At 71.1% G+C, this 56,852-nt stretch carries 52 protein-coding genes (1 of these 52 running past the window's edge); 34 read left to right on the forward strand and 18 right to left on the reverse strand.

The genetic code is table 11. The annotated features are described in order from the left end of the window. Window positions 1–2,185 precede the first annotated feature (2,185 nt). On the forward strand, window positions 2,186–2,371 hold the full coding sequence (locus tag KXC43_RS25130; protein ID WP_215784742.1) for a DNA-binding protein: 186 nt from the start codon (window positions 2,186–2,188) through the stop codon (window positions 2,369–2,371). Between the two features lie 74 nt (window positions 2,372–2,445). Here KXC43_RS25130 and KXC43_RS25135 read toward each other — a convergent pair whose 3' ends face one another. Genes KXC43_RS25135 through KXC43_RS25145 form a run of 3 tightly spaced genes read right to left on the reverse strand, consistent with a single transcriptional unit; the run spans window position 2,446 to window position 5,505 of the window. After that, window positions 2,446–3,618, reverse strand: a complete 1,173-nt coding sequence (locus KXC43_RS25135) for a DNA-processing protein DprA (protein ID WP_221378607.1) — start codon at window positions 3,616–3,618, stop codon at window positions 2,446–2,448. Then, window positions 3,608–5,134, reverse strand: coding sequence for a YifB family Mg chelatase-like AAA ATPase (locus KXC43_RS25140; RefSeq protein WP_221378608.1), 1,527 nt, complete (start codon window positions 5,132–5,134; stop codon window positions 3,608–3,610). Before KXC43_RS25140 ends, KXC43_RS25135 begins: the two co-directional genes overlap by 11 nt. 11 nt (window positions 5,135–5,145) lie before the next feature. Next, a complete protein-coding gene (locus KXC43_RS25145) occupies window positions 5,146–5,505 on the reverse strand; it encodes a YraN family protein (protein ID WP_221378609.1) in 360 nt (119 codons plus the stop codon). Window positions 5,506–5,661: 156 nt separating this feature from the next. Between KXC43_RS25145 and KXC43_RS25150 the strand changes: the two genes are divergently transcribed. From KXC43_RS25150 to KXC43_RS25185, 8 genes are all read left to right on the forward strand, one after another. Further along, window positions 5,662–6,297 (forward strand): hypothetical protein, encoded by a 636-nt coding sequence (locus tag KXC43_RS25150; protein ID WP_221378610.1) that lies wholly within the window; start codon window positions 5,662–5,664, stop codon window positions 6,295–6,297. A 231-nt stretch (window positions 6,298–6,528) separates the two neighbouring features. Next, window positions 6,529–7,443 (forward strand): 30S ribosomal protein S2, encoded by a 915-nt coding sequence (rpsB, locus tag KXC43_RS25155; protein WP_221378611.1) that lies wholly within the window; start codon window positions 6,529–6,531, stop codon window positions 7,441–7,443. A gap of 32 nt (window positions 7,444–7,475) precedes the next feature. Beyond that, window positions 7,476–8,306, forward strand: a complete 831-nt coding sequence (gene tsf, locus KXC43_RS25160; protein ID WP_221378612.1) for a translation elongation factor Ts — start codon at window positions 7,476–7,478, stop codon at window positions 8,304–8,306. 100 nt (window positions 8,307–8,406) lie between these two features. Then, the gene (pyrH, locus tag KXC43_RS25165; protein ID WP_255644801.1) at window positions 8,407–9,168 is read left to right on the forward strand and encodes a UMP kinase; all 762 of its coding nucleotides are present in this window, start codon (window positions 8,407–8,409) and stop codon (window positions 9,166–9,168) included. A gap of 45 nt (window positions 9,169–9,213) precedes the next feature. Next, window positions 9,214–9,771 carry a ribosome recycling factor gene (gene frr / locus KXC43_RS25170; RefSeq protein ID WP_221378613.1) on the forward strand — a complete coding sequence of 186 codons (558 nt, stop codon included), beginning with the start codon at window positions 9,214–9,216 and terminating at the stop codon, window positions 9,769–9,771. After that, complete coding sequence (locus tag KXC43_RS25175) at window positions 9,771–10,739, forward strand: phosphatidate cytidylyltransferase (RefSeq protein ID WP_221378614.1); 969 nt, start codon at window positions 9,771–9,773, stop codon at window positions 10,737–10,739. Before frr ends, KXC43_RS25175 begins: the two co-directional genes overlap by 1 nt. A 40-nt stretch (window positions 10,740–10,779) precedes the next feature. Next, a complete protein-coding gene (gene rlmN, locus KXC43_RS25180) occupies window positions 10,780–11,958 on the forward strand; it encodes a dual-specificity RNA methyltransferase RlmN (protein WP_221378615.1) in 1,179 nt (392 codons plus the stop codon). 37 nt (window positions 11,959–11,995) lie between these two features. Then, window positions 11,996–13,123, forward strand: a complete 1,128-nt coding sequence (locus tag KXC43_RS25185) for a DivIVA domain-containing protein (protein WP_221378616.1) — start codon at window positions 11,996–11,998, stop codon at window positions 13,121–13,123. A gap of 55 nt (window positions 13,124–13,178) precedes the next feature. On the opposite strand, the gene KXC43_RS25190 is transcribed toward KXC43_RS25185, so the two are convergent. Further along, window positions 13,179–13,412: a DUF2631 domain-containing protein gene (locus KXC43_RS25190; RefSeq protein ID WP_221378617.1), complete on the reverse strand. Its 234-nt coding sequence runs from the start codon at window positions 13,410–13,412 to the stop codon at window positions 13,179–13,181. A gap of 125 nt (window positions 13,413–13,537) precedes the next feature. Between KXC43_RS25190 and KXC43_RS25195 the strand changes: the two genes are divergently transcribed. Next, entirely contained in the window at window positions 13,538–15,094 is a 1,557-nt protein-coding gene (locus KXC43_RS25195) for a Rieske 2Fe-2S domain-containing protein (protein WP_221378618.1), read from the forward strand. 182 nt (window positions 15,095–15,276) lie between these two features. Here the strand turns inward: KXC43_RS25195 and KXC43_RS25200 are convergent, their stop codons facing one another. Together KXC43_RS25200 and KXC43_RS25205 are read right to left on the reverse strand one after the other, a co-directional pair. Continuing rightward, window positions 15,277–16,872, reverse strand: coding sequence for a phytoene desaturase family protein (locus KXC43_RS25200; protein WP_221378619.1), 1,596 nt, complete (start codon window positions 16,870–16,872; stop codon window positions 15,277–15,279). Between the two features lie 65 nt (window positions 16,873–16,937). Further along, window positions 16,938–17,765 (reverse strand): YhjD/YihY/BrkB family envelope integrity protein, encoded by an 828-nt coding sequence (locus KXC43_RS25205; RefSeq protein WP_221378620.1) that lies wholly within the window; start codon window positions 17,763–17,765, stop codon window positions 16,938–16,940. A gap of 60 nt (window positions 17,766–17,825) precedes the next feature. Between KXC43_RS25205 and dxr the strand changes: the two genes are divergently transcribed. Genes dxr through ispG form a run of 3 tightly spaced genes read left to right on the forward strand, consistent with a single transcriptional unit; the run spans window position 17,826 to window position 21,479 of the window. Continuing rightward, window positions 17,826–19,034 carry a 1-deoxy-D-xylulose-5-phosphate reductoisomerase gene (gene dxr, locus KXC43_RS25210; RefSeq protein WP_221378621.1) on the forward strand — a complete coding sequence of 403 codons (1,209 nt, stop codon included), beginning with the start codon at window positions 17,826–17,828 and terminating at the stop codon, window positions 19,032–19,034. Continuing rightward, window positions 19,034–20,299 carry a M50 family metallopeptidase gene (locus KXC43_RS25215; protein WP_221378622.1) on the forward strand — a complete coding sequence of 422 codons (1,266 nt, stop codon included), beginning with the start codon at window positions 19,034–19,036 and terminating at the stop codon, window positions 20,297–20,299. Before dxr ends, KXC43_RS25215 begins: the two co-directional genes overlap by 1 nt. A 7-nt stretch (window positions 20,300–20,306) precedes the next feature. Then, window positions 20,307–21,479 (forward strand): flavodoxin-dependent (E)-4-hydroxy-3-methylbut-2-enyl-diphosphate synthase, encoded by a 1,173-nt coding sequence (gene ispG / locus KXC43_RS25220; RefSeq protein ID WP_221378623.1) that lies wholly within the window; start codon window positions 20,307–20,309, stop codon window positions 21,477–21,479. Window positions 21,480–21,603: 124 nt separating this feature from the next. Here the strand turns inward: ispG and KXC43_RS25225 are convergent, their stop codons facing one another. Continuing rightward, a complete protein-coding gene (locus tag KXC43_RS25225; protein WP_221378624.1) occupies window positions 21,604–22,443 on the reverse strand; it encodes a GNAT family N-acetyltransferase in 840 nt (279 codons plus the stop codon). Between the two features lie 125 nt (window positions 22,444–22,568). Between KXC43_RS25225 and KXC43_RS25230 the strand changes: the two genes are divergently transcribed. Then, window positions 22,569–23,165, forward strand: a complete 597-nt coding sequence (locus KXC43_RS25230; RefSeq protein ID WP_221378625.1) for a PadR family transcriptional regulator — start codon at window positions 22,569–22,571, stop codon at window positions 23,163–23,165. Between the two features lie 364 nt (window positions 23,166–23,529). Here the strand turns inward: KXC43_RS25230 and KXC43_RS25235 are convergent, their stop codons facing one another. The 7 genes from KXC43_RS25235 to KXC43_RS25265 all read right to left on the reverse strand — a co-directional run bounded on the left by KXC43_RS25235 (window position 23,530) and on the right by KXC43_RS25265 (window position 29,727). Further along, window positions 23,530–24,168 carry a CG0192-related protein gene (locus KXC43_RS25235; protein ID WP_221378626.1) on the reverse strand — a complete coding sequence of 213 codons (639 nt, stop codon included), beginning with the start codon at window positions 24,166–24,168 and terminating at the stop codon, window positions 23,530–23,532. A gap of 94 nt (window positions 24,169–24,262) precedes the next feature. After that, a complete protein-coding gene (locus KXC43_RS25240) occupies window positions 24,263–25,225 on the reverse strand; it encodes an LLM class F420-dependent oxidoreductase (RefSeq protein WP_221378713.1) in 963 nt (320 codons plus the stop codon). A gap of 144 nt (window positions 25,226–25,369) precedes the next feature. Further along, a complete protein-coding gene (locus KXC43_RS25245; RefSeq protein WP_221378627.1) occupies window positions 25,370–26,437 on the reverse strand; it encodes an ABC transporter permease in 1,068 nt (355 codons plus the stop codon). After that, window positions 26,434–27,318: an ABC transporter ATP-binding protein gene (locus KXC43_RS25250; protein WP_221378628.1), complete on the reverse strand. Its 885-nt coding sequence runs from the start codon at window positions 27,316–27,318 to the stop codon at window positions 26,434–26,436. Before KXC43_RS25250 ends, KXC43_RS25245 begins: the two co-directional genes overlap by 4 nt. 76 nt (window positions 27,319–27,394) lie before the next feature. Continuing rightward, entirely contained in the window at window positions 27,395–28,057 is a 663-nt protein-coding gene (locus tag KXC43_RS25255; RefSeq protein ID WP_221378714.1) for a response regulator, read from the reverse strand. Continuing rightward, window positions 28,048–29,322, reverse strand: coding sequence for a sensor histidine kinase (locus KXC43_RS25260; protein ID WP_221378629.1), 1,275 nt, complete (start codon window positions 29,320–29,322; stop codon window positions 28,048–28,050). Before KXC43_RS25260 ends, KXC43_RS25255 begins: the two co-directional genes overlap by 10 nt. A 33-nt stretch (window positions 29,323–29,355) precedes the next feature. Continuing rightward, the gene (locus KXC43_RS25265) at window positions 29,356–29,727 is read right to left on the reverse strand and encodes a MerR family transcriptional regulator (RefSeq protein ID WP_221378630.1); all 372 of its coding nucleotides are present in this window, start codon (window positions 29,725–29,727) and stop codon (window positions 29,356–29,358) included. Window positions 29,728–30,379: 652 nt separating this feature from the next. Here KXC43_RS25265 and KXC43_RS25270 point away from each other — a divergent pair. The 7 genes from KXC43_RS25270 (at window position 30,380) to KXC43_RS25300 (ending at window position 40,776) form a co-directional block, all read left to right on the forward strand. Then, complete coding sequence (locus tag KXC43_RS25270) at window positions 30,380–31,903, forward strand: amino acid permease (RefSeq protein ID WP_221378631.1); 1,524 nt, start codon at window positions 30,380–30,382, stop codon at window positions 31,901–31,903. Between the two features lie 58 nt (window positions 31,904–31,961). Then, a complete protein-coding gene (locus KXC43_RS25275) occupies window positions 31,962–33,308 on the forward strand; it encodes a glutamine synthetase family protein (protein WP_221378632.1) in 1,347 nt (448 codons plus the stop codon). Between the two features lie 2 nt (window positions 33,309–33,310). After that, window positions 33,311–34,681, forward strand: a complete 1,371-nt coding sequence (locus tag KXC43_RS25280) for an aldehyde dehydrogenase family protein (RefSeq protein ID WP_221378633.1) — start codon at window positions 33,311–33,313, stop codon at window positions 34,679–34,681. After that, window positions 34,682–35,446 carry a 3-oxoacyl-ACP reductase gene (locus KXC43_RS25285; RefSeq protein WP_221378634.1) on the forward strand — a complete coding sequence of 255 codons (765 nt, stop codon included), beginning with the start codon at window positions 34,682–34,684 and terminating at the stop codon, window positions 35,444–35,446. A 213-nt stretch (window positions 35,447–35,659) separates the two neighbouring features. Then, entirely contained in the window at window positions 35,660–36,352 is a 693-nt protein-coding gene (locus KXC43_RS25290) for a gamma-glutamyl-gamma-aminobutyrate hydrolase family protein (protein WP_221378635.1), read from the forward strand. Between the two features lie 15 nt (window positions 36,353–36,367). Continuing rightward, window positions 36,368–37,117 carry a gamma-glutamyl-gamma-aminobutyrate hydrolase family protein gene (locus KXC43_RS25295; protein WP_221378636.1) on the forward strand — a complete coding sequence of 250 codons (750 nt, stop codon included), beginning with the start codon at window positions 36,368–36,370 and terminating at the stop codon, window positions 37,115–37,117. A gap of 140 nt (window positions 37,118–37,257) precedes the next feature. Further along, on the forward strand, window positions 37,258–40,776 hold the full coding sequence (locus KXC43_RS25300; RefSeq protein WP_221378715.1) for a SpoIIE family protein phosphatase: 3,519 nt from the start codon (window positions 37,258–37,260) through the stop codon (window positions 40,774–40,776). Here the strand turns inward: KXC43_RS25300 and KXC43_RS25305 are convergent. Continuing rightward, window positions 40,766–41,077 (reverse strand): STAS domain-containing protein, encoded by a 312-nt coding sequence (locus tag KXC43_RS25305; protein ID WP_221378637.1) that lies wholly within the window; start codon window positions 41,075–41,077, stop codon window positions 40,766–40,768. The genes KXC43_RS25300 and KXC43_RS25305 overlap by 11 nt on opposite strands. Before the next feature lie 132 nt (window positions 41,078–41,209). On the opposite strand from KXC43_RS25305, the gene map reads away from it, so the two are divergent. After that, window positions 41,210–42,067 (forward strand): type I methionyl aminopeptidase, encoded by an 858-nt coding sequence (gene map / locus KXC43_RS25310; protein WP_221378638.1) that lies wholly within the window; start codon window positions 41,210–41,212, stop codon window positions 42,065–42,067. Continuing rightward, window positions 42,064–42,762 carry a VIT1/CCC1 transporter family protein gene (locus KXC43_RS25315; RefSeq protein WP_221378639.1) on the forward strand — a complete coding sequence of 233 codons (699 nt, stop codon included), beginning with the start codon at window positions 42,064–42,066 and terminating at the stop codon, window positions 42,760–42,762. The genes map and KXC43_RS25315 overlap by 4 nt, the downstream gene beginning before the upstream one ends. 41 nt (window positions 42,763–42,803) lie before the next feature. Here the strand turns inward: KXC43_RS25315 and KXC43_RS25320 are convergent, their stop codons facing one another. The 3 genes from KXC43_RS25320 to KXC43_RS25330 are packed head-to-tail and all read right to left on the reverse strand — an operon-like array spanning window position 42,804 to window position 44,474. Next, window positions 42,804–43,529 carry a nucleotidyltransferase domain-containing protein gene (locus tag KXC43_RS25320; protein WP_221378640.1) on the reverse strand — a complete coding sequence of 242 codons (726 nt, stop codon included), beginning with the start codon at window positions 43,527–43,529 and terminating at the stop codon, window positions 42,804–42,806. 52 nt (window positions 43,530–43,581) lie between these two features. Next, entirely contained in the window at window positions 43,582–44,007 is a 426-nt protein-coding gene (locus tag KXC43_RS25325; RefSeq protein ID WP_221378641.1) for a ferritin-like domain-containing protein, read from the reverse strand. Then, entirely contained in the window at window positions 44,004–44,474 is a 471-nt protein-coding gene (locus KXC43_RS25330; protein ID WP_255644803.1) for a hypothetical protein, read from the reverse strand. The genes KXC43_RS25325 and KXC43_RS25330 overlap by 4 nt, the downstream gene beginning before the upstream one ends. Window positions 44,475–44,651: 177 nt before the next feature. On the opposite strand from KXC43_RS25330, the gene rimP reads away from it, so the two are divergent. From rimP to KXC43_RS25385, 11 genes are all read left to right on the forward strand, one after another. Continuing rightward, window positions 44,652–45,269: a ribosome maturation factor RimP gene (rimP, locus tag KXC43_RS25335; RefSeq protein ID WP_221378643.1), complete on the forward strand. Its 618-nt coding sequence runs from the start codon at window positions 44,652–44,654 to the stop codon at window positions 45,267–45,269. Next, a complete protein-coding gene (nusA, locus tag KXC43_RS25340) occupies window positions 45,266–46,294 on the forward strand; it encodes a transcription termination factor NusA (protein ID WP_221378644.1) in 1,029 nt (342 codons plus the stop codon). The genes rimP and nusA overlap by 4 nt, the downstream gene beginning before the upstream one ends. Before the next feature lie 40 nt (window positions 46,295–46,334). Next, window positions 46,335–46,685: a YlxR family protein gene (locus tag KXC43_RS25345; RefSeq protein ID WP_221378645.1), complete on the forward strand. Its 351-nt coding sequence runs from the start codon at window positions 46,335–46,337 to the stop codon at window positions 46,683–46,685. A 92-nt stretch (window positions 46,686–46,777) separates the two neighbouring features. After that, window positions 46,778–49,840 (forward strand): translation initiation factor IF-2, encoded by a 3,063-nt coding sequence (gene infB, locus KXC43_RS25350; RefSeq protein WP_221378646.1) that lies wholly within the window; start codon window positions 46,778–46,780, stop codon window positions 49,838–49,840. Window positions 49,841–49,960: 120 nt separating this feature from the next. Beyond that, window positions 49,961–50,983 (forward strand): TRM11 family SAM-dependent methyltransferase, encoded by a 1,023-nt coding sequence (locus KXC43_RS25355; RefSeq protein ID WP_221378647.1) that lies wholly within the window; start codon window positions 49,961–49,963, stop codon window positions 50,981–50,983. Between the two features lie 76 nt (window positions 50,984–51,059). Next, on the forward strand, window positions 51,060–51,353 hold the full coding sequence (locus KXC43_RS25360) for a DUF503 domain-containing protein (RefSeq protein ID WP_221378648.1): 294 nt from the start codon (window positions 51,060–51,062) through the stop codon (window positions 51,351–51,353). Between the two features lie 95 nt (window positions 51,354–51,448). Further along, window positions 51,449–51,916 carry a 30S ribosome-binding factor RbfA gene (rbfA, locus tag KXC43_RS25365; protein WP_221378649.1) on the forward strand — a complete coding sequence of 156 codons (468 nt, stop codon included), beginning with the start codon at window positions 51,449–51,451 and terminating at the stop codon, window positions 51,914–51,916. 131 nt (window positions 51,917–52,047) lie between these two features. Further along, window positions 52,048–53,061, forward strand: a complete 1,014-nt coding sequence (locus KXC43_RS25370) for a DHH family phosphoesterase (protein ID WP_255644820.1) — start codon at window positions 52,048–52,050, stop codon at window positions 53,059–53,061. Between the two features lie 479 nt (window positions 53,062–53,540). Beyond that, window positions 53,541–54,899 (forward strand): MATE family efflux transporter, encoded by a 1,359-nt coding sequence (locus KXC43_RS25375; protein WP_221378650.1) that lies wholly within the window; start codon window positions 53,541–53,543, stop codon window positions 54,897–54,899. A 124-nt stretch (window positions 54,900–55,023) separates the two neighbouring features. Beyond that, the gene (gene truB / locus KXC43_RS25380; protein ID WP_221378651.1) at window positions 55,024–55,905 is read left to right on the forward strand and encodes a tRNA pseudouridine(55) synthase TruB; all 882 of its coding nucleotides are present in this window, start codon (window positions 55,024–55,026) and stop codon (window positions 55,903–55,905) included. Window positions 55,906–56,129: 224 nt separating this feature from the next. Beyond that, window positions 56,130–56,852 carry the 5' portion of a bifunctional riboflavin kinase/FAD synthetase gene (locus tag KXC43_RS25385; RefSeq protein WP_221378652.1) on the forward strand. The gene runs 210 nt beyond the window's last position, so 723 of the gene's 933 nt are visible here — the first part of the coding sequence; its start codon is at window positions 56,130–56,132; its stop codon lies beyond the right edge, outside the window.

Below are 56,852 nucleotides of genomic sequence, written 5' to 3' on the forward strand. Positions count from 1 at the left end.
CGGCGGCCCATGCCCGCTGCGAGTGCGATGGGTTGCAGCGCGCGTGGTTGCCGGTTGGGCTCGCTGCCGGCCCGCCTGCCCGGCGGCCCATGCCCGCTGCGAGTGCGATGGGTTGCAGCGCGCGTGGTTGCCGGTTGGGCTCGCTGCCGGCCCGCCTCCCCGCCGGCTCACGCCCGCTGCCAGCGTGATGGCTGCCGGTTGGGCTCGCTGCCGTCTTGCCTCCCCGCCGGCCCACGCCCGCTACCAGCGTGACGGTCTGCAGCCCACACGGTTGCCAGCCACGCTCGCTACCGGCCTGCCCGACGACTCACGTTCGCTGCCGACGTGGTGCACCTGCAGCGCCCCCGATTGCCAGTCATTCGCTATCGGCCGCCTGCCCGGCGTCCACATCCGCCACCAGCGTGGTGGTTCGCAGCGTCTGCGTTCGCCGGCCAGGCTCGTTCGCCGGCGATCCATTTCCGCTGCCAGCTTGGTGTCTCGCATGGCATCCGGTTGCCAGCCGAGCTTGCTGTCGGCCGCATGTTCCGCGGCTAGGTCCGTTGCCGCTGTGGTGCGCGGCAGTGCAGGTGGTTGTCGGCCGGGCTCGCTGTCGGGCGATCCACGTCCGCTGCCGGTGGGCTGTTCGGCACGGCATCCGGGTGCCAGTCGAGCTCGCTGTCGGCCGCATGTTCCGCGACTTACGTCCGCTGCCGGTGTGGTGCGGCAGTGCGGGCGGTTGTCAGTCGAGCTTGCTGTCGGCCGCATGTTCCGCGGCCCGGGTCCGCTGTCGGTGTGGTAGCCCGGCTGTGCAGGTGGTTGTCGGTTGGGCCTGCTGTCGGCCGCATGCCCGGCGATCCAGGTCCGTTGCCAGTGCTGTGTTTCGCTGTGCATGCGGTTGCCGGCGAAATTGCTATCGGTCACATGTCCGCCGATCCACGTCGGCTGCTTCCAGTAGTGCGTGCGGTTGCTGGCGACGCTTGCTGCCAGCCCAATGCCAGCCGGCCCGCGTCGCTGTCTTTCGCAGCTTCGCGACCCATGTCCGTTGCGAGTGGAGTGTCCCGCAGTGCCCGCGGTGACAACGTCCTGCATGCCCGGTGATCTGCGCTGACTGCCGGCGCGGCGGGCTGCAGTCCACTCAAATGCGGTCGCCGGCACGCACTGGGCCCTCCAGCGGAGAAGCTGAGCACTCATCCGCCACCGGATCTGTCAGCTGCGTGCGCTGCCTCATGCGCGCGCAGCCGACATGGACGATCTGGCAACGGTTGGTCGAGACCGGAACTTCACGCCGGTGCCGCAGATGGCGTCGGTGTTGCTGCGAAGCGGGGCGCAGACCCGGCCGTTGATGCCGGTTGGTGCGGGTCACCAGTGGTGCAGGTTGAGGTGGTGGTACGCCATTGCTGGGCGGCCGGGGCCGAGGCTTGCGGTGCTGCGAGACGCCGTCCGGTCGGTGTTCGCTGTCGAGGTTGAATCGGCCGGGTGGCCGAGTCTTGCCGGGGATGCCTCCGTTGCCGGCGGCCGGTTTGCCGGACCGGGCGCCGCAGAGGGGACGGCACAGGATGAATGCATGATCGGCTCTGTCTTCCTGCTGGCTCTGCTCAGGGCGACGGACCGGCGCGCACCGAGATGTCGTCGTGCTCGGGGTGTGGCGGCGGAGTGGCTCGGTGTGGCGGTGGAGTAGCTCGGCCGCCGCCGGGTCCGGTCGGGTGGTGGCGGCCGCCCCCGTTGGTGCTGTCGGGACGGTGAGTGGATGCGGGGCGGGGGCTGCTGCCCGGCGGCCTCTGGGGTCTCCGTGCTGGAGAGTGGGAGCCGCCGGGCAGACAGCGTGACAGGAAGGTGGGATCGCTCCCTGTGTTGCCCGGTCTCATGGGGGGTCTGTCGTGGTTGTACCTCCTTTCGGTGGTGAAGGTGGGTGAGGGCGGGGAAATGTCTGTGACGGAGGCCGCGCCCCGAGGAGGAAAGGGGAGGGGCGGCGCCGGGACGAGTGCGTCGACGCAGGGGGCGACGAGGCCACAACGGCAGCGGCGCCAGAGCGACCGCCACACGCGTCGATGAATCGGTCCGACGGGGACGGGCGAGGTAGTCTGGCGACGCCTAGTCATGAGGACAGTGTAGATGACATACGACTAGCTGTCTCCTAGCAACTTGATGATTGACTAATAGTCTCGCGCCTACGGTCGATCATGTGGCAGCGAAACCGATCCGGCTCATGGGGGCGCACGAGATCCGCATCCGTCTGGGTGGGGTGAGCCGGCAGCGTGCGTACCAGATCACCAGCCGCGCCGACTTCCCCAAGCCGGTCGCCGACCTCGCACAGGGCAAGGTGTGGGCGACCGACGACGTCGAGGCGTGGATGAAGGTGCACCGCCGCGATCTGGACGACTCCGAGGATTGACCCCGGCCGGGCGCGGAAGCGCCCGGCAACACGGGCGACCGCGAGGCGCCCGCCTTTGTGCTGCCCACGAACGGTCACCGGGCCTTCCGGCGAAGAGCGATCCCGGCGTCCCGGCGCTCGATCAGCCCGCTCAGTTCCAGCAGGGACAGTCGCCGCAACACCGTCCGCAGAGCCAGCCCGGCCCGGACCGCCAGCTCTTCCGGCGTGGCCGTCCCTCGCCGTGGAACCGCCTCCAGCAGCAAGGCTGATTCCTCGTCGAGCCCGTCGCGCCGGTGCTCCGGCCCGCGAGCCGGGTCGCTCTGGTATTCCCCGATGCGCCCCACCGCCTCCAGCACGTGGGACAGCTCGGTGACCAGGGTCGCGTCCGGTCGCTCGCGCAGCAGCGCGTGGCACCCGACCGACATGGCCGACGTGACCGGCCCGGGCACCACCATCGCGGGCCGGCCCAGAGCCAGCACCCGGCCCATCGTCTGGATCGCCCCGCTGCGCGCCGCCGCCTCGACCAGGACCGTTCCCGCCGTCGCGGCCGCGATCACCCGGTTCCGGATCAGGAAGCGATGCCGCAAGGGCGCCGTCCCCGGTGGCCACTCGCTGATGAGCAGCCCCGACTCGGCGATCTGCTCGAACATCGCCGAGTTGCCCATCGGATAGGGCCGGTCGACCCCGCAGGCCAGAACCGCCACCGTCCGCCCGCCGGCCGCGACCGCCGCGCGGTGGGCCGCCGCGTCGATCCCGAATGCCCCGCCCGACACCACCGTCCAGTCGTGCGACGCCAGCCCGTAAGCGATCTCGGTTGTCACGTGGAGTCCGTAGCTCGACGCCGCCCGGGCCCCCACCACCCCGACCGACCGGGCCAGCGCCTCGCCCAGCGGCCAGGACCCACGGACCCAGAAGCACAACGGCGGCCGCACATCGGTGTTGATCCGCGTCGGGCTGTCGTCGAGGGCCAGGGTCGCCAGTGACCCCACCCGTTGCGGCCATTCCGCGTCGGACGGCACGACGATGCGTGCCCCCAGTCGTTCCGCCCGGCTCAGCGTGAGCTCGGCGAGGCGCCGCGGATCGATGTTCGCGGCCTTGACGAGCGCGGATTCGCGCAACGGGCCGTTCTCGACGTCGCCCCGCAGCAGGCGGTGCAGCGTCGCCGCCGCACCGCCCTCTTCCACGAGGGCCCACACCGCCCGATTGCCCGGCTCGGCCAGCCAGGTGAGCGCGACCCGAGCCGCGCGATCGTCGTCGTCAGCGGGCATTGCTCTCTCCCATACGCAGCTGGATGGCCTCGCTGACCTCGGACCGGCCCGGCCGGTCGAGGCCGTCAAGATCGGAAATCGTCCACGCGAGCCGCAGAACTCGATCGAAGCCGCGGGCCGAGAGCAGTCCCTTGTCGAGGGACTCGCGCAGGTCGGCGGTGTCGGCCGGGGGCAACCGCCAGGGCGCCCGGCGCAGGACCGGCCCGGGCACCTCGGCGTTGAGCCGCCACCCGCCGTCCGACCAGCGTTTCGCCGCCGCCGCACGGGCCTGGACCACGCGCGCGGCGATCACGGCCGACGACGTGGCGGGCTCGGTGGCCGTGGTCAGCTGGGCGGCGCTGAGGGGCGCGAGCGTCAGCCGGATATCGATCCGGTCGAGCAGCGGCCCGGACAGCTTGGCCAGGTAACGCCGCCTGACCGCCGGGGCGCACGTGCAGTGCTGGTCGCCGGCCGGGCTGGCGCAGGGACAGGGGTTGGCAGCCAGCACGAGTTGCACCCGGGCCGGGAACTCGGTCGTGCCGCGGGCCCGGGCGAGCACCACCCGGCCCGTCTCGAGCGGCTGCCGCAGCGCCTGCAGGGTCGCCGACGGGATCTCGGCCGCCTCGTCGAGGAAGAGGACGCCCCGATGGGCGAGTGAGAGAGCGCCGGGCCGGGCCAGTCCGCTGCCGCCGCCGACGAGAGCCGCGGAAGAAGCAGTGTGGTGCGGCGCCTGGAACGGTGGCCGCCGGATCAGCCGGCCATCGAGCGGCAGCACCCCGGCTATCGACTGCAGGGCGGTCACTTCGAGCGCCGCGGCGTCGTCGAGTTCGGGCAGGATCGTGGGCAGGCGCTCGGCGAGCATCGTCTTCCCGGCCCCGGGCGCTCCGAAGAGCGCCAGGTGATGTCCGCCCGCGGCGGCGACCTCGAGCCCGTACCGTCCCATCTCTTGCCCGGCCACGTCGGCCAGGTCGGGGCCGGGCGGTGGTGGCGCCTCGTCGGACGGCGGCGGTTCGAGCAGCGGGGCGCCGTCACGCATGAAGTCGACGAGCCGGCGCAAACTGTCGACGGCCGCCACTGCCATGCCCGGCACCACGGTGGCCTCGCGCGCGTTGGCCAGCGGCACGATCACCCGGCGCAGCCCCGCGCCGGCGGCCGCGGCCACCATCGGCAGCACCCCGCGCACCGGGCGCACCGTGCCGTCGAGCCCGAGCTCGCCCAGCAGCACCACGCCCTCGAGCGCCGCCGACGGCAGTTCACCGGCGCTGACCAGCATCGCCACCGCCATCGCAAGATCGAATGCGCTGCCGTGCTTGGGTAGCGCGGCGGGCAGCAGATTCACCGTGATCCGGCGGTTGGGCCAGGTCTGGCCGGAATTGACCACCGCTGCTCGCACGCGGTCGCGGGCCTCGTGCAGCGACGTGTCGGGCAGCCCGGTCAGCACCACGGCGGGCAGGCCGGGGGAGAGGTCGGCCTCGACCTCGACGACGTGCCCGGTCACGCCGAGCAGGCCGACGCTGAGGACGCGCGCATAGCTCATCGCCGGCCCGGTCAGAACGCCGCGCGGATGTGGGTGACCTGGTCGGCGCCTTCGGCCGGGACGAGCACCTCGATCACGTCGAAGCGGATCTCGCGGGGGTGCACAGCCGCCTCGGCGAGCCAGCGGAGCGCGAGTTGCCGCAGCTTGCGCACCTTGCGATGGGTGACCGCGGCGGCCGGCGGACCGAACCGGCCGTCGCGCCGGGTCTTCACCTCGCAGAAGACGATGTCGTGGCCGTCGCGCAGCACCAGGTCGACCTCGCCGTCGGCGCAGCGCCAGTTCCGGTCGAGGACCACCAGGCCCTGCTCCTGGAGGTGCTGGGCCGCGACCTCTTCGCCGTACGCCCCTACCGCCTGCCTTTGCGTCGTCATGGCGCACAACTTGGCCCGCCCGCTCGGGCGGCGCACCCCGCCGGCCCTCGCATCTGTGGACAGAGCGCAATTGTGGAAAACCTCTGTGTCACCGTCCAGGTGTGTTATGCGCCCAGCGGTGGCGTCCGTGTCCGCAGTCACTTAAGTTGCGAGATCGTGGAAGGACGCCGCTACGCCGATGACGCCGAGCCGAGCTGGTATTCCGGGCCCGGCCAGTACCCCCGCACGCCTGAGCCCGAGATTTCGGGCTCGATCCCCGCCAACCCGTACGACTCCGGCATCCACGAGCGGCCCAGCGGCGCCTTCCGGCTCCCGGACCAGCGTGCGGCCGCGACGACCGGCAGCCATGCGCGCCCGCCCGAGCCGGAGGTACGTGTTCCCGTACGCGGAACCGAGTACCCGACGATCCGGCCGACCGGCGACATGGTGCCCGCGGCTCCCGAGCCCATGGCCGAGCCGACCGCGCTGGTGCCGCCGGTGACCCCGGAGCGCAAGGAGAAGGTCTACCAGACCCGGCGCCCGGTCACGTCGATCATCGTGGCCGTCGTCATGGTCGTCCTGATGATCCCGGTTGTCCGGTTGCTGTTCGACGCCACCTTCGCCGGTGACCCGGACGCCCGCGGCATCGTCCCCGCCGTCCTGCTCACGCTCGGCTTCACGCTGACCGGCATCGGGCTGTTCTCCGTGGCCCGCAGCGGCCCGGTCGCGCGCGAGGCCTGGCTGCGCCCTCCGGTGGCGTACCTGCCGGCGGGTTTGATCTTGCTGATCGCGGCCGGGCTGGCGGTGGCCTGACCGCGGACAGGGGTCCGGCGAAGCTTGGCGTATGCTGGTTGACGGCGACCGCCTCGTGCGGTCGACCTCGCGTGCCCTCTGTCAGGTCCGTCCCGGAAACGGGAACGGGGCCGACAGCGACGGCCCTCCCTGGTCTCGATCATCTCGGGTCCGACCGTGGCCGCCGACCGGGCACCAGGACGCTCGCCGCCGGTGAGCGTGACAACCAGGGACCACAGGGAGTAACCCACCATGGCCGTCGTGACCATGCGCCAGCTGCTGGAGAGCGGTGTCCACTTCGGGCACCAGACCCGGCGCTGGAACCCGAAGATGAAGCGCTTCATCTTCACCGAGCGTAACGGCATCTACATCATCGACCTGCGCCAGACGCTCGATTACATCGAGAAGGCGTACGCGTACGTGCGGGACACCGTCGCCGAGGGTGGCCACATCCTCTTCGTCGGCACCAAGAAGCAGGCGCAGGAGGCCATCGCCGAGCAGGCGACGCGGGTCGGCCAGCCTTACGTGAACCACCGTTGGCTGGGCGGCATGCTCACCAACTTCCAGACCGTTTACAAGCGGCTCCAGCGCATGAAGGAGCTCGAGGCTCTGGGTGACCTGACCGGCACCGCCGCCGGGTACACCAAGAAGGAGACCCTCCAGCTCTACCGCGAGAAGACCAAGCTCACCAAGACCCTCGGTGGCCTCCGGGACATGACCAAGACGCCGTCGGCGATCTGGGTCGTGGACACCAAGAAGGAGCACATCGCGGTCGACGAGGCCCGCAAGCTGGGCATCCCGGTCATCGCGGTGCTGGACACCAACTGTGACCCGGACGAGGTCGACTTCCCGATCCCGGGCAACGACGACGCGATCCGCTCGGCCGAGCTGCTGACCCGGGTCATCGCCACCGCGGTGGCCGACGGTCTGATCGCCCGTTCCGGCCGGGGCCGTGGCGGCGCCGAGGAGAAGCCCGAGCCGGGCACCGTCGCCGCCGGAGAGCCGCTGCCCGAGTGGGAGCGCGACCTGTACGAGGGCGCCGAGAAGAAGGCCGCCGAGGCGCCTGCCGCTGAGGCTCCGGCTGTTGAGGCTCCGGCCGCCGAGGCCCCCGCGGCGGAGGCCCCCAAGGCTGAGCCCGTGCCGGCCGCCGCGGCTCCCGCCGAGTAATTCTCCGACGAAGCTGACATCGAGAGAGAGTCATGGCTAACTACACCGCCGCGGACGTCAAGAAGCTCCGCGACCTGACCGGTGCCGGCATGATGGACTGCAAGAAGGCGCTGGACGAGGCGGACGGCGACTTCGAGAAGGCCGTCGAGTTCCTGCGCATCAAGGGCGCCAAGGACGTCGGCAAGCGTGCCGGCCGCACCGCGGCCAACGGCATCGTCGCCCACTCCGGCAACGCGCTGCTCGAGCTCAACTGCGAGACCGACTTCGTCGCCAAGACCCCCGACTTCGTCGCGCTGGGTCAGCAGCTGGTCGAGCTCGGCGAGCAGAACAAGGTCGCCGACGCCGCCGCTCTGCTGGAGGCCACGCTGGCCGACGGCAAGACGGTCGCCGACACGATCCAGGAGTACTCGGCCAAGATCGGCGAGAAGATCGTCCTGAACCGGTTCGTGATCCTCGACGGCACCGTCGCGGTCTACCTGCACCGCAAGGCGCAGGACCTGCCGCCCCAGGTCGGCGTCCTCGTGCAGTTCGAGGGCAAGAGCGACGAGGCCGGCGAGGACGACGCCCGCGCGATCGGCATGCAGATCGCCGCGATGCGCCCGCGTTACCTCACCCGCGAGGAGGTGCCGGCCGAGGTCGTCGACTCCGAGCGCCGCATCGCGGAGGAGACCGCGAAGGAGGAGGGCAAGCCCGAGAAGGCTCTGCCCAAGATCGTGGAGGGCCGGGTGAACTCCTTCTTCAAGGACTTCGTCCTGCTCGAGCAGTCCTCGGTCCTCGACAACAAGAAGACCGTGAAGCAGATCGCGGACGCGGCCGGCGTCAACATCACCCGGTTCGTCCGGTTCGAGGTCGGCCAGGAGTAAGCGGGCCGCCGTTGGAGCAAGGGAGGCCGGGTACGCGATTCTGCGTCCGGCCTCCTTCTCCCATAAGGTCTCTGCTGAACATGAAGGGAAGGCGGGTCTCATGACGTTGGTGACCGAGCAGGCAGTTACGGTTGACGATCCGACCCCGCCGCCCACACGGCCGCGCCGGGTCGTGCTGAAACTCTCCGGCGAGGTGTTCGGCGGCGGCGCCGTGGGCGTCGACCCCGACATCGTGCAGGGCATCGCCCGGCAGATCGCCACCGTCATCCGGCGCGGCATCCAGGTCGCCGTCGTGGTCGGCGGCGGCAACTTCTTCCGCGGCGCCGAGCTGCAGAAGCGTGGCATGGACCGCAACCGCGCCGACTACATGGGCATGCTCGGCACGGTCATGAACGGCCTGGCCCTCCAGGACTTCCTGGAGAAGGAGGGCATCGAGACCCGCGTGCAGACCGCCATCACGATGGCCCAGGTCGCCGAGCCCTACATCCCGCTGCGTGCCATCCGCCACCTAGAGAAGGGACGCGCCGTCATCTTCGGCGCCGGCGCCGGCATGCCGTACTTCTCCACCGACACCGTCACCGCCCAGCGCGCCCTCGAGATCCACGCGGATGTCGTGCTGATGAGCAAGAACGGCGTCGACGGTGTCTACACCGCCGACCCGCGCATCGACCCCGATGCCAAGAAGCTCGATCGCCTCACCTTCCAGGACGTCATCCAGCGCGGGCTCCGAGTGGCTGACCAGGCCGCTTTCAGCCTGTGCGAGGAGAACAACCTGCCCATGCTGGTCTTCGGCGCCCAGGGCGACGACACCATCGTCCGCGCGGTCAGCGGCGAACGAATCGGCACCCTGATCACTGCCTGACAAACCCCGTCCCCACCGAAGAAAGCAAGGAGGCGAGAAGAGCCGGTGATCGACGAGACCCTCTTCGAGGCCGAAGAAAAGATGGAGAGCGCGGTCGAGCACGCCAAGGAGGAGTTCGCCGCGATCCGCACCGGCCGGGCCACTCCCGCCATGTTCTCCAAGATCGTGGTGGACTACTACGGCGCGCCCACGCCGGTGACGCAGATGGCCTCCGTCGGCGTCCCGGAGCCGCGCATGGTCATCGTGAAGCCCTACGACGCGTCCCAGCTCGGCCCCATCGAGCGGGCGATCCGCGACTCGGACCTCGGGGTCAACCCCAACAACGAGGGCACCCAGCTGCGCATCCACCTGCCGCAGATGACCGAGGAGCGTCGCCGGGAAATGATCAAGGTGGCGCGCAGCAAGGCGGAGGAGGGCCGGGTGGCCATCCGCAACGTCCGCCGCAAGGCCAAGGAGCAGCTGGACAAGCTGGTCAAGGACGGCGACGCGGGCGAGGACGACGGCCGCCGCGCCGAGAAGGAGCTCGACGACACGACGCACAAGTACGTGGCGACCGTCGACGAGCTCCTCAAGCACAAGGAAGCCGAGTTGCTCGAAGTCTGATGTCCTACCTCGATCCGCGTGCCGGGCAGAGCGCCGGCGACGAGACGACCGTGCCGGCCTGGCACGCGGGCGAGGACGCCCAGACCAGCCAGCTCCCCCTGGTCCCGACCCCCACCACCGAGCAGAAGCCGGGCAAACGACGCGCCGGCGGACGGGCCGGCCGTAACCTCCCGGCCGCCATCGGGGTCGGGGTGGGCCTGATTCTGGTGGTTCTCGCTTCCCTGGTCATCTGGCCGGACGCCTTCCTCGGCGTCATCGCCGTGGCCTCCGCCGTCGGTGTCTACGAGATGGTTCGCGCGCTGCGCGCCTCGGGCGCCGACGCCCCACTGATCCCGCTGGTCGCCGGCTCGCTGCTGATGGTCGGCCTGGCCTGGTACGACGGCCCCGACGCGCTGCTGCTCGGCCTCCTGGTGACGATCGCCGCATCGGTGATCTGGCGCATAGCCGACGGCGCCGCCGCGTTCCGCCGCGATCTGGTCGCCAGCGTCATGATCTCGATCTACGTGCCGTTCCTGCTCAGCTTCGGCGTGCTTCTCCAACTGCCGGACGCGGGCGAGGACGGCCGCTGGCGTGTGTTGTGCACCCTGCTCGCCGTTGTGCTCTCCGACACCGGTGGCTACGCGGTCGGCGTCTTCTTCGGCAAGCACAAGATGGCGCCCTCGATCAGCCCCGGCAAGACCTGGGAGGGCTTCGCCGGCTCGGTCCTGTCGGCCGCCATCGGCAGCTCCCTGCTGCTCTACTACCTGCTCGAGATCCCCTTCTACTGGGGCCTGGTCTTCGGGGCGGTCCTGTCCATGGTCGCCGTGGCCGGTGACCTGGCCGAGTCCATGCTCAAGCGCGACCTCGGCGTCAAGGACATGAGCAACCTGCTGCCCGGTCACGGCGGCCTCATGGACCGGCTCGACTCGATCCTTTTCGCCGTTCCCACCGCGTACCTGCTCTTCGCCCTGATCGGGGCGAACACGTGAACGGCGCGCACTGCGGCCAGCGTGCGAGACTGGTTGTGCCATGACGATTCTTCCGGTCATCCCGACCAGCCCCGACCAGCCCGACGCGGTCGCCATCCGTCGCCGCCCGTCGATGCCCCCACGTCACCTCGCCGACCTCGACCTCGCGGCCCGCAAGGCGGCCGTGACCACGCTCGGCGAGCCCGCGTTCCGGGCCAAGCAGCTCTCGACCCACTACTTCGGCCGGCTCGTGCGTGACATCGACGAGATGACCGACCTGCCGGCCGCGACCCGGGCCCGGCTCACCGGCGACCTGCTGCCCACGCTGCTCACCCCCGTACGGGAAATGGCCTGCGACGACGGCGCGACGCGGAAGACGCTGTGGCGTCTGCACGACGGCGCGCTGGTGGAAAGTGTCCTGATGGGCTACCCCGATCGGGTGACGGCCTGTGTGTCGAGCCAGGCCGGCTGCGGCATGGCCTGCCCGTTCTGCGCCACCGGCCAGCAGGGCCTGACCCGCAACCTCTCCGTCGCCGAGATCGTCGACCAGGTGGTCTATCTGGCCGGGGTGGCGGCGAGCGGCGCGGTCACCGGCTCACCGCCACGGCTGTCGCGCGTGGTCTTCATGGGCATGGGCGAGCCACTGGCCAACTATCCCCGCGTGATCGAGGCCGTACGCCGGCTCACCACTCCGGCGCCCGAGGGACTGGGACTTTCGCAACGGCACATCACCGTCTCCACCGTGGGTCTGGTGCCCGCGATGCGCAGGTTGACGGCGGAAGACCTCAACGTGACTCTTGCGCTGTCCCTGCATGCCCCCGATGATGATCTGCGCGATGAGCTAGTGCCCGTCAATCAGCGCTGGAAGGTGGCCGAGGTGCTCGATGCCGCGTTCGAGTACGCGGCCCGGACCGGACGCCGGATCTCGATCGAGTACGCCCTGATCAGGGACGTCAACGATCAGCCCTGGCGCGCCGACCTCCTCGGCAAGCTTCTGCGCGGCAAGCTGGCGCATGTGAATCTGATCCCGCTCAACCCGACCCCGGGCAGCAAGTGGGATGCGAGCCCGAAACCGGTCGAGCGCGAGTTCGTCCGCCGGCTGCGTGAAGCCGGGGTGTCGACGACGGTCCGCGATACCCGGGGCCGGGAGATCGATGGCGCGTGCGGCCAGCTGGCCGCGGGCGAGCTCACGGAGGCGAGCGCTGGGGGCGCCGCACCCGACGCGGAGGTGGCACAGTGACTGGGCACAGGTCCCAGCGAGCGGAGTGGGAGACGTTGTGACGAGTCAGGGGCAACGTTTCCGGCGGCGTGCGTTGCGCCGCGGCTACAAGGTTGACGAGGTCGACTCCTTCCTCGACCGTGTCGAGGCGACCCTGGCCGGTGAGCAGGCGGGCCCGCCCGTCGGCGCCCAGGAGGTCCACGACGTCGTCTTCCGCGTGCGCTTCGGCGGCTACGACGAGTGGCAGGTCGACCTGCACCTCGACCGGGTCGAGCGGCAGCTGGCCGAACTCGAGGACCGCGGCGGCCGCGGCGCGCCCGCGCCCGACCCGATGCGCGACTCGCTGCGCGGCGGCCTGTCCACCGGCAGCTTCGGCGGTGGCGGTCCCAAGCAGGGCGGCCTGGGCGCCGCGATGAGCGGTGGCGGCGGTGGCGGGCGCATGGCGCCGCCCACCGAGCGGCTCCCCGCTCCGCCGATCCGCGACGACCGTTTCCAGCAGCAGCCCCCGCCGCGCGGCGGCCAGATGCAGCCCGACCCGTACGGCGCCGGCCGCTACGACGAGCCGACCGGCTACGGCCAGCCGCAGCAGCCTCAGCTGCCGCAGCGGCCGACTCAGCAGCCGCCCGCCTACGACCGTGACCCGCGCGGTTACGACCAGGGCTACGACAACACGGGTGGCTTCGAGACGCCGACCGGCTTCGACGGCTTCGAGGCGGGCCGGCACGGCAAGACCGACATGACCGCCGAGATCCGCATGCCGCAGCGCGAGCAGCAGGATCCGCGCGGCGGCTACGGCGGCCCGCCGATGAGTGGCCCGCCCATGGGTGGTCCGCCGATGGGTGGTCCGCCGATGGGCAACGCCCCGATGAGCGGCCCGCCCGGCGCCTACGGCGGTCAGCAGCCTCAGCTGCCCCCGCCGATGGGCGAGCCGGGTGGCGAGCTCTACCGGGTCGACCAGTTGCGGCGCACGTTCCAGCCGCGGCGCTTCGGCAGTGGCTACGACCCCGCCCAGGTCGACCGGCTGTTCGAGGGCATCCTGCAGGCGATGACGGGCCGCGGCCCGATGCCGGTGCCCGAGAACGATCTCGACATGTTGCAGTTCGGCCTGGTGTCGGGCGGCTACTTCGAGGCCGAGGTGGACGCGGCTCTGCGTGAGGTGAAAGACATCCTGACGCGTCGTCGCTGACCGCAGACATGGAAAAGGCCCGCGTGCTGCGGGCCTTTTTCGTGTGCCGGTGCGGTCAGTGGTCGTCGGGACGCAGCCCGTTGCGCCGCAGCACGGCGTCGACGACCAGCGCGCCGATCAGGCCGACCGCGAAGAGGACGATCCAGATGTTCTCGGTGTTGCCCTCGTGGTTTCCCCAGAAGAACATCAGCAGAATCACGGCGCAGACGATGGCGCCCTTGCGCCCGCGCTTGCGGTCGCCCGGCTTGAGCTGGTCAGGGGCATACACCGGTTCTTGATCGGCAGCCACGCCTAGGTCCTTCCTCTACAGGGCGAACTTTCGTGTCCAGTTTCGCACGACGCCTCCGCGCGCGGCCCACCAACCCGGACCCGGTACCTTCGATGCGGTCGGGTTCTTGGATCGAGGGAGTAAAGGTGCGGATCACAGGCACTGGACACGCGAGCATGCGGATCGACACCGCCGCCGGCAGCATTCTGTGCGATCCGTGGGTCAATCCCGCATATTTCGCCTCATGGTTCCCATTCCCTGACAATTCGCTGCTGGACTGGGAGACGCTGGGCGACGTCGACTATCTCTACGTGTCGCACCTGCACCGCGACCACTTCGACGCCGAGCACCTGAAGCGCTTCATCAGCAAGAAGGCGACGGTGCTCCTGCCGGAGTACCCGACCAGCCAGCTCGAGGACGAGCTGCGCGAGCTGGGCTTCAAGAGCTTCCTGAAGACGAAGTCGGACGAGGTGCACGAGCTCGACGGCGGCCTCAAGGTGATGATCCAGGCGCTGATCAGCCCGACCGACGGCCCGATCGGCGACTCGTCGCTGTGGGTCGAGCACGACGGCGTCCGGGTGCTCAACCAGAACGACGCCCGCCCGACCGACCTCACCCGGTTCAACGAGCTCGGCCACGTGCACGCCCACATGCTGCAGTTCAGCGGCGCGATCTGGTACCCGATGGTCTACGAGCTGCCCGAGGCGGCCAAGACGGCCTTCGGCAAGCAGAAGCGCGACCGCCAGTTCGACCGCACGTGGCGCTACATCGACGACCTGAAGGCCGACCACGTCTTCCCGATCGCCGGCCCGCCCTGCTTCCTCGACGACACCCTCTGGCAGTTCAACGACATCTTCGGTGACGAGGGCAACATCTTTCCCGACCAGTCGGTCTTCATGGCGGAGTACGCGAAGGTCGGCGGCACGAACGGCATCGTCCTGCTTCCCGGCAGCGTGACCACGCTGTCCGACAAGTCGGCCGAGACGACCCACCCCGTGCCGGTCGACGAGTTCTTCGCCAACAAGCAGCAGCACCTCGAAGAGATGCGCGAGCGCAAGGCCCCGGTCATCGCGGCCGAGAAGGCCTCCTGGCGCCATCCCGAGATCGACGTGCTGGGCGCGATGAAGAAGCGCATCGAGCCGCTGCTCGAGGAGTCGCTCTACATGGCCCAGGGCGTCGGTGGCCCGGTCCGCTTCGACCTGACCGACTCGTTCGGCCCCGACGGCGAGATCGTCGAGTCGATCGTCGTCGACTTCCCGGGCAAGCAGGTCCGCCCCTACGCCGACGAAAAGGTGCGCTACCGCTTCAAGACCGGCCGCGCCCTGATCGAGCACCTGATCCACATCGACGAGGGCGACTGGGTCAACTCGCTGTTCCTGAGCTGCCGCTTCTCCGCCGCGCGCATCGGCCAGTACAACGAATACGTCTACGCGTTCTTCAAGTGCCTGAGCGAGGAGCGCCTGCAGTACGCCGAGGGCTGGTACGACGAGCACGAGAAGGCCGTGGAGGCCGAGGACACGGTGCTGGGTGACTGGACCGTCCAGCGCCGTTGCCCCCATCTCAAGGCCGATCTGAGCCGCTTCGGCATCGTGGACGGCAACGTGCTGACCTGCCAGTTGCACGGCTGGAAGTTCGACCTGCCGAGTGGGCGCTGCCTGACCAGCGTCGGCCATAAGATTCGCGCCGAGAAGACGGCTGAATAACCAGGATCAAGAGCTGGATGTCGTAGCGGGGCGGCGGGTTACAGACCGTCGCTCACGCCGAGGGCCCGGCCGGGTCGAGCAGGCGCTGGCGCGCCAGAACGCTCGACCCATCCGGGCGACGTGCGTGAGTGGTCACGCTCGAAAACCCAATAGCGCCGGTGGCTGACGCCCGTACGCGGGGATCAGATGTTGAGGTCTTTGAGGATTCTTCGGGCGGCGTTGTGGCCGGCGGCGCCGATCACGCTGCCGGCGGGGTGGGCGCCCGCGGAGCCGGCGTATAGGCCGTCCAGGCCGGTGGAGTAGGGCATGCGCTCGTTGAAGGCCACGGTGTTGTCGACGTGGTGGATGTGGCCACCGGTGATGCCGAAGTGCTCCTCGATGCCCGGCGGCGTGAGCGGCATCATGTCGACCACCAGGTCGCGCGTGCCGGGGGCGTAGCGCTCACAGATGTCGAGCAGCTTGTCGACGTAACCGGGCAACTCGGCTTCCCAGGATGAACCCGCGGGCGCGTACGGCACAGATTGCACGAACAGCGCCGACGAGTGATTGCCCGCGGCGTCCTGCAGCGACGGATCGACGGTCGTGTGCAGGTACCACTCGATGGTCGGCTCGGACGGCAGCCGGCCCGCCTGCACGTCGGCCCACATGGCGCGCAGCGCGGCCATCGGCGAGTCGGTGCCGCCCGCCCCGGCCAGACCGGCCGAACCGGGCAGCAGGTGGATCGTCGAGCCGAACGGCGACGCCGTGCCGGGCGGCAGGCAGCTGAACGCCGGCAGACCGCTCAGGGCGAGATTGAGCTTCAACGTCGTGCCCGTGCGCTTGACCGCCGCCATCCGCGACGTCAGCTCGGCCGGCAGGGTGCCGTCCGGAACGAGCGACATGAGCCGGTACGGATCGCAGGAGCCGAGCACGACCCGTGCGCCGATCGAGCGGCCGTCGGCCAGGACCACCCCGCTGGCGGCCCCGCCGTCGACGGTGACCGCCGACACCGGCGTACCGGCAATGATCTGGGCCCCGGCCGCCCGGGCGGCATCGGCGAAGACGCGGGTGACCGTGCCCATGCCGCCCTCGGCGATCATCCAGGTGCCGTCGGAGCCGGGCAGGCGGCACATGTTGTGGGCGAGGAAGTTGTGGCCCGTGCCGGGGTCGTCGGGGCCGGCGTTCAGCCCGGACAGGCCGTCGGTCACGGCGTACATGCTCATCAGCAGTTCGCTCTTGAAGCCGAACCGGGCCAGATAGTCGGCGACGGAGCCGCGCAGCAGGTCGATGAACGTGCTCTGCAGCTGGGGGCGGATGAAGCGGTCGGCCGTCTCCTCGACGCTGCCGGGTTCCTCGAGCCAGGCCGGGGCCAGGTCGGCCCGGAGGGCGCCGATCTCGACCGCGAGCTGCTCGTCGGCGGCGACGTCACGCGGCGAGAAGAAGCGGGCGAGCTGGTCGCGGGTGGCGGCGTGGTCCCGCCCGAAGAGCAGGTAGGGCGAGCCGGCCGGGCCGGGCGTGGGCAGGAAGTAGTGCGGGTCGCGGCGCAGCACGGGAATGGTCACGTCGAGCGTGCGCAGCAGCTCGGGCGGCATCAGCCCGAGCAGGTACGAGCCGGTGGAGTGGCCGAGACCGGGGGCCTGGGCGAACGGGTGCTCGGTGCGCGCGGCGCCGCCGATCACCTCGGAGGCCTCGAGGACGACGACGCTCAGGCCGGCGCGGGCGAGCAGGACGGCGGAGACGAGGCCGTTGTGGCCCGCTCCGATGATCACTACGTCGGTCCGGGCGGGGAGGGTGGTCATGACGACCGAGACTAGCGCGGGTGTACGTGATGTTTCCTCAACTGTTCGTACGTGAAAAAATCAGGTCAAGATTCACGTCGGGTCTGAAAGGCGCTGGCACTGCGCGTGGCGGTGTACCCGGCCAGCACGATCACGTGGAACAGGTAGAGCCAGAGGCCCACCGCCACCGTCCCGCCGATCTCGTCGAAACCGCCGAACGGCGCCCCCAGGTTGAGGGGAAGCGAACAGAAGAGCACGAAGCCGTGCAGGAATCCGGACAGGTTGGCCGCGGTGAACGACCCCACCAGGATCGTCGACAGCCAGCGCGGCCGGCCGGGCGCCACATAGCGGAAGACCCAGATCAGCACCGGCGTGAGCACCAGCCAGGCGGCCAGGAACGACAGCACGACGCCCAGTACGGAGTACCAGCCACCCCGGATCCAGAGCGCACTGGTCGACGGCAGCGCCAGGAAGAGGGCCAGCAGCAGGGCCGGAGCGGCGGCGAGCAGTGGCAGCCACAGCAGGCGGCCGCGCCAGCCGACCATGGGCTCGCTCCCGGGCGTACGCAAAGACACAAAAGCTCGGCGGAGCCCCTCCCCGTACAGGGTGGCCGGCAACAGGCTGGCCAGCGCGAACAGCGGCGTCAGTTGCAGTCCCGCCTCGATCAGCGCCGACAGTGCCCGAGGCGCCCCGATCGCGTCCGGCAGCGCCGCGATGGTGTGCCCGGTGAGCCGCCGCACCCGGTCGGCCCCCGCGATCCACCCGGTGATCCAGATGGCCAGCAACGCGATCGGCACCACCGCGATCCCCGCGTAGAACGTGACCGCCGCCGCGTGCAACGCCAGATCCCGCCCCTTGAGCGGCCGGAACGGCGCACTCACGATTCGGCGCGCCCGCGCCACCCACCCCGGCATGGCCACCTCTTACCCCGTTGTCCACAGGCCGACGCGGGCCGATGGCGACGATCCGGGAAGATGGGCGGCATGCGCGACCTCGTACTGCTCGGCTCGACCGGGTCCATCGGCACCCAGGCCATCGACATCGTGCGCCGCAACCCCGATCAGTTCCGGGTTGTCGCGCTGGGCGCGGGCGGGGGCAACGTCGAGCTGCTCGCTGCCCAGGCGCTCGAGCTCGCGGTCGACGTGGTCGGCGTGGCCCGCTCCACCGTCGTCCAGGATCTGCAGCTCGCCTTCTACGCCGAGGCGCAGCGCCGCGGCTGGGCGACCGGCGATTTCAAGCTGCCCCGGATCGTGGCCGGGCCCGACGCGATGACCGAGCTCGCCCGGCAGCCCTGTGACGTCGTGCTCAACGGCGTGGTCGGCAGCCTCGGGCTCGCGCCCACGCTGGCCGCGCTCGAAGAGGGCCGCGTCCTCGCCCTGGCCAACAAGGAATCCCTGGTCGCCGGGGGCCCGCTTGTGCGCCGCCTCGCCAAGCAGGGGCAGATCGTCCCGGTCGACTCCGAGCACTCGGCGCTGGCCCAGTGCCTGCGCGGCGGCTCCGCGGGCGAGGTGCGCCGGCTCGTGCTGACCGCCAGCGGGGGAGCGTTCCGCGGCCGCCGGCGCTCCGAGCTGACGAACGTCACACCGGACGACGCGCTCAAGCACCCCACGTGGGACATGGGGCCGGTCGTCACGATCAACACGGCCACGATGGTGAACAAGGGGCTCGAGGTGATCGAGGCGCACGAATTGTTCGGCGTCTCCTACGACGACATCGAGGTGATGGTGCACCCGCAGTCGGTGCTGCACTCGATGGTCGAGTTCACCGACGGCTCCACGCTCGCCCAGGCCAGTCCGCCCGACATGCGCCTGCCGATCGCGCTCGCGCTGGCCTGGCCCGAGCGGGTGCCGGGGGCCGCCGCCGGTGTCGACTGGCGTGAGGCCCACAACTGGGAACTCCGGCCCCTCGACGACGAGGCTTTCCCGGCCGTACGCCTGGCCAAGCAGGCCGGCCGGGCGGGACACTGCCTGCCCGCCGTCTACAACGCCGCCAACGAGGAGTGTGTGGCCGCTTTCGTCGCCGGTCGGCTACCTTTTCTGGGCATCGTCGACACGTTGGAACGGGTCCTCGAGGCGGCTCCCGGATTTGCCGAGCCGAGTACCGTCGAAGAGGTGCTCGCCGCCGAATCGTGGGCGCGTGCCCAGGCGCAGCAGATGATCGCTACGGCGGCAGAGGGAGCTTGATGTACTACTGGCTGGGATTCGCCGCGTTCGCGCTGGCCATCCTGATCTCGGTGAGTCTGCATGAGCTGGGTCACATGATCACGGCCAAGCGCTTCGGCATGAAGGTCACCAAGTACTTCGTCGGTTTCGGCCCGACGATCTTCTCGTTCCACCGGGGCGAGACCGAGTACGGCCTCAAGCTGATCCCGCTCGGCGGCTTCTGCAAGATCGTCGGCATGACGCCGCAGGACGACGACGTCGCCCCGGAGGACCAGCCCCGCGCGATGTGGCGGTTCCCGGTGTGGAAGCGGACGGTCGTCATGTCGGCCGGCTCGATCACGCACTTCCTGCTGGCCGCCGTGGCCGCCTGGTTCGTGGCCATCTCGATCGGCCTGCCCAACACGGCCTACCCGCAGACGAACGCCGACCAGGCCAAGGAAAAGCCGGTCATCACGATCAGCGAGTGCACCTGGATCGAGATCCCGACCACCCAGCAGGATTGCGTGCCCGGCCAGAACGGCGGGGTCGCCGGCCCGGCGTACGCGGCCGGCCTGCGCGACGGCGACCTGATCACCCAGGTCGGCGACCGCCGGATCACCACGTACGGCGACCTCACCGAGGCCGTCCGCACCCTGCCCGCGGGCAAGGTCCCCTTCCAGTACGAGCGGAACGGCACCCCCGCCACGGCCGAGGTCGACCTGATCGCGGCCCAGCGCAAGCCGATCACCGACGACGACGGCCCGACGAGCACGGTCTCGGTGGCCGGCATCGGCTGGGACTACAAGAGCCTGCCGACCCAGATCAAGTACAACGCGGCCGAGGCGTTCCCCGCGACCGCCGACTACGGCTGGTTCCTGTTCAAGAACACGTTCGAGGCCATGAAGCGGATCCCTGACAAGATCCCCGCGCTGTGGCACTCGATCACCGGCAGCGAGCGCGACCCCGAGACCCCGATCAGCGTGATCGGCGCCAGCCGGCTCGGCGGCGAGGCCTTCGAGCACGGCGTGCCCGAGCTGTTCCTCAACGTCTTCATCTCGTTGAACGTCTTCATCGGCATCTTCAACCTGCTGCCGTTGCTGCCGCTCGACGGCGGTCACATCGCGATCGCCTGGTACGAACGGGTGCGCTCGTGGCTCTACTCCCGGATGCGTAAACCCGACCCGGGCCGCGTCGACTACTACAAGCTGATGCCTGTCACCTACGCAGTCATCCTCATTGGCGGTGTGTTCACCCTGCTGACCGCCACCGCTGACATCATCAACCCGATCACGATCTTCAACAGGTGATGCGAAAGTGACCGCTGTCAGTCTCGGAATGCCGGCCGTGCCCCCGCCGCCGCTGGCCCCACGTCGGCACAGCCGGCAGATCATGGTGGGCAACGTGCCGGTCGGTGGCGGCGCGCCGGTCAGCGTGCAGTCGATGACGACCACGCTTACCGCCGACGTCAACAAGACGCTCCAGCAGATCGCCGAGCTCACCGCGTCCGGCTGTCAGATCGTCCGGGTCGCGGTGCCCTCGCAGGACGACGTCGAGGCGCTGCCCGCGATCGCCAAGAAGTCGCAGATCCCGGTGATCGCCGACATCCACTTCCAGCCGAAGTACGTGTTCGCGGCGATCGACGCCGGCTGCGCGGCGGTCCGGGTCAACCCGGGCAACATCCGCCAGTTCGACGACAAGGTCAAGGAGATCGCGAAGGCGGCCGGCGACGCGGGCATCCCGATCCGCATCGGCGTCAACGCCGGTTCGCTCGACAAGCGCCTGCTGCAGAAGCACGGCAAGGCCACCGCCGAGGCGCTGGTCGAGTCGGCGCTGTGGGAATGCTCCCTGTTCGAGGAGCACGGCTTCCGCGACATCAAGATCTCGGTCAAGCACAACGACCCGGTCGTGATGATCCGGGCCTACCGGCAGCTCGCCGAGCAGTGCGACTACCCGCTGCACCTCGGCGTGACCGAGGCCGGCCCGGCGTTCCAGGGCACGATCAAGAGCTCGGTGGCGTTCGGCGCGCTGCTCGCCGAGGGCATCGGCGACACGATCCGGGTGTCGCTGTCGGCCCCGCCGGTCGAAGAGATCAAGGTCGGCAACCAGATCCTCGAGTCGCTGGGCCTGCGCGAGCGTGGCCTCGAGATCGTCAGCTGCCCGTCCTGCGGCCGGGCCCAGGTCGACGTCTACACGCTCGCCGAGCAGGTCACGGCGGCGCTCGACGGCTTCCCGGTGCCGCTGCGCGTGGCCGTCATGGGTTGTGTCGTCAACGGTCCGGGCGAGGCGCGCGAGGCCGACCTGGGTGTCGCGTCCGGCAACGGCAAGGGTCAGATCTTCGTGAAGGGCCAGGTCATCAAGACCGTCCCCGAGTCGATCATCGTCGAGACCCTGGTCGAGGAGGCCCTGCGCCTGGCCGACGAGATGGGCGCCGAGCTCCCCGACGAGCTGCGCGACCTGCTCCCCGGCCCGACGGTCACGGTCCACTGACGCGTACGGCGTGATGAAGCCCCGCTTCGGCGGGGCTTCATGCTTTCCGGCCGCTGTGCGGCGTGGCGGGAGCGTTGATTGCTGGGCTGTCCGGTCGGACGGGTGCGGTCCACCCCGCGTACGTTCAAAAGAGGACCGTCGCAAACGAGCCGGCCGATACGAAGCCGCACTTGGCGTAGACACGCCGTGCTGCCGCGTTGTAGTCGTTCACATAGAGACTCACCGTGGGTGACACACGTCGCAGTGCGTCGCGCACCACGGCGGCCATCGCCGGCGCGGCCAGGCCCCGGCCGCGGAACTCCGGGTCGACCCACACGCCCTGCACCTGCGTCGTCCGGTTGGTGACGATCGCCAGCTCGGCCTTGAACACGACCCGGTCGCCGACGAAGCGCGCGTACGCCCGCTTGCCCTTGACCAGTTCGGCGATGCGCCGCCGGTAGCCGCGTCCGCCGTCGTCGAGCAGCGGCGAGACGCCGACCTCTTCGGTGTACATCGCCACGGCGGCCGGGAACAGGGCGTCGACCTCGCTGGGCCGCACCAGCCGCACCTCGGGGTCAGGCGCGATCGACGGGTCGCGGTCGGCGACCAGCAGCGGCTGGTGCGGGCGCACGTCGCGGGCCCGGCCCCACTGCCCGCCCAGCCTGTCCCACAGGTCGAGCACCGCGTCGGACCGCCCGATGATCGACGAGCAGATGCGCGGCTCGGACCCGAGCACCTCGGCGAAGGCGGCGGTGGCCGCCGGCGTCGAGCAGACCGGCACCAGATGGGCGCCCGACCAGATGATCGACTCGACGCGACGGCCCTGGCCGTAGCCGAAGATCCGTCCGTCGGAGCGCCACCAGCTGAGCCCGTGCGCCGCCACCCGCTCGGCGATCTGGGCGCCGGCGTAGGGATCACGGTCGAGGACTCTCTCGACCTGCGCGCGCTCGGACTCACCGAGCTGGCGAATCGGCACCGTCAGCACAGCTATCACATTGCCAGATCCGCGACCCTCCACACCCGTCGGCAACCTCTTCCCGCGAAGAAACCCTTGCCGCCGATCTGTTGCCGATATATCGTCTACGTATCGGCAACAGATCGGAGATAGTCATGAGGAACATCCACCACGGCCACCACGGCTTCCGCGCACGCGGCTTCACCTTCCCGCCCGGGTTCCCCTTCGGCGGCCCCGGCGACTTCGGCGGCGGTGGCTTCGGCCCCGGCGGCCCGTTCGGTCCCGGCGGTCGCGGCCCCCGGCGCGGCGGCCGCGGCTCACGCCCCAACGTCCGCACCGCCGTGCTGGCGCTGCTTCTCGAGCGCCCGATGCACGGCTACGAGATGATCCAGGAGCTCGACTCCCGCACGAACGGCATCTGGCGGCCCAGCCCCGGCTCGATCTACCCCACGCTGCAACTGCTCGAGGACGAGGGGCTCATCGAGGCCGAGGCAGCCGGCGGCCGCAAGAGCTACCACCTGACCGACGCCGGCCGCGCCGAGGCCGAGGCCGCCGGCGAGAACCCGCCGTGGGCCAGCATCGGCGACGACACGATGTCCCAGGTGCAGGACTTCCGCGACGCCGCGGTCGGCATCATGGGCGCGCTCAAGCAGGTCGGCTTCAACGGCACGCCCGAGCAGCGGCAGCGGGCCCTGGAAATCCTGAACGAAACGAAGCGCAAGCTGTACGCCATCCTCGCCGACAGCGAGTGAGGGCGGCCTGGCGTTCAGGCAGGCTCGACGAGAGGCGCACTCCACGGGGGTGCGCCTTTCCGCGTCTCGGCGCTCCGCCCCAGGTGCAGGACGAGCTGAATCCGGAAGACCGGGCGGTGGTTCCGTTCCGGAGCGCCTGTCACGCCTTCTCAGAGATACGCGGCGTGGGCCGCACCCACCCGCAACGCGCTGGAACCCGCCGTTGCGGACGGCCTGACTGCAACGCACGGCCGTACCCGAGTTCCGGCCCAGCGGCGAGGACGCCACGCGTCGTCATCCCGGGCGTGGCGGCGTGGTGGGGATGAAGTTGGTCCCGCCACTCGGGGGGCCTTGTGGCGGGAGGCTCGGGGGACGGGGGTGGTCGTCAGCGGGGGTTGGCGAAGGCCAGGGCGATGGAAGCCGGCTGTCCGGGCCACGTTCCGAACAGGACGGCGCCGGGTGGGGAGACGGCGTGGTTGAGCAGGCGGGGAACCGTCAGGGTGAGCTTGTCGGTCTCGATGACCGTGGGGTCGGAGGAGTCGGTGCTGAGGATCGCGGTCACGGCGCGCGCCTCGGCGATGTCGGTGGAGATGTTGCTGGTCGTGATGCTCATGCTGGGCTGGCGGGGCTCGAGGTGGCCGTCGACCTCCATGAATTCCTGGGCCTGGCCGCTGCCGGTGAGCAGGGCCTGCGCCAGCGCCTCGGCGTAGACGGGGTCGCCGGTGGCGTCGTACACCCAGCGCATGCCCAGCGTCGAGTGCTCCGTCGTGCCGACCAGCCACTGCTCGGCGCCCTCGACCGGGGCGCCGTGATAGGTCAGCGGCACCTGGTAGGTCAGGCCGCTACCGGCCGTGACCAGCAGTGTTTCGATGCCGACCTCACCCTCGGGGTCGTCGAAGCGGTAGGACGCCACCCGCTCGACCGGGGCGCCGGCCTCGCCCGCGAACCACGAGCGGCCCGGGAGCCACGCCGCCAGCAGTTCAACCTTGGTGGGACTCAGAGTCGCCTTGTGGATCAATGCCATGAGCGGCATCGTAGTTTCCCCGCGCCCGCCTCGGGCAGTCGCTTTCCGGGCAAAGCTGGTAGCGCTCCCATACTGCTCGGACAAATCGGTCGGGTCAGCGTCCCAGGGCGGTGAGCAGGCCGAGGATGGCCGACGTGTCGCCCGAGTCCAATGTGGGGGTCGGCAGCAGGGCCATGGCCGGCACCGTGATGCCGGCCCGGACGTACGCCTCGACCTTGGCCCGGCACTCCTCGGGCGAGCCGTGCACGATCAGGTCGTCGACCACTTCGTCGGGGATCGCGGCCAGGGCGCCCTTGCGGTCGCCCGACGACCACGCCTGCCACATCGGGGTCAGCACCTCTTCGCGGCCCAGCCAGCGGTGGAAGGCGGCGTAGGCCGGCACCGTGAGGTACGCGGCGATCATGCGGCGGCCCAGGCGGCGCGCGTGGCCGGCGTCGTCGGTGGGGCAGACGAAGATGCGGGCGGCGACGTCGAAGTCGGGCTTGTCGGTTTTGACCTCGGCCAGCGCGGTGTGGACGTCCCGCGCGGAGAGCCAGTTCAGGATCACGCCGTCGGCTTCGGCCGCGGCCAGCCGGAGCATGCCGGGACGCAGCGCGGCCAGCATGATCTGCGGGGGCGCGGCCGGTGGGCGTTCGAGGCGGAACCGGCGTACGAAGAAGGTCTCGAACTGGCCGTCGACGAGCTCGCCCGCGAGCGCCGGCCGCAGGAAGCGGAGTATGTCGCGACAGCGTTGGAAGGGTTCGGTGAACTCGGCGGCGTTCCAGTCGCCGACCACCACGGGCGACGAGGCGCCGATGCCGAGCTGGAACCGGCCGGGCGCGGTCTCGGCCAGGGCGGCCGCGGTCATCGCCAGCAGGCCGGGACCCCGGGTGAAGACGGGCGCGACCGCCGTTCCGAGTCGCAGGCCGGGCGCCCACGCGGCGGCCAGGGTGAGCGGGGTGAAGGCGTCCGAGCCGGCCACCTCCGAGGTCCAGAGGTCGGTGAAGCCGGCGTCGGCCAGCGTCCGGTAGACCGTGGCGTGCTCGGACAGCGGGATCCCGCTCAACGGAACGGTCATGCCCCATCGCATCGACATGCCGATGATCCTGCCTGGCCCGGGCAGTGAGGTCCACCACCAAGGTGCGGCCGATCGGTGGCCGTCGACTGGCCCGTGCGCCGGGTCGGCGGCACCGCCGCTCAACGCGGCGGTGCCGCCGAGGCGTCAGCCTGTGGTGCGCGAGCGCCAGGCGGTCGCCCAGGAGGTCTTGCCGTTGGTGCGCAGCAGCGACCCCTCGTAGACACGGGCGCCCGCCGCGAGCAGGCCGGCTCCGGTGACGGCCATGATGACCAGGGTGAGGAACGGCTCCCAGCCCGCGGTGTCGCCGTTGAAGATGCGGGTCGGCATCGCGATCGGCGCCGAGAACGGGATGTACGAGAGGATCCGCATCGCCGACTCGTTCTCGCCCAGGAAGATGACCGCGAAGAACGGCAGCATGACCGCCATCTGCACCGGTTGCGAGACGCCGTTGAGGTCCTCGGGGCGCGACGCCAGCGCGCCCACCCCGGCCCACAGGGCCGCCAGCATCACGAAGCCGACCAGGAAGAACGCGACGAACCAGCCGATCGTCGGCTGCAGCAGGGTCAGCACCCCGCTGTCGAGCCCGGCCAGCCGGGCGCCGATCAGCGTCACGATAGCTATCAGCGCCACCTGCGCGAACGCCAGCAGGGTGAGCGCCGCGACCTTGCCCGCGAGCAGGGCCCGGGTCGGCACGCTGGCCACCAGGATCTCGACGATGCGGGTCTGCTTCTCCTCGGTCACGCTCTGCGCGATCTGCAGGCCGAACAGGAACGACGTGAAGAAGAAGACGAACGCGAGGGCGAACGGCACGATGTAGGCCAGGAACGGGTCGACAGCGTCCGGGTCGAGCAGCCGCACCGGCGGCTGTGTGCTGAGCGCGTTCACCACCTCGCCCGGCCTGTCCTGCAGGGCGATGACCTCGGGGCCGGCCACCACGGCCGCTTCGACCTCGCCGTCGCGGACGAGTTGCTCGGCGGCCGCGTCGTCGGCGACCACCCGCACCTCGAGGTCCGGCTGCTGCTGCAGGCGGGCGGCGATGGCCTGGTCGGCGACCGCGACCTTGTCGGAGCTGTCGCCGAACACGACCGGAAGCACCGTGACGGCGATCGCGAACAGCAGGAAGAACACCGTGCTGAAGATGAACGTCTTGTCGCGCAGCCGCACCCGGATCTCGCGGGCGGCGACGACCTTGGCGGCGTCGTAGGTGGTCATCGGACGACCTCTCGGAAGATCTCGGTCAGGGACGGGACGACCGGGCCGAACGACCGCACCGGGCCCCGCTCGAGCGCGGCGTGCAGCACCTTCTGGTCGTCGAAGCCGGGGTCGAGGTCGAAGACCGCCCGCGGGCCCTCGAGGTCGAGCAGCGTGACTCCGGGCTGGTCCCGCAGCCAGCCGGCGTCGGTGTCGACCACGAGCTGGTAGCGCGGCAGGGCGTGCTGGGCGCGCAGCGCGCCCCGGTCGCCGGCGGCCCCGATCTCGCCGTCCGCGATGATCACGAGGTCGTCGCACAGGCGCTCGACCAGTTCCAGCTGGTGGCTCGAGAAGAGCACCGGCACGCCTGCGGAGGCCCGGTCGCGCAGCACGTCGACCATCGTCTCGACGGCGATCGGGTCGAGGCCGGAGAACGGCTCGTCGAGCACCAGCACCTCGGGCTCGTGGACCAGGGCGGCCGCCACCTGTGCCCGCTGCTGGTTGCCGAGCGACAGCTTCTCCAGCTTCTCGCCGGCCCGCTCGCCCAGCCCCAGCCGCTCGAGCAGTTTTGCCGTACGTTCCTCGGCCGCCGCACTGCTCAGGCCGTGCAGCCGCCCGAGATAGACGACCTGGTCCTGCACGGTCATCTTCGGGTACAGCCCGCGTTCCTCGGGCATGTAGCCGAACCGCTGGCGGATCTCGCGGGTCAGCGGCTTGCCGTCCAGCGTCACCTCGCCGCTGTCCGCGGCCAGCACGCCGAGGATGATCCGCATGGTGGTGGTCTTCCCGGCGCCGTTCGCGCCGACGAAGCCGGTCAGTTTGCCGCTCCCGACGGGGAACGAGACGTCTCTCAGGACCGTCCGGTCACCGAAGCTGCGGCTGACGGAATCGACGTTCAGCATGCCTTCGACGCTAGGCAATACGGTCGGCCGACGCGTCCGGCTCGAGCATGATCCAGGGGGTCCTTCGCAGGGAGGACTACCCGCCGGGGCGGACGACCCCCAACTCGTACGCCAACACCACCGCTTGCGTGCGGTCGCGGGCCCCGAGCTTGGTCAGCACGCGGCTCACATGGGTCTTGACGGTGGTCTCGCCGAGGTGCAGGGCGGCGGCGATCTCGGCGTTGGTGGCGCCCCCGGCCAGCTCGACCAGCACCTCGTGCTCGCGCGGAGTCAGCTCGCCGAGGCGGGCGGCCGGCTCGGCCCGCGGCGCTCCGGGCCGGGCGAAGGCCGAGATCACCCGGCGCGTGATCTCGGGTGCCAGCAGAGCGTCCCCGCGGGCCACGACTCGGACCGCCTCGACCAGCGATTCCGGCGAGCTGTTCTTGAGCAGGAAGCCGCTCGCGCCCGCTTCGAGCGCCGCGAACAGGTAGTCGTCGCGGTCGAAGGTGGTGAGGATCAGCACGGACGGGCCACCGCCGGCGGCGACGATCCGGCGGGTTGCCTCCAGGCCGTCAATGCCGGGCATCTCGACGTCCATGAGCACGACGTCGGGGGAGTGCCGGGCGGTCGCCTCGACAGCCTGGGCGCCGTTCTCGGCCTCGCCGATGACCTCGATGTCGTCCTCGAGCCCGAGGATCACCCGGAAGCCGGTGCGGACCAGCCGGTGGTCGTCCGCGAGGAGGACCCGGATCACGACGATGCCCCGACGCGTTGCGCGGGGCTGAGCGGCAACCGGGCGCGCACGCGGTAGCCGCCGGCTGTCCGGTTGCCGGTCTCGACCGCGCCGCCCAGCAGGGCCACACGTTCCCGCATGCCGACCAGCCCCATCCCGCCGTCCCCGGCCGCCGTCGCCGCGCCCCGCCCGTCATCGGCCACGTCGACCTCCAGCTCGCGGGCCAGATAGCGCAGCCGGACGTCGATCGTGGACGCTCCCGCGTGCTTGAGGGCGTTCGTCACAGCCTCCTGCACGATCCGGTAGGCGGCCTGCGAGGTCGAGTCGGGCAGCGGCACCGGATCACCGTAGACCGCGAACTCGGCCGTGAGCCCGGCCTCGCGCACCCGGTCGAGCAGCTCCGCCACCCGGTCGACGCCGGCGTTGGGCGCGGACACCGGCTCGTCGGCCGTGCGCAGGGCGCCCAGCATCCGGTGGAGCTCGTCGACCGCCGTCCGCGCACCCTCCTCGACCGAGGTGAGCGCGTCGCGGGCCGTGTCGGCGTTGCGGTCCATGGCCCGGCGCGCCGCTGCGGCCTGGATGCCCATGACCGACACGTGGTGCGCGACGACGTCGTGCAGCTCGCGGGCGATCCGCATGCGCTCGGTGACGACCGCGCGCTCCTCGGCCGCCGCCCGGGCCTCGCGCAGTTGCTCGGCCTGCTCGACCAGCGCGGCCTCGCGGCGGGCGGACAGCCAGGCGGTCTCGCCGAAGAAGTAGGAGAAGCCGAAGACCACCAGATTCAGCAGCACCTGGGCGACGAGCGCGGACAGCAGCGGGGGCAACTCGCCGGTGCCGTCTTCGAAGTCGCCGGCCTCGATCGACTCGGCCGCCATGAGCCAGGCGATCGCGAGCCAGCCGAACATCACGGCGATGACCGTGATCCGCAGCCAGCGCGAACGACCCCGGTCGCGGCCCCAGGCGCCGGCGGCGTAGATCGCCGCGAAGATCGCACCCGAGGCGAACTGGATCTCCTGCGCCTCGCGGACCTGGCCCGCGACGAACACCACGGCGATGACCACGAGGACGATCTCGGGGTGGCTGCGGCGCCAGATCAGCGGGACGGTGACGGCGAACGCGAACGCGAGGTGCTCGGCCGCGCTGCGCTCGACGCCCCACACGAACAGCCCGACGCTGCGGCTGAGCATGACGTACAACAGCGCCGCGGCCACCACCACGAGGCCGATGACCAGGTCGATGCGGCGCTGGCGCGGGGTCGGCCCGGGGCGTTGCCAGTCGTCGAGGCTGCGCATGCCCACAGGCTCCCACACGCCCCGGGCGCGAGCTCAGGTCGCGCGGAAGTAGCGGGGCTTCGCGATGTCCGGGTGGGTCTGGGTGGGGATGTCGGCGTCGTCCTCGGGCGTCAGGACACCGCCCAGCTCACTGATGCGGCGGTGGGCGGCGGCCAGCCTGTCCTCCAGGGTGACGATGCGGCAGGCGGCGCCGAGCTGGATGCCCTCGTCGAGCAGTTGGCGGGCGCGCAGGGCGAGCTGGAGCTGGTGACGGGAGTAGCGGCGGTGGCCGCCGAGGGAGCGCTCGGGCTCGATCAGGCCCGCGGCGCCCAGGCTGCGGAGGAAGGCCGGGGTAACGCCGATCATGTCGGCGGCGCGGCCCATCGTGTACGCCGGGAAGTCGGCGTCGTCGAAGGTCGTGCTCATCGTGCCCTTCCGGGGGGTGACCAGGGCGTGCACAATCCAAGGCCCCGGCGGGTAACCGGGGCCTTGGCTTTTCAATTCTGGTGCCGGCCGTCGCCGGCGCATGCGGTCGTCCGCCTGCGTGCCGCTAGCGGACCACCTGAGTGAAGGGCATCGGCTGCGATCACCTCTTGTCGGGTCGGGGACGTTGCGCTTGCGCGTTGCTGCGGTATCTCGTCCTCCTTAACCAACTCAGGGTCTGTGCCATGTGCTTGTCGGCTGTGCGTGGCCGACGACACAGACTCTATGCCGATCACGTCCGGATTTCTAGGGCCGACGCTGTAGATTTTTTGGACAAATCGCGGAAGTTATTCGTGTTGCCGCAGGTGGCGGTGGGGATGGGAGCGCGGCGGCGCGGGACGGGCGCAGGGCGCGGCGATGCCGCGTGAGAGAGAGGTGACCGCGCCCCGCGCCGCCGCGGGCCGGGGCGCCGATGGCTGCCCCGGGGAGCTCGCGGAGCCTGCCGAGGGCCCGCGTCTGGCTATGAGTGTGCGGCGGGCGGCCGTTCGCGGGCAACGCAATTAACGCTCCGCATTGACGTGCGTAACACAGCGGGGAGATCATCACGGCACGCCGTGGCCTCGGTCACAGCAACCCCTCGGTAAGGGAGCCGCACATGAGCGTCAACCCCGCACCCACCACCGACGAAGAACGCCTTGCCCAACTCGGCTATCAGCAGGAACTGCATCGCCGACTGTCCGGCTTCTCGAACTTCGCGGTCTCCTTCTCGATCATCTCCATTCTGGCCGGCGCCATCACCTCCTACGGCATCGCGATGACCGCGGGCGGCCCGATGGCCATCACCCTGGGCTGGCTGTTCGTCGGCGTCATGGTGACCTTCGTGGCCCTGGCCATGGCCGAGGTCTGCTCGGCCTATCCGACTGCCGGCGCGCTCTACTGGTGGGCGGCGGCACTGGCCAAACGCAACAAGCCCGCCTGGGCCTGGTTCATCGGCTGGTTCAACTTCCTCGGCGAGGTCGCCGTCACCGCCGCCATCGACTTCGGCGCGGCGATCACCACGTCGGCCTTCCTGAGCCTGACCTTCGACATGGAGGTCACCACCGGCCGCACGTTCCTGATCTTCCTGGTCATCATCATCGCGCACGGTCTGCTCAACACGTTCGGCGTCAACCTCGTGCGGGTCCTCTCGGACGTCAGCGCCTGGTGGCACCTGGTCGGCGTCGCGGTGATCGTGGGCGTCCTCGCGATCGTGCCGGACAACCACAAGCCGCTGTCCGAGGTCTTCACCGAGGTGCACAACGCCACCGGCTTCACCTTCGCCGGCGCCGGGGTCTACGCGGTGCTCATCGGTCTGCTGATGGCGCAGTACACCTACACCGGGTACGACGCGTCGGCGCACGTGGCCGAGGAGACCCACGACGCCGCCCGGGCCGCACCGCGCGGCATCGTGCTGTCCGTGGTGGTCTCGGTGATCGCCGGCTTCGTGCTGCTCACCGCGATCACCTGGTCGATCCAGGACTACGAGGCCGAGCGCACCACCGAGCTCGGACTTCCGCCGGCGCAGATCTTCATCGACGCCGCCGGGCAGAACACGGGCACCTTCCTGCTCTTCATCTGCATGGTCGCGCAGTGGTTCTGCGGCATGGCCTCGGTCACCGCGAACTCGCGGATGTCGTACGCCTTCGCCCGGGACGGCGCTCTGCCCGGCTCGCGGCTGTGGAAGAAGGTCAACCCGCGTACGGGAACGCCGACCAACTCCATCTGGCTGTGCGTCACGCTGTCGACCCTGCTGGTGCTGCCGTCGCTGTGGAACACGACGGCCTACCTGGCGGCGACGTCGATCGCCGTCATCGGGCTCTACATCGCGTACGTCGGACCGGTGTTCCTGCGCCGGATGAGCCCCGACTTCCAGCCCGGGCCGTGGAGCCTCGGCAGGTGGAGCGCGCCGATCGGGTGGATCGCGATCGTCTGGGTGGTCGTCATCTGTGTCCTGTTCGTGCTGCCGACGGCCGGCCCGATCACCGCGAGCAACTTCAACTACACGATCTTCGCGGTGCTGATCGTGATCGCCTTCGCCACGATCTGGTGGTTCGTGAGCGCCCGTAAGTGGTTCACCGGGCCGAAGCAGAATCTGATCGAGAAGGCCGCGCACGGCGAAACGACGATGCCGACCGAATGATCGCCCGGGGCCGGGCGGGATCACCCCGCCCGGCCTCCTCTCACAAGGGGACAACCTGATGAACCTCGAGGAACTGGACGTCTCCGTCGAGAACGGGAGCATCGACACGGTGCTGCTGGCGCTGACCGACATGCAGGGACGGCTGCAGGGCAAGCGGCTGCACGGCCGCTACTTCATGGACGAGGTGGTCAGCGGAGGTAGCGAGGGGTGCAACTACCTGCTCGCGGTGGACGTCGACATGAACACGGTGGACGGGTACGAGATGTCCTCGTGGGCCAGCGGCTACGGCGACTTCGTGATGAAGCCCGACTTCACGACCCTGCGCCGGGTGCCCTGGCAGGAGGGGACGGCGCTGGTGCTGGCCGACCTCGAGACGACCGGCGGCGAGCCCGTCTACGCCTCGCCCCGCCAGATCCTCCAGCGACAGCTCGACCGGCTCGCCGGGCACGGCCTCACCGCGTACGCGGGAACCGAACTTGAATTCGTTCTTTACAAGGACACGTACGAGCAGGCGTTCGACAAGGGCTACCGCGATCTGACCCCCGCCAACCAGTACAACGTGGACTACTCGATGCTCGGGACGGCCCGGGTCGAGCCGTTGCTGCGCCGCATCCGCAACGACATGTACGGCGCCGGACTGCTGCCCGAGAGCGCCAAGGGCGAGTGCAACCTGGGCCAGCACGAGATCGCCTTCCGCTACGCGGACGCGCTGACCTGTGCCGACAACCACGTGATCTACAAGAACGGGGCCAAGGAGATAGCCGCCCAGGAGGGCATGGCGCTGACCTTCATGGCCAAGCCCAACGCGCGCGAGGGCAACTCGTGCCACATCCACTTCTCGCTGCGTGGCGCCGACGGCAAGTCGGCCATGCTCGGCGACGGGCCGGCGCACCTCAGCGTGACCGGGCAGCGGGTGCTGGCCGGGCTGCTGGCCACCATGCGCGAGTTCAGCCTGCTCTTCGCGCCCAACATCAACTCGTACAAGCGGTACCAGCCGGGGTCGTTCGCCCCGACCGCGCTGCGCTGGGGCGTCGACAACCGCACCTGCGCGCTCCGGATCGCCGGCCACGGGCAGGGCATGCGCGTCGAGAACCGGGTGCCGGGCGGGGACGTCAACCCCTACCTGGCCATCGCGGCGCTGGTCGCGGGGGCGCTGCACGGGCTGGAGAACGAGCTCGAGCTGGAGCCGGAGACGCCGGGCAACGCGTACGAGGACGCGACGGCCGACCGCGTGCCGACCACCCTGCGCGAGGCCCAGCAGTTGTGGCTGGGCAGCGAGGTGGCGCAATCGGCGTTCGGCCCCGACGTGGTCGGCCACTACGCGAACATGGCCCAGGTGGAGCTGGCCGACTTCGACCGCGCCGTCACCGACTGGGAGCTGCGCCGCGGCTTCGAACGCATGTGACCATGGGATCTGTGACGACTACTGACGTGATCAACCCGGCGACGGGTGCGGTGTTCACCACCGTTCCGTCGCTGGATCCGGCCGCGACCGACGCCGCGATCGAGCGGGCCCAGCGGGCGTTCCCGGCCTGGCGGGCCGTGGCGCCCGGCGACCGGGCCCGGCTGCTGCGCCGGTTCGCGGCCGTGGTCGACCAGCACCTCGAGGAGCTCGCCGAGCTCGAGGTGCGCAACGCCGGCCACACCATCGGCAACGCCCGCTGGGAGGCGGGCAACGTGCGCGACGTCCTCGACTACTACGCCGGAGCGCCCGAGCGGCTCAGCGGCCGCCAGATCCCGGTCGCCGGCGGTCTGGACGTGACGTTCCACGAGCCGCTCGGCGTGGTCGGCATCATCGTGCCCTGGAACTTCCCGATGCCGATCGCCGGCTGGGGGTTCGCCCCGGCGCTGGCGGCCGGCAACACGGTCGTGCTCAAGCCGGCCGAGCTCACCCCGCTGACGGCGATCCGGCTCGGCGAGCTGGCGCTCGAAGCCGGCCTGCCCGAGGACGTGTTCCAGATCGTCCCCGGAAAGGGCTCGGTCGTCGGACGGCGGTTCGTGACCCATCCGGCCGTACGCAAGATCTGTTTCACCGGCTCGACCGAGGTCGGCAAGGGCATCATGGCAGGCGCGGCCGACCAGGTGAAGCGGGTGACCCTGGAGCTGGGCGGCAAGAGCGCCAACATCGTCTTCGCCGACGCCGACCTCGAGAAGGCGGCCGCGAGCGCGCCGTCGTCCGTCTTCGACAACGCCGGGCAGGACTGCTGCGCCCGCTCGCGCCTGCTCGTGCAGGAGTCGGTGTACGACAAGTTCCTGTCGCTGCTCGAACCGGCGGTCAAGTCGTTCCGGGTCGAGGAACCGTCGAACGCCACCGCCGAGATGGGCCCGCTGATCTCGGCCGGTCACCGGGAGACCGTGGCGTCGTACGTCGAAGGGTCTGATCTTGCCTTTGCCGGTGCGGCGCCCCAGGGCGACGGCTGGTGGTTCCCGCCGACCGTGCTGCTCGCCCACTCCACCGCCGACCGGCACTGGCGCGAGGAGGTCTTCGGTCCGGTGCTCTCGGTGCTGCCGTTCAAGGACGAGGACGACGCCGTCCGGTTGGCCAACGACACCGAGTACGGGCTCTCGGGCTCGCTCTGGACCCGGGACCTCGGCCGGGCGCTCCGCGTCTCGCGGTCCGTCGAAACCGGAGCGCTCAGCGTCAACAGTCATTCCTCGGTGCGCTACTGGACCCCGTTCGGCGGCATGAAGCAGTCCGGACTGGGTCGTGAACTGGGCCCCGATGCCCTCTTGTCCTTCACCGACGTCAAGAACGTATTCCTGGCCATGGGAGATTAAGTGGAGCGTTTGCAGGATCGCGTCGCCGTCATCACCGGCGCCGGCAGCGGAATCGGTCTCGCCACCGCCCGGCGGTTCGCGGCCGAGGGGGCCAAGGTCGTCGCCGTCGACATCTCGGAGGAGGCCGGCCAGGCGATCGCCGCCGAGACCAAGGGCGAGTTCGTCGCCTGCGACGTGTCCGACGAGGAGCAGGTCAAGGCGCTCTTCGACGGCGTCGCCGAGCGCCACGGCCGGGTCGACATCGCGTTCAACAACGCCGGCATCTCGCCCCCCGACGACGACTCCATTCTGGTCACCGGCCTCGACGCCTGGGAGCGGGTGCTGAAGGTCAACACGACGTCGGTCTTCTTCTGCTGCAAGTACGCGATCCCGCACATGCAGCGGCAGGGCAAGGGCTCGATCATCAACACGGCGTCGTTCGTGGCCCTGCTCGGCGCCGCGACCTCGCAGATCGCCTACACCGCGAGCAAGGGCGGGGTACTGGCGATGACCCGGGAACTGGGCGTGCAGTTCGCCCGGGAGGGGATCCGCATCAACGCGTTGTGCCCGGGCCCGGTCGCCACCCCGCTGCTGATGGACCTGTTCGCCAAGGATCCCGAGCGGGCTGCCCGCCGCCTGGTCCACGTGCCGATGGGCCGGTTCGCCGAGCCCGACGAGATCGCCGCGGCGGTTGCGTTCCTGGCCAGCGACGACGCCTCCTTCATGACCGCGTCGCAGTTCGTGGTCGACGGCGGAATCACCGGCGCCTATGTAACCCCGCTGTGACTGTTTAAGACTCCGTTTACACGGGAACCGGTCCCTTACACCCGAATCGTCGGGTGCAGGGGTCGAATCCCTGCCCGCGCTGGTCGATCCCGGTGCGGGTGGGACAGAGGGACCCGGGCGCGGCGCCGCTCTCGCGAGAGGGCGACGCCGCGCGCCCCCTTTTCTCAGCCGTTCCGCGGTTGATCCGAAACTTGATCTGGTTACGGTGACGAGATGCGTCCGATCATCGGCATCACGACCTATGTGGAAACGGCCACCTGGGGCATTTGGCGTGATCTGCCCACCACGCTGATCCCGCACGACTATGTGGCCGCGGTCAGCCAGGCCGGCGGCCGTCCCGTGCTTCTGCCGGAGCACGAGGACACCGATGTGCTGGAGATGCTCGACGGTCTGGTGCTGGCCGGCGGCCCCGATCTGAGCCCCGAGTTCTACGGCGCCGAGCCCGGGCCGCGGACGGTCACGTCACCCGATCGGGACCGGGCGGAAATGCTCCTCGTCCGCCGGGCGTTGGACACGGAGGTACCCGTTCTCGGCATCTGCCGTGGCATGCAACTGCTCACGGTGGCCGCCGGTGGCACCCTGCACCAGCATCTGCCCGACGTCCTCGGTCATGAGAAGCACCGCCCGGCGCCCGGCGTCTACGGCGAGCACGACGCGTCGTTCGAGCCCGGCAGCCGCATCGCCGGCCTGATGGGTGACGACCTCGCCATTCGCTGCTTCCATCACCAGGGTGTGGCCGATGCCGGAAAGCTCACAGTCACCGGGCGCGCCGAGGACGGCCTCGCCGAAGCAGTCGAGGATCCGGACCGACGGTTTGTTCTGGGGGTGCAGTGGCACCCCGAGGTCGTTCGCGACGAACGGCTCTTCGGCGCGCTCGTCGCCGCGGCACGCCGGCACCGCAGCTAAGGAGGAAAGCACCACATGCGCAGGCCCCTCATCGGCATGACCGCGTACGCCCAGCAGGTCCAGTACGGCGGTAACGAAGTCATGGCAGGCATGCTGCCCATGACATATGTGCGAGCCGTGCACGCCGTAGGTGGCCGTGCGGTGCTGATCACCCCGGACGATCCCGGCGCGGACGTCCTCGACTCGCTCGACGGCATCGTCTTCAGCGGTGGCGGCGACATCGACCCGGCCTACTGGGGAGCCGAACGGCATCCGGCGACCGAGATCGACAAGGAGCGGGACGACGCCGAGATCCTGCTCATGCGGGCCGCGCTCGAGGCCGACCTGCCGCTGCTCGGCGTCTGCCGGGGCATGCAGGTGATGGCGGTGGTCGGCGGCGGCTCGCTGCACCAGCACCTGCCCGACGTGATCGGCCACGACCGGCACCGCGCCGCGTCGGGCACCGACCCGTTGGCCGCGGACGCCTCCGCCTACGGGCGGCACGATCTGATCACCGAGCCCGGCTCCGTCGTGCGCGGGCTGCTGGGCGGGCACACGATCGTCAACTCGTTCCACCACCAGGCTGTCGACGACCCGGGCTCGTTCACGCCGACGGGCTGGTGCCCCGACGACCGGGTCATCGAGGCCCTGGAAGATCCGAACTACGCGTACGCGGTGGGCGTGCAGTGGCACCCCGAGCGCACGAGCGACCTGCGGGTCTTCGCCGGTCTCGTGGAAGCGGCGGCCCGGCGTTCCGGACTGAAGCCCGAAGCCTTCGCCGCCTGACCGCCGGCGTGCCGGGTCGCGCCGCGATGTTACGGTGCTGAACCGAACCGATTGGTCCAACGAGCGGGAGGGTCAGGGGCGTGAGCTCGGACGACGTCCTTCCGGGCCGGCTCCGCGCGGCCTTCGAGCGGGGCGGCGAGATGGGCCGCCGCATGCTCGAGCTCGACTGGTCGGCCAGCCCGATCGGGCACCCCGCCGGCTGGCCTTCGGAGTTGCAGAGCGCGGTGGCCACGATGCTCGCCTCGCGGGCTCAGATCGTCATCTTCTGGGGCCCGGAGTACTGCGCCCTCTACAACGACGCCTACATCCCGGCGGTGGGCGACAAGCACCCCACTTTCCTGGGGCGCCCCGGCAGCGAGATGTGGGCCGAGGCGTGGTCGGTGCTCAAGCTCCTGTTCGACGGGGTCCGGGCCGACGGTGAGGCGTTCTGGGCGGCCGACTATCCGTTCATGCTCGATCGGCACGGCTTCCTCGAAGAGACGTACTTCGACATCTCGTACGATCCCATCCGCACCGGGGACGACCAGGTCGACGGCATCTTCTGCATCGTCTCCGACACCACCGGGCGGGTGCTCGGCGAGCGCCGGGTGCGCACGCTGAGCGCGCTCGGCTCGCGCCTGGCCGACTCGCCCGACCAGGCGGCCCTGGCGGCCGAGGTGTCAGCGGTGTTCGCCGAGAACGCGGCCGACGTCCCGTACGCCGAGCTCATCCTCTCCGACGACGGGAACGAGCCCGGGCCGCTGCATCCGATCGTGCGCCGGGTGGTCGAGACGGGAGAGCAGGCGACGGCGACCCTGCGCGAGATCGCCGACGCGCCGCCCTCGGCCGCTGACCGGGCGCTCGTGCTGCCGGTCAGCGTGGGCACGCAGCGGGCCGGCGCGCTGGTCGTCGGGGTCAGCCGCTATCTGGCGCTCAGCGGCGGCTACCGCGACTTCCTGGAGCTGGCGGCGGCGCAGATCTCGCGGGCCGTGGGCAACCTGCGGGCGTACGAGCAGGAAAGGGCCCGCGCCGTCGAGCTGGCCGCCCTGGACCGGGCGAAGACCAACTTCTTCTCGAACGTGAGCCACGAGTTCCGTACGCCGCTGACCCTGATTTTGGGCCCGCTGGAGGACCTGCTCGACGACCCCGAGCTGCCCGCCGAGCAGCGCGAACGGCTGCTGCCCATGCAGCGCAACGGATTGCGGCTGCTCAAGCTGGTCAACACCGTGCTCGACTTCTCCCGGCTCGAATCGGGCCGGCTGCGCGCCGCCTACCAGCCGACCGACCTCGCCGACTACACAGCCCGGCTGGCCAGCGCCTTCCGTTCGGCCGCGGAACGGGCCGGCCTGGTGCTCACGGTCGACGCGCCGCCGCTGCCGGCGCCGGTCCACGTCGACCGGGAGATGTGGGAGAAGATCGTCCTCAACCTGCTCTCCAACGCGGTGAAGTTCACCCGCCAGGGTCGCATCGAGGTCCGCGTCCGGGCCACCGACCGCGGGGCCGAGCTCAGCGTGCACGACACCGGCGTGGGCATCCCGGCTGACCAGCTGCCGCTGCTCTTCGACCGTTTCCACCGGGTCACCGGGGCCTGGTCGCGCAGCCACGAGGGCACCGGCATCGGCCTCGCCCTGGTGCGCGAGCTGGCCGAGCTGCACGGCGGCTCGGCCGGGGCCGAGAGCGAGCCCGGCGAGGGCAGCGTCTTCACGGTCACTGTCCCGTTCGGCACGGCCCATCTGCCGGCCGACCGCCTTTCCGGCGGCGGCGAGCGCGTGGTGGCCGAGTTCGACGGCCGCCCGTACGTCGAGGAGGCCGAGCACTGGTGGACCGGCGACGAGCCGGCGCCGTTGCCCGGCCCGCCGTCCGATGTGACCGGTCGCCGCCGCGGCCGCATCCTGCTGGTCGACGACAACGCCGACCTGCGCGACCACCTCGCCCGGCTGCTGTGCCCGTTGTGGGACGTCACCACCGCGGTGGACGGCCGGGCCGCCCTCGAACTGGCCGAGCGCAACGAGTACGACCTGGTGCTGACCGACGTCATGATGCCCCGCCTGGACGGCTTCGGCCTGATCGCCGCCCTGCGCGCCGATGAACGCACCCGGCAGATGCCCATCGTGGTGCTCTCGGCGCGGGCGGGCGAGGAGGCGTCCAGCGAGGGGCTCGCCGCCGGCGCCGACGACTACCTGGTCAAGCCGTTCTCGGCACGCGACCTGACCGCCCGGGTGCGGGCCAACCTCGACCTCGGCCAGGCCCGTCGCGAGATCATCAGCCGGCTGCGCGGGCTGGTCGACACGGCCGTCGCGGTGAGCACCGTGCGCACCACGGCCGAGGTGCTCGACATCGCCGCCCGGCACGTGCGCGACATGACCACGGCCGGCCGCGTGGTGGTCACCGTGCCCGGCGCCCGGGCTGAAGTGGACGCCGGCGCCGACCCTGCGACCCGGCCCGACGTCGTGCTGCCGCTGCCCGACACGTCCGGCGCGACCGTCGGCGAGCTGCGGGTGTGGGCCTCTCCGCAGGGCACCCCGGAGCCGGCGGTGCTCACCCAGCTGGCCCGCATCATCGGACTGCGGCTCGAGAACGCCCGGCTGTACGAGGCCGAGCACCGGATCGCCAGCACCCTGCAGCACAGCCTGTTGCCGCAGACCCTGCCCCGGGTGCCGGGCGCCGTCGTGGCCAGCCGCTACCTGCCGGGCAGCTCCGAGGCCGAGGTCGGCGGCGACTGGTACGACGTGATCGCCGCCCCCGGCGAGCAGGTGTTCCTGATCATCGGGGACGTGGTCGGCAAGGGCGTGCAGGCGGCGGCCGGCATGGGCCAGCTGCGCAACGCGCTCCGGGCCTACATCCTCGAGGGCTTCGACTGCGGCGAGGCCCTGACCAGGCTCAACCGGCTGGTCGACAACCTGGGCCGGCGGCAGTTCGCGACCGTGGTCTGCGTGCGCTTCGACCCGCGGCAGCGCCGGCTGCACTACTCGTCGGCCGGCCACCCGCCGCCGGTGCTGGTGCCGCCGGGCGAGGCCGGCTCGTTCCTCTACACCTCGGCCCTCGGGCCGCCGATCGGGGCGCTCACCGACGTGGAGTATCCGACGCTCATGGCCGACGTGCCCGGCAACTCCCGGCTGCTGCTCTACACCGACGGCCTGGTCGAGGACAGGCAGACCGGCATCGACGCCGGGCTGGCCGAACTGATCAGCGACGCCGCCAAGCCCGCCGAACACGTCGAGGACCTGCTGGACGCGCTGCTGGCCAAGGCGGCCCGGCGACCCCGGCGGGACGACATCGCGCTGCTCGCGCTCGAGGCGACCGAGCCTCGCGAGTTCGTGCTGCGGCTTCCGGCCGAGCCGACCCGGCTCAGCGTCCTGCGCCGCCGCCTCGACGACTTCCTGCTCGGCAACGACGTGCCCGAGGCGGATGTCTTCGACCTCACCGTGGCGGTGTCGGAGGCAGCGGCCAACGCGATCGAGCACCCGGTCGACCCGGCCGAGGCGAGCATCACGGTCGAGGCCGCGGTGACCGACGACTCGGTGGTCGTCACCGTGCGGGACACGGGCCGCTGGCGGCCCAGCACATCGGGCGGCTTCCGCGGCCGGGGACTGGCGCTGATCGGCGCGCTGACCGAACTGTCGGTGGTGCGGTCGGAAGCCGGCACCGCGGTGACGTTGCGGCGGCGGCTCAGTCGCTGAGCCAGGGCTGGGTCGACAGTCCGGAGATCTCGAGTACCCGGTGCACCTGCGGCGACGGGAGCACGGTCAGCCGGTCGCCGTAGTGCTCGGCCAGCCGGAGCAGCGCTTGGATCGCGGCCGAGTCGAAGAAGCTGACCGCCCGCAGGTCGATCGTCGCCGCGGGCCGGCCGTCCCGCGTGCCGGTCTCGAACATGGCGTCGGCCGTGGACATGTCCACCTCGCCGGTGACCGTCACGACGACCCGGTCGGCCTCCACTGCCGACGTGGCCGTGAAGTTCTGGTCCGCCCGTTCTTGATCCACGCTGACACGATTACACAGGGGCCGGGGAGCGGCAAGAACCGGTCGATCGGCCTCAACAGAGCCGTTATGGTGCGGCGGTCGCCACAACCGGCGTCGGCGGGCCGGCCGTGGCGCCCGCTATAGGCTGAGGGTATGACCGTTCGCGCCCCACTGGCGCCGGGACAGCAGTCGCCCTGGCGGGCGGTCCCGGCGCAGATCGTCCGCCCCGAGTACGTCGGCAAGAAGCGCCCTAAAGAGTGGCGCGGATCGCACGTGCAGACCCCCGAGACCATCGAGAAGATGCGGGTCGCGGGGCGGCTGGCGGCGCAGGCCACCCAGCTCGCCGGTGAGCACTGCAAGCCCGGTGTCACGACCGACGAGATCGACGCCGTGGTGCACGAGTTCCTGTGCGACCACGGGGCCTATCCGTCCACCCTGGGCTACAAGGGCTTCCCCAAGTCGTGCTGCACCTCGCTCAACGAGGTCATCTGCCACGGCATCCCCGACTCGACCGTGCTCGAGGACGGCGACATCATCAACGTCGACGTCACGGCCTACCTCGACGGGGTGCACGGCGACACCGACGCCACCTTCCTGGTCGGCGAGCCCGGTGAGGAGGCCCGGCTGCTGGTCGAGCGCACCCACGAGGCGATGATGCGCGGCATCAAGGCCGTCGCGCCGGGCCGCCCGATCAACGTCATCGGCCGGGTCATCGAGTCGTACGCCCGTCGCTTCGGCTACGGCGTGGTGCGCGACTTCACCGGCCACGGCATCGGCGAGACGTTCCACTCCGGGCTCTACATCCCGCACTACGACAACCCGCGTCTCGACACGGTGATGGAACCGGGCATGACCTTCACCATCGAGCCGATGATCACCCTCGGCACCTACGAGTACGACGTCTGGAAGGACGGCTGGACCGTGGTCACCAAGGACCGCCGGTGGACGGCGCAGTTCGAGCACACCCTGGTGGTCACCGACGACGGCGCCGAGATCCTGACCCTGCCGTGACCCCGGTGCGGGAGCACCACCACGCCGACGTCTCCGGCGGCTGGCTGCGCGCGGCGACCTTCGGCGCGATGGACGGCCTGGTGACGAACATCGCGCTGATCGCCGGTGTCGGCGGCGGGGGCGTCGACCGGCACACCCTGGTGCTCACCGGGGTGGCCGGCCTGGTGGCCGGGGCGATCTCGATGGGCATCGGCGAGTACACCAGCGTGCGCACCCAGAACGAGCAGGTCGCGGCCGAGCTCGCCAAGGAGCTGCGCGAGCTGACCCAGAATCCCGAGGGCGAGGCGGACGAGCAGGTCGGCCGGTGGGTCGCCCGGGGACTGCCCGAGTCGCTCGCCCGCCAGGTCGCCGACATCCTCAAGGAACACCCCGACCAGGCCCTGCGGGTGCACGCGCAGGAGGAACTGGGCGTCGTGCCCGACGAGCTGCCCAGCCCGTGGACGGCGGCCGGCTCGTCGTTCGTGTGCTTCGCCGTGGGCGCGCTCATCCCGCTGCTCACCTACCTGCTCGGGTTCGACAGCCTGGTGCTGGCGCTCTCGGTCGGCGGCGCCGGTCTCTTCGTGGCCGGGGCGCTGGTCGCGCGTTTCACGGCCCGGGGCTGGTGGCTGGGCGGCCTGCGCCAACTCGTCCTGGGCGCGCTGGCTGCCGCGGCTACCTACGGGGTCGGCGTGCTGATCGGCGTCGGCGCTTCCTGAGTTCTACCGACGAACAGGGCAAGGTGGAGAGGTTTCCAGGTTCATTCGAACAACAGGGCCAGGTTGCCGTCGACCGGCTTGCCCCGGGCGGTCAGCTCGCCGGCCTGTTCCTTGAGCACCCCGCCCAGCTCCTGCACATCGGCGCCGGCCAGGCCGGTGCGCCTGACCGCGTCGGCCGCGTTGCGGAAGTACGTGCGGGTGAGCAGGCCCGCGACCAGGGCGGCGTGCAGCCGGGATTCGGCGATCATCACGAGCGCGGTGTCGGTCTCGTACCACTCGGCCAGGCGTACGGCCCGGCTGTGCGCGGCTGAGGCGATCTGCCAGTCGTGCCGGGCCAGGCCGCTGAACTCGGGCGGACGGGTCTCGGCGAGCCGGCCCAGGTGGGCGTCGCGCTGGCGGGCGAACCAGCCGTCCGGGTCGAGCAGCGCGCGGGTGGTCACGAACCGCTCCGCCTCCAGCGGCCAGCGCGGGGTCAGCTGCCGGGCCTGGCGCAGACCCTCCTCACCGGTCACCACGCGCAGATCGACCAGGACGCCGTCCACCTTGCGCAGCACGGACCGGGGGCCGGCGCCCGCCCGGTAGGTGACGACGGTCAGGTTGACGTCGCTGCCGTCCCGGTCGTCGCCGTGGGCCAGCGAGCCGTGCACACCGATCGCCTGCACCTCGGCCCGCCAGCGGTGCTCGATCACGTCGCGCAGCCGGGTGGCCAGGCGGCCCCTCGGGGAGGTGAAGTCGATCTCGTCCTGCACCCCGTCATTCTCGGGCATCCATGCGTATCCGGTAGGTCCACGGCGCGTAGCTAGGAAAGGAACAAAGCCGTCATTCGGGGCGGCCGGGGAACGCCAGCGTCGCGGGAGCGACCTCGGCCAGGCGTCGCCAGCGGGTGGCTCGCACGGCGGCCTCGGTCATCGCCGCCAGGGCCGTGCCGCGGTCGTTGCCGGTGGTCACGGCCAGGACCGGCCGCCACGACTGGGTCACGCCGTCCTCGACCTGGATCGCCAGCTTGAGCGCGCTCGCCCGGTCGGTCACCGGGAACGGCAGCTCGTAGCCGGCCGGCGACGGGGCGGAACTGGCCTTGAGCTGCGACAGGCGGGCCACCAGGTAGTCGCGGCGGCCACGATGGGCCTGCTCGGCCGCGCGCGCCTCGGTCTCGTCGCCCCGGCTGTTCAGGCGGACGCCGATCACTCCGTACGCGTAGATCGCGGCCTCTTCGGCGGCGAGCGCGGCCCCCAGCTGCGGGTTCACCGCAGCGCCTCGGCGTGGGTGGCCCGGCACGCGGCGATCGACCCGACGAGCGCGGCCCGTTCGGGTGGGGCAGCCTTGCACGCGGCCGTCGCGGACTTCTGTCCCGCCTGCTCGGCCGCGCGCAGCGAGGCGATCGTGGCGGCAGCGGCGCCGGCCGGCCCGCTCGCGACCGCGCTCGTCCCGCTCGAGGGCAGCGTCCGGCCGATCAGGCGGGCCAGCTCGGCCGCGTGGGCCCGGTGGTCGTCGGCCAGGGGAGTGAGCCGAGAGGCCAGACCGGGCTGGCTCAGGATCGCCCGATCGTAGGACGCGGCGAGCGCCAGCGCCTCGTCGAGCAGGGGTTGCAGCGGGTCGGGCGCCTCGGGCGGCGCGGGGTCGTCGTCGAGGAGTCCGCAGCCGCTCAGACCGGCGGTGGCGAGGCCGGCCGCGGCGCCGAGCAGCCGTCGCCGGCTGTGTCGCGTCACACTCATCCGCACCGCGCCAGTCAACACCATGGGCCACGCGCCATGACCTGCGGATGGCGCGCAAACGGTGCGGCGCTGAACCGACGCGCAGCGCAGCGCGTTACGCTCTGTCTCAGCCGCGGGGCTATCCGGCCCGGCGGCATACAGTCGTTTGTCCACTTCTTGAAAGAGGGTCGAGCACCGATGACGCAGCGTGGTGGTCGCGCCGGCGCCCGGCCTGGACAGAAGCCCGGGGCACGGCGCCGCCGCGAGGACGAGGAGCCCCGCGTCCCCGCCGCCCCGCGCGTCGACCTGACCGCCGCCCGGGCCCGGGTGCGCGCGGTGATCGAGCCCGTCGTCGCCGCGGCCGGTTACGACCTGGAAGACGTCGCCGTCGCCCGGGCCGGCCGCCGCCACGTGGTGCGCGTGCTGGTCGACACCGACGGCGGCATCAGTCTCGACGACGTGGCCGTCGTCTCCCGCGAGATCTCGGCCGCGCTCGACGCGGCCGAGGAGTCGGGGGGCGAGGTGCTCGCCGGCGAATACCAGCTCGAGGTCGGTTCGCCGGGCATCGACCGGCCGCTCACCCTGCCCCGCCACTGGCGGCGCAACCGCGGCCGGCTGGTCGCGGTCAACGGGCTGACCGGCCGGATCGTCGAGGCCGGCGACGCGGGCATCGTGCTCGACGTCGACGGCAAGCCCCGCGAGCTGAGCTTCGACGAGCTGGGCGCGGGCAAGGTGCAGATCGAGTTCAAGCGGCTGGACGAGGCCGATTTCGGCGACGACGACGAAGACGACGACGAAGGGGAGGGCGGGGAATGAACATCGACCTCGCGGCGCTGCGCGCCCTGGAGCGCGAGCGGGAGATCCCGTTCGAGACAATTCTGGCGGCCATCGAGACGGCGCTGCTCACCGCCTACCGGCACACGGAGGGGGCGCAGGGCCACGCCCGCGTCGAGATCGACCGCAAGACCGGCGTCTCCTCGGTGCTGGCCCAGGAGCTGGACGCCGACGGCACGGTCGTGCGCGAGTGGGACGACACCCCGCACGACTTCGGCCGCATCGCCGCGATGACGGCCAAGCAGGTGATCCTTCAGCGGCTGCGCGAGGCCACCGACGAGCAGCACTTCGGTGAGTACGCGGGCCGCGACGGCGACCTGGTCACCGGCATCGTGCAGGCCGACGCGGCCCGCGCCGAGAAGGGCATCGTGCTGGTCGACCTGGGCAAGATCGAGGCCGTCCTGCCGCAGTCCGAGCAGGTGCCGGGCGAGGCGCCCTACCAGCACGGCTCCCGGCTGCGGGCCATCGTGGTGCACGTGGCCAAGGGCTTCCGCGGCCCCCAGGTCACCCTCTCGCGGTCACACCCGGCCCTGGTCAAGAAGCTGTTCGCGCTCGAGGTGCCCGAGATCGCCGACGGCACGGTCGAGATCGCCGCGATCGCCCGTGAGGCAGGTCACCGCACCAAGATCGCGGTGCACTCGAAGGTGCCCGGGGTCAACGCCAAGGGCGCCTGCATCGGCCCGATGGGTCAGCGTGTCCGGGCCGTCATGAGCGAGCTGCAGGGCGAAAAGATCGACATCATCGACTGGTCGGAGGATCCGGCCCAGTTCGTCGGCAACGCGCTCTCGCCGGCCAAGGCGCTGCGGGTCGAGGTGGTCGACGCGGCCAGCCGTACGGCCCGGGTGACCGTGCCCGACTTCCAGCTCTCGCTGGCGATCGGTCGCGAGGGGCAGAACGCCCGGCTCGCCGCCCGGCTCACCGGCTGGCGCATCGACATCCGCCCGGACAACGAGCCGGCCGCCCCCTCCACCTCGGCCGACCGTGATGCGGCCGAAGCGGGAAGCTGACCGGATACGCGTTCCGGACGCACGAGGAGTAGACTTTCCAATGGTCGGCTCGACGCGCGCTGTTTTTTGGCGGACGTGTGTCGGTTGTCGCAAGCGGACGCCGGCCGCCGAGTTGATTCGGTTCGTCGCGGCCGGTTCCGGGGTTGACCTCCGGCTCCAGCCCGATCCGGGCCGCCGACTGCCGGGCCGGGGAGCGCATCTGCATCCCGATCCGGCTTGCTTCGCGCTGGCGGAGCGGCGCCGCGCCTTCGGGCGGGCGCTGCGACTCACCGGTGTTGCTGACACCGGTTTGCTGGCCGAGCACATCCGTGCGGTCATACCGCACGGAACGACCGATGACGTGGCCATGGTGGCCACGTCACGACCCAGCAAGGTAGGACGACCAAGATGAGCACACGATGAAGTCCCTGAAATGAACAGGCTTCTAGTGCACGAGTGAGGTCGTTGCGGGTGCGCTCGCACGACCTCGAAGTGAGGAGTGCAGTGCCAGGAAAGGCCCGCGTACACGAGCTCGCGAAGGAGCTCGGGGTCGACAGCAAGACCGTTCTCGCCAAGCTCAAAGAGATGGGCGAGTTCGTCAAGTCCGCATCCAGCACGGTCGAGGCCCCGGTGGCCCGGCGGCTGCGTGGTGCCTACGAGGCAGGTTCCGCTCCGGCGGCCTCCGCCCCGTCGGCGCCCAGCGCACCCGCGTCCGCCTCCGCCCGTCCGGCTCCGCCGAGCGCCCGGCCCCAGCCGCCGCGCCGGCCCACGGCCCCGGCCGAGGGAGCGCCCAGCGCCCCCACGTCCCCGGCGCCGGCACCCGGTCCCTTCGCGAGTCCCAAGCCGTCGGTCGGCCGTCCGGGTCCTCGGCCCGGTCCGGTCGCCAAGCCGGCGAGCGCCCACGACATCGAGGTCGCAGCGGCCGAGGCCCGTGCCTCCGCCCTCAAGGCCGAGCAGGAGGCCGCGGTCAAGGCCGCACAGGCCGCCCGCACGCGTGACGCCGAGCGTCGCGCCCAGCAGCCGCCGGTCGACGGTGGCGCGCGTCCCACCCGTGGCCCCGGCCCCGGTTCGGTCCCGCCGCGTCCGGGTTCGCCGGCCGCCGGCCGTCCCGCGGCGCCCGGTGCTCCGGGCGGTCCGCGTCCCGGTCCCGCCGGTGGCGCTCCGCGTCCGCCGCAGCGCGGTCCCGGTAACAACCCGTTCGGGGTGTCCGGTGGTGGGAACCGTCCCACGCCCGGCGCGCCCCGGCCCAACCAGCCCGGCATGCCGCCGCGGCCGAGCCCGGCGTCCATGCCGCCGCGGCCCAGCCCCGCGTCCATGCCCGCGCAGCGCCCGGCCGGTCCCGGTCGCGGCGGCCCCGGCGGTGGCGCCGGTCGTCCCGGCGGTCCCGGCGGCGGTCGTGGCGGTCCCGGTGGCGGCGGTGGCGGCTTCCGTCCCGGCGGCGCTGGTGGCGGTGCCGGCGGTGGCGGTGGCTACCGTGGCGGCCCCGGTGGTGGCGGCGGTGGCGGTGGCTACCGTGGCGGCCCCGGTGGTGGCGGCGGTGGCGGTGGCGGCTTCCGTCCCGGTGGCGGCGGCGGTGCTCCGGCTGGTGCCGGCGCTCCCGGTCGTCCCGGTGGTGGCGGTCGCGGTCGTGGCGGCGGTGCGGCGGGTGCCTTCGGGCGTCCCGGTGGCCGGCCGACCCGCGGTCGCAAGTCGAAGAAGCAGCGGCGTCAGGAGTTCGACAACCTGTCGGCTCCGCAGATGAGCTCGGGTGCTCCGCGCGGTCAGGGTCAAGAGATCCGGCTGTCGCGTGGCGCCTCGCTGTCCGACTTCGCCGACAAGATCAACGCGAACCCCGGCTCGCTGGTCCAGGAGATGTTCAACCTGGGCGAGATGGTGACGGCGACGCAGTCGTGCTCCGACGACACGTTGCTGCTGCTCGGCGAGCACCTGGGCTTCACGGTGAGCATCGTCAGCCCCGAGGACGAGGACCGTGAGCTGCTCGCGCAGTTCAACATCGACCTCGACGCCGCGGTGGACGAGAGCCGGCTGGTCACCCGTCCGCCGGTCGTGACCGTCATGGGTCACGTCGACCACGGTAAGACCAAGCTGCTCGACGCGATCCGCAAGACCAACGTGGTCGCCGGCGAGGCGGGTGGCATCACCCAGCACATCGGCGCCTACCAGGTGCACTACGAGCACAACGGCGAGGACCGGGCGATCACCTTCCTCGACACCCCGGGCCACGAGGCGTTCACCGCCATGCGTGCCCGTGGCGCCCAGGTGACCGACATCGTCATCCTGGTCGTGGCGGCCGACGACGGCGTGATGCCGCAGACGGTCGAGGCGTTGAACCACGCCAAGGCGGCCGAGGTGCCGATCGTGGTCGCGGTCAACAAGGTCGACAAGCCGGACGCCAACCCGGACAAGGTGCGTCAGCAGCTGACCGACTACGGCCTGCTCGCTGAGGAGTACGGCGGCGACACGATGTTCGTCAACGTCGCGGCCAAGCCCGGCATCGGCATCGACGAGCTGCTCGAGGCGGTCCTGCTGACCGCCGACGCGTCGCTGGAGCTGACCGCTCCGATCGACGGGCCGGCGCAGGGCGCCGTGGTCGAGTCGCACCTCGACAAGGGCCGCGGCGCGGTCTCCACCGTGCTTGTCCAGAAGGGCACGCTGCGGGCCGGCGACTCGATCGTGGCGGGCGGCGCGCACGGACGCGTCCGCGCCATGCTCGACGAGAACGGCAACACCGTGGCCGAGGCTTTCCCGGCTCGCCCGGTGCTGGTCCTCGGTCTCACCTCGGTGCCGGGCGCGGGTGACACGTTCCTGGCCGCCGAGGAGGACCGCACGGTGCGGCAGATCGCCGAGCAGCGGCAGGCCCGCCGCCGCGCGGCGAGCTTCGCCAACTCGCGCACCCGGGCCACGCTCGAGAACCTCATGGAGCAGCTCAAGGAGGGCGAGAAGACCTCGCTCACCCTGGTCATCAAGGGCGACTCGTCCGGTTCGGTCGAGGCCCTCGAGGACGCGCTGTTCAAGATCGAGATTCCGGACGAGATCCAGCTCAAGGTCATCCACCGCGGCGTCGGTGCGATCACCGAGAGCGACGTGAACCTGGCGTCGGCGTCCTCGGACGCCACCGCCACGATCATCGGCTTCAACGTCCGGGCCTCGAACAAGGTCAAGGACATGGCCGACCGGGCGAACGTGGAGATCCGCTACTACAGCGTGATCTACCAGGCCATCGAGGAGATCGAGGCCGCGCTCAAGGGCCTGCTCAAGCCGGAGTACGAAGAGGTCGAGCTGGGCACGGCGGAGATCCGCGAGGTCTTCCGCTCGTCCAAGATCGGTCTCATCGCCGGCTGTCTGGTCCGCACCGGTCTCATCCGCCGCAACGCCAAGGCCCGCATCCTGCGGGACGGCACCGTGGTGGCCGAGAACGTCACGATCAGCTCGCTGCGCCGCTTCAAGGACGACGCGACCGAGGTCCGCGAGGGCTTCGAGTGTGGTCTGACCCTGAGCGGCTTCGGCAGCCCGCAGGTCGGCGACGTGATCGAGACCTTCGAGATGCGCGAGAAGCCGCGCGCGTAACGAGAAGAGCAGCACGAACGGCCCCGGCGCTTTCCGCGCCGGGGCCGTTCCCTTTCCGCCCGGCTCCTGTTGTGCGCCCCGCTGGCGGGCGGCCGATGCGGGCTCGGCAAAATGGCCTCCATGCCCCGGTACGCCTTACTGCTCGCGCCCTCCGCCAACCGCGTCTACGCCGACCAGGCGGGCCGGCTCGCGACCGCCGAGCTGGCCGCCTTCGGCTCCGCGCTCTCCTCGGGCCTCGACGACATCGACGTCACCACGCTGGGCGGCGTCGAGTATCTGGCGTTCACCGGCGACCTGACCGTCGGCGACGTCGCCTACCTGTCCAACCTGTCCGCCGCCTACGCCCTCTTCGAACGCACCGACGACGATCACCTGCGGCCGATCATGATGACGCCCCTGGCCCGCTACGACAGCGACCTGATCACCATCCCGAAGTACGCGGGCAAGACCAACGAGCAGTTCACCAAGCTCGTGCTCAACCTCACGATCCTGGCCTCGGCGTCGGCCGGGCGGATGCTCGACGGCGGTCTCACCGTCCTCGACCCGCTGGCCGGCCGGGGAACGACCCTGAACCAGGCGCTGATGTACGGCTACGACGCCGTCGGGGTCGAGATCGACGGCAAGGACGTGGAGGCGTACAAGCTCTTCCTGCAGACCTGGCTCAAGCGCAAGCGCCTCAAGCACACGGCGGAACTCGTGCCCGTGCGGCGGCAGGGCAAGCGGGCCGCCCGGCGGCTCGAGGTGACGATGGCCGCCAGCAAGGACGACCACAAGGCCGGGGCGGTGCAGAAGCTGGTGGTGTTGCAGGCCGACACCACCCAGCTCGACGGGTTGCTGCGCGGCGGTGTGGCCGACGTGCTGGTGGCCGACCTGCCCTACGGGGTGGCCCACGGGTCGTACGACGACACCGGCGGCATCTCGCGGCGGCCGCTCGACCTGCTGGAGCGGGCGGTGCCGCAGTGGCTGCCGTTGCTACGCCCGGGCGGGGCGCTCGGGTTGTCGTGGAACACCAAGGTCGCGCGGCGCGAGCTGGCCGAGGACATCCTGCTCGCCAACGGGCTCGAGCTGGTGCCCCAGCTGCCCCTCTCGCACCGTGTCGACCAGGGCATCGAGCGTGACGTGCTGATCGCCCGGGCGGCCTGAACCGCGGGTTCTCCCGGCCGCACGGCCGCGGAAATCCGGTGAGAAATGTCGTACCCCCGCTGTAACCTTCGCTGCGATGTATACGGAAACCGCAGTGTTCGATCTGCTGCTGCCGGGCGACTCCCGCTCGCTGAAACAGAAGCGCTCCTACGTCCGCCCGATCGTCGCGATGCTGAAGAAGTTCGAGGTCAGCGTGGCCGAGGTGGGCTTTCACGACCTGCACGGGCGGGCCCAGATCGGGGTGGCGGCGGTGGCCGCCGACCCGGCCCAGGCCCGCGCCGTCATCGACACCTGCGAGAACCAGGTGGCCGGCCGGCCCGAGATCGAGCTGCTGTCGGTCCGGCGCCGCCTCCACGGCGAGGACGACTGACACGCACGCGTTCGGCCCCGCGGTCACGTGGGTACGCTTCACCAGTTGGGCGGGGGTATTACGGACCCGCGGGCACACAGTCGGAGGTGGGCGATATGTCGGACCCGGCCAAGACGCGTCGGCATGCGGAACGCGTACGGGAACTGGTGGCATCGCTGGTACGGGAGATCAAGGATCCCCGGCTCGGCATGGTGACCATCACCGACGCGCGGATCACCGGCGATCTGCGCGAGGCGACGGTCTTCTACACGGTGCTCGGCGACGCGACCGAGCAGGCGGCCACCAAGGCGGCGCTCGAGAGCGCCAAGGGCATGCTGCGCACCCGGGTCGGTCACGCGCTGGGCCTGCGACACTCGCCGAGTCTGGCGTTCTCGCAGGACAACGTGCTGGACCACGCCAAGGAGATGGAAGATCTGCTGGCCGCGGCGCGCCAGCGCGACCAGGAGGTCCAGCGCCTGGCGGCCGGCAAGCAGTACGCGGGCGACGCCGACCCCTACAAGAGCGAGGACGACGACGAGGACGACTCCGCCGAGCGGGTCGGGGCCCGCGAGGACCAGGGGTGACGTCCTCCTCCGTGACGCGGCCCGGCGTCGAGCCGGGCCGCACTCCCTCCGCCCTCGAACCCCGCGAGCCCGCCGGCCCGTCGCCGGTTGCCTCCGCGGACCCGTCGCTGGTCGCCCACGCCGGCCCGTCGCTGGTCGCCTCCGCGGATCCGTCGCCGGTCGCGGAGGCTGACTGGAATGCCGCCGTCGCGGCGATCCGGTCGGTCGCGTTCGACGCCGAGGTGCAGCTGATCTGCCACGTCAACCCCGACGGGGACGCGCTCGGCAGCATGCTCGGCTTCGCGCTGGGCCTGCGGCGCCTCGGCTTCACCCGGTTGCGGGCCACCTTCCCCGGCGAGTTCGACGTGCCCGAGCCCTACCGGGCACTGCCCGGCTCCGAGCTTCTGGTGCCCGAGCCGGGGGCGTACGCGGCGCCGGCCCTGATCCTGATCTTCGACGTGGCCGCCGAGTCCCGCCTGGGCGGGCTGGCCGACCGGCTCGACGGCGACGCCCCGGTGGTCGTGCTCGACCATCACGCGTCGTTCACCGGCTTCGGCGACGTCAGCCTGGTCGACCCGGCCGCGGCCGCCACCTCGGTGGTGGCCGACGAGCTGCTGACCCGCCTCGGCGTTCCGCTCGACGCCGAGATCGCGGAATGCCTCTACGTGGCGCTGACCACCGACACCGGCTCGTTCAAGTTCGTGCGCTCGCCCTCGGTCCACTCGCTGGCGGCCCGCCTGATCGCCACCGGCATCAGCCCGGCCGAGATCGCTCGCCGCACGTTCGACACCCGCCCGTTCGGCGCGATGAAGCTGGCCGGCGAGGTGCTGGGCCGCGCGGTGCTGGAACCGTCCGCGGCCGGCGGCCGGGGCCTGGTCTGGACGTACGCGACGACAGCCGACCTGGAACGTCACGGTCAGCGTCCGTACGTGCTCGACGCGCTGATCGACCCGGTGCGCGGGGTGGCCGAGGCCGACGTCGCGGTGGTGATCAAAGAGCTCACGCCGGGCGAGTGGGCCGTCTCGCTGCGCTCCAAGGGCGGCGCGAACGTCAGCGCGGTCGCCGCGGCCCTGGGCGGCGGCGGCCACCGGCTGGCCGCCGGTTTCACCGGTCACGGCACTCCCGAGGACGTGATCGCCCGGATCCGCCCGCTGTTGGAGGCCTGACTTCCTGTTCCGCTCACGCCCGTCCCGGCCGCTGGCCGGGGCGGGCGTTCGCGTTGTCGGGTATCGGCTCCCCGTCCCGCTTGGTGGGAAGCACACTCCAGGAGGCGGAACTGAACGATAGTTTTGGTTCCTGAACGGTGATTTGGTTTTGCGCGGCCGTGACCACCGCCCGCCGCGGAACCTCGAGCCACCCGGGTCCACCGACTCGGGCTGCGTCACCCGTGCCAGGCGCCCGGCGATCCCGGGCCGGCCCACGTGACGCCCGCTCGACCGATCTTCAGGACGCGTGTCGTCGTACCGCGTCCCCCACCGTGGAAGGACCACGATCATGGCCGCGAAGCCGAAGCCCCCGACCACCGACGAAGCCCGCGAGCAGGCGCGCCGCGCCCTGCAGACCTCGATGGACACGCGTCAGTAGGCTCGGGTAAGCACTCACCTGAATTGCAGTCCTTACGGCTGGGCGGGCATCATGAGCAACCATGAGCCCGCCTGCCCAGCCGGCCGCCTCCAGCGAGCCTGACCCGACCCTCCTGGGCGCTACGCCTTCCGTCTCCACGCGGCGGATCGCGCAACTGGCCCTGCCGGCGCTCGTCGTGCTGGCGGCCGAGCCGCTCTACGTGCTCGTCGACACCGCCGTGGTCGGGCACCTCGGTTCCGTGCCGCTCGCAGCCGTCGCCGTCGGCGGCACGATCATGTCGGTCGCGGCCTGGCTCGGCACGCTCATGGCGTACGGCACCACCGGCCGCGCCGCCCGCCGCTTCGGCGCGGGGGACAGGGCCGCCGCGGTCGCCGAGGGGGTCCAGGCCTCCTGGCTCGCCCTCGCGGTGGGTGTGCTGCTGGCTCTGCTCGCCCAGCCCTTCGCCGGCCCGCTCGCGCAGGCCCTCTCCGGCGACCCCGCCACCGCCGAGGCCGCCGCCACCTGGCTCCGGGTCGCCGCCCTCGGCGCGCCGGGCCTGCTGCTCGCCGCGGCCGGCAACGGCTGGATGCGCGGCGTGCAGGACACCCGCCGCCCGCTGATCTTCGTGCTCGGCGCCAACGTGCTCTCGGCCGTCCTGTGCCCCGTGCTCGTCTATCCGGTCGGCTGGGGGCTGACCGGCTCGGCTGTCGCCAACGTCGTCGCGCAGACCGTCTCCGGCGGCTTCTTCCTGTACGCGCTGATCCGCGAGACGAGGCAGCTGCGCCCCGACCCCCAGGTCATCGCCCAGCAGCTCAGCCTCGGCCGGGACCTGCTGATCCGCGGGGCGGCGTTCCAGGCCTGCTTCCTGTCGGCCACCGCGGTCGCCAGCCGGTTCGGGGTCGAATCCGTCGGCGCCCACCAGATCGCCCTCCAGCTGTGGTTCTTCAGCGCGCTTGCCCTCGACGCGGTGGCGATCGCGGCCCAATCGCTGGTCGGCGCGGCGCTCGGCGGCGGGCGCGACGACCAGGCGCGGGCGGTGGCCCGCAAGGTGACGATCGCGGGCGGCCTGGCCGGTGTCGCCTTCGCCCTGCTGGCCGCGGCCGGCAGCAGTCACATCCCGGGTTGGTTCACCCCCGACGCCGGCGTACACGATCAGGCCGCGGTCATCTGGCCCTGGTTCATCGGCCTGATGCCGTTCGCCGGTGTGGTCTACGCGCTCGACGGCGTGCTGATCGGCGCCGGGGATGTGCGCTTCCTCCGCAACATCACGCTCGCGGCGGCCCTGCTCGGCTTCCTGCCGGCCATCTGGATCGCGTACTTCTTCGACCTGGGCCTAGGCGGCGTCTGGGCCGGGCTCGCCCTGCTGATCCTGATCCGCTTCGTCACGACTGTCTGGCGCTGGCGCTCCGGCCGCTGGGCCGTAGTCGGCGTCACCCGCTGAGCCCTCCGGGTCCGCGCGTCGAGGTGCCGGCCGTCGCCGGCGTCACCCGCTGAGCCCCCCGGGTCCGCGCGTCGGGGTGCCGGGCCGTCGCCGGCGTCACGCGGGGAGCTTCTAGGGTGGTCCGGTGAACACGGACGGACTCATCGTGGTGGACAAGCCCGCGGGAATGACCTCGCACGACGTGGTGGCCCGCATCCGGCGCCTGGCCAAGACCCGGCGCGTCGGCCACGGCGGCACCCTCGACCCGATGGCCACCGGCGTCCTGATCATCGGCGTCAACCGGGCCACCCGCCTGCTCACGTACGTGATCGGCTCGGCCAAGAGCTACACCGCGACCGTCCGCCTGGGCCAGTCGACCATCACCGACGACGCCGAGGGCGAGATCACCGCCACCACCCCGGCCGGCCACGTGACCGACGAGGCGATCCACGACGGCCTGGCCCGCCAGCGCGGCGAGATCGACCAGGTGCCGAGCGCCGTCAGCGCCATCAAAATCAACGGTCAGCGGGCCTACAAGCGGGTCCGCGAGGGCGAGGACGTCCAGATCCCGCCCCGCCCGGTCACGATCTCCCGCCTCGAAGTGCTGGAGATCCGCCGTCCCGGCGACGCCGTCGACATCGACATCGACGTGACCTGTTCCTCCGGCACGTACATCCGCGCCATCGCCCGCGATCTCGGAACCCTGCTCGAAGTCGGCGGCCACCTGACCGCCCTGCGCCGCACGGCCGTCGGCGACATGACCCTGTCCGAGGCCCGCACCCTCGAACAGCTCGAGGAGGCGGCCCCCGACGTGGTGACACTGCCGATGGCCGAGGCCGCCCGTCAGGCTTTCCCCCAGCGCGAGGCGACCGCAGACGAGGCCCGCGTGCTCAGCCACGGCGGCCCTCTCGACCCGGTCGGCATCACCGGCCCGTACGCGGTGTTCGCCCCCACCGGCGAGGTTCTGGCCATTGTCTCCGAACGCGAGGGCAAGGCGCGGGCCGAGATCGTCCTGGCACCCGCCTGACCTCAGCGTCAACGTGGCGTCGCCCGTCTGTGGAAAGCGGCTGTGCGCCTCGGCCGTCCTGTGGACAACCGCCTGCCGCCCGCTTGACAGCGATACCGTCCTTCCTCATTCCCCAGGGAGGGTGGGGGCTCGGGATGGAACCAGCTAACCCCTAGCACGAGGCCGGGCGCGGTGGGGGCGTCGATACGCTGGGGCTGTTGGCTTCGGGCCGGGAGGGCTTTGACATGCAGCGGTGGCGGGGATTTGAGGCTGTTCCGGGGGGATGGGGGCGGTCGGTCGTCACGATCGGGGTGTTCGACGGGGTGCACCGGGGGCACCAGGCGATCATCGGGCACGCCGTGAAGCGTGCCCGTGACCTGGGGCTTCAGTCGGTGGTGGTCACGTTCGACCCGCACCCGGCCGAGGTGGTGCGGCCGGGTTCGCACCCGGCGGTGCTGACCGAGCCGGTGCGCAAGGCCGAGCTGATCGAGCAGCTCGGCGTCGACGCGCTCTGCGTGGTTCCCTTCACCCCGGCGTTCTCGCAGCTGAGCCCCGAGGCCTTCGTGCACGACGTGCTGGTCGAGGCGCTGCACGCGGCCGTCGTCGTGGTGGGGGACAACTTCCGGTTCGGGCACCGTGCGGCGGGGGACGTGGGGTTGCTGGAGCGGCTGGGGGTGTCGTTCGGGTTCACGGTCGAGGACGCGCCGCTGGTGTCCGAGGACGGGCTGGTCTTCTCGTCGACGTACATCCGCAGTTGTGTCGACGCGGGGGACGTGCGGGCGGCCGCCGCGGCGCTGGGACGGCCGCACCGGCTGGGTGGCGTGGTCGTCCGGGGGGATCAGCGGGGGCGTGAGATCGGCTTTCCCACCGCGAACCTGATGGTGCACCGCTACGCGGCCGTACCCGCCGACGGCGTCTACGCGGCCTGGCTGATCCGCGGCGGCGAGCACGCCGCCCGGTTGCCGGCC

The organism is Paractinoplanes polyasparticus (assembly GCF_019710575.1).
Classification (GTDB): domain Bacteria; phylum Actinomycetota; class Actinomycetes; order Mycobacteriales; family Micromonosporaceae; genus Actinoplanes; species Actinoplanes polyasparticus.

Bases quoted from the DNA above. Each gene is read 5' to 3' on its own strand.
- KXC43_RS25130 (WP_215784742.1), top strand. From the start codon at position 2,186: ATGGGGGCGCACGAGATCCGCATCCGTCTGGGTGGGGTGAGCCGGCAG.
- KXC43_RS25135 (WP_221378607.1), bottom strand. From the start codon at position 3,618: ATGCCCGCTGACGACGACGATCGCGCGGCTCGGGTCGCGCTCACCTGG.
- KXC43_RS25140 (WP_221378608.1), bottom strand. From the start codon at position 5,134: ATGAGCTATGCGCGCGTCCTCAGCGTCGGCCTGCTCGGCGTGACCGGG.
- KXC43_RS25145 (WP_221378609.1), bottom strand. From the start codon at position 5,505: ATGACGACGCAAAGGCAGGCGGTAGGGGCGTACGGCGAAGAGGTCGCG.
- rpsB (WP_221378611.1), top strand. From the start codon at position 6,529: ATGGCCGTCGTGACCATGCGCCAGCTGCTGGAGAGCGGTGTCCACTTC.
- tsf (WP_221378612.1), top strand. From the start codon at position 7,476: ATGGCTAACTACACCGCCGCGGACGTCAAGAAGCTCCGCGACCTGACC.
- pyrH (WP_255644801.1), top strand. From the start codon at position 8,407: ATGACGTTGGTGACCGAGCAGGCAGTTACGGTTGACGATCCGACCCCG.
- KXC43_RS25175 (WP_221378614.1), top strand. From the start codon at position 9,771: ATGTCCTACCTCGATCCGCGTGCCGGGCAGAGCGCCGGCGACGAGACG.
- rlmN (WP_221378615.1), top strand. From the start codon at position 10,780: ATGACGATTCTTCCGGTCATCCCGACCAGCCCCGACCAGCCCGACGCG.
- KXC43_RS25200 (WP_221378619.1), bottom strand. From the start codon at position 16,872: ATGACCACCCTCCCCGCCCGGACCGACGTAGTGATCATCGGAGCGGGC.
- KXC43_RS25205 (WP_221378620.1), bottom strand. From the start codon at position 17,765: ATGCCGGGGTGGGTGGCGCGGGCGCGCCGAATCGTGAGTGCGCCGTTC.
- dxr (WP_221378621.1), top strand. From the start codon at position 17,826: ATGGGCGGCATGCGCGACCTCGTACTGCTCGGCTCGACCGGGTCCATC.
- KXC43_RS25215 (WP_221378622.1), top strand. From the start codon at position 19,034: ATGTACTACTGGCTGGGATTCGCCGCGTTCGCGCTGGCCATCCTGATC.
- KXC43_RS25230 (WP_221378625.1), top strand. From the start codon at position 22,569: ATGAGGAACATCCACCACGGCCACCACGGCTTCCGCGCACGCGGCTTC.
- KXC43_RS25235 (WP_221378626.1), bottom strand. From the start codon at position 24,168: ATGGCATTGATCCACAAGGCGACTCTGAGTCCCACCAAGGTTGAACTG.
- KXC43_RS25240 (WP_221378713.1), bottom strand. From the start codon at position 25,225: ATGACCGTTCCGTTGAGCGGGATCCCGCTGTCCGAGCACGCCACGGTC.
- KXC43_RS25245 (WP_221378627.1), bottom strand. From the start codon at position 26,437: ATGACCACCTACGACGCCGCCAAGGTCGTCGCCGCCCGCGAGATCCGG.
- KXC43_RS25250 (WP_221378628.1), bottom strand. From the start codon at position 27,318: ATGCTGAACGTCGATTCCGTCAGCCGCAGCTTCGGTGACCGGACGGTC.
- KXC43_RS25260 (WP_221378629.1), bottom strand. From the start codon at position 29,322: ATGCGCAGCCTCGACGACTGGCAACGCCCCGGGCCGACCCCGCGCCAG.
- KXC43_RS25265 (WP_221378630.1), bottom strand. From the start codon at position 29,727: ATGAGCACGACCTTCGACGACGCCGACTTCCCGGCGTACACGATGGGC.
- KXC43_RS25270 (WP_221378631.1), top strand. From the start codon at position 30,380: ATGAGCGTCAACCCCGCACCCACCACCGACGAAGAACGCCTTGCCCAA.
- KXC43_RS25275 (WP_221378632.1), top strand. From the start codon at position 31,962: ATGAACCTCGAGGAACTGGACGTCTCCGTCGAGAACGGGAGCATCGAC.
- KXC43_RS25280 (WP_221378633.1), top strand. From the start codon at position 33,311: ATGGGATCTGTGACGACTACTGACGTGATCAACCCGGCGACGGGTGCG.
- KXC43_RS25290 (WP_221378635.1), top strand. From the start codon at position 35,660: ATGCGTCCGATCATCGGCATCACGACCTATGTGGAAACGGCCACCTGG.
- KXC43_RS25295 (WP_221378636.1), top strand. From the start codon at position 36,368: ATGCGCAGGCCCCTCATCGGCATGACCGCGTACGCCCAGCAGGTCCAG.
- KXC43_RS25300 (WP_221378715.1), top strand. From the start codon at position 37,258: ATGGGCCGCCGCATGCTCGAGCTCGACTGGTCGGCCAGCCCGATCGGG.
- map (WP_221378638.1), top strand. From the start codon at position 41,210: ATGACCGTTCGCGCCCCACTGGCGCCGGGACAGCAGTCGCCCTGGCGG.
- KXC43_RS25320 (WP_221378640.1), bottom strand. From the start codon at position 43,529: ATGCCCGAGAATGACGGGGTGCAGGACGAGATCGACTTCACCTCCCCG.
- KXC43_RS25330 (WP_255644803.1), bottom strand. From the start codon at position 44,474: ATGAGTGTGACGCGACACAGCCGGCGACGGCTGCTCGGCGCCGCGGCC.
- rimP (WP_221378643.1), top strand. From the start codon at position 44,652: ATGACGCAGCGTGGTGGTCGCGCCGGCGCCCGGCCTGGACAGAAGCCC.
- nusA (WP_221378644.1), top strand. From the start codon at position 45,266: ATGAACATCGACCTCGCGGCGCTGCGCGCCCTGGAGCGCGAGCGGGAG.
- KXC43_RS25345 (WP_221378645.1), top strand. From the start codon at position 46,335: ATGGTCGGCTCGACGCGCGCTGTTTTTTGGCGGACGTGTGTCGGTTGT.
- KXC43_RS25355 (WP_221378647.1), top strand. From the start codon at position 49,961: ATGCCCCGGTACGCCTTACTGCTCGCGCCCTCCGCCAACCGCGTCTAC.
- KXC43_RS25360 (WP_221378648.1), top strand. From the start codon at position 51,060: ATGTATACGGAAACCGCAGTGTTCGATCTGCTGCTGCCGGGCGACTCC.
- rbfA (WP_221378649.1), top strand. From the start codon at position 51,449: ATGTCGGACCCGGCCAAGACGCGTCGGCATGCGGAACGCGTACGGGAA.
- KXC43_RS25375 (WP_221378650.1), top strand. From the start codon at position 53,541: ATGAGCCCGCCTGCCCAGCCGGCCGCCTCCAGCGAGCCTGACCCGACC.